The sequence below is a fragment of the Pseudogracilibacillus sp. SO10305 genome (assembly GCF_037072005.1).
GTDB classification, from domain to species: Bacteria; Bacillota; Bacilli; order Bacillales; family Amphibacillaceae; genus Pseudogracilibacillus; species Pseudogracilibacillus intestinigallinarum.
Window position 1 is genome coordinate 57,672 of sequence record NZ_JAXHDE010000004.1, and the last position, 57,671, is coordinate 115,342.

58 protein-coding genes (2 of these 58 cut by a window edge) are annotated in these 57,671 nt (G+C 34.0%); 15 read left to right on the forward strand and 43 right to left on the reverse strand.

Features of this window, described 5'->3' with window-relative positions; all coding sequences use genetic code 11:
* Positions 1–384, forward strand: the end of a protein-coding gene (locus SPD45_RS05275; RefSeq protein WP_336266683.1) for an asparaginase. The gene continues 600 nt to the left of window position 1, outside the view; the window shows 384 of its 984 coding nt (coding positions 601–984); its start codon lies beyond the left edge, outside the window; its stop codon occupies positions 382–384.
* 242 nt (positions 385–626) lie between these two features.
* Here SPD45_RS05275 and SPD45_RS05280 read toward each other — a convergent pair whose 3' ends face one another.
* From SPD45_RS05280 to cyoE, 6 genes are all read right to left on the reverse strand, one after another.
* A complete protein-coding gene (locus SPD45_RS05280; RefSeq protein WP_336266684.1) occupies positions 627–2,147 on the reverse strand; it encodes a succinate CoA transferase in 1,521 nt (506 codons plus the stop codon).
* A 183-nt stretch (positions 2,148–2,330) separates the two neighbouring features.
* Positions 2,331–2,981, reverse strand: a complete 651-nt coding sequence (locus tag SPD45_RS05285) for a LytTR family DNA-binding domain-containing protein (protein WP_336266685.1) — start codon at positions 2,979–2,981, stop codon at positions 2,331–2,333.
* A gap of 38 nt (positions 2,982–3,019) precedes the next feature.
* Positions 3,020–3,703: a phosphoribosylaminoimidazolesuccinocarboxamide synthase gene (locus SPD45_RS05290; RefSeq protein WP_336266686.1), complete on the reverse strand. Its 684-nt coding sequence runs from the start codon at positions 3,701–3,703 to the stop codon at positions 3,020–3,022.
* A 112-nt stretch (positions 3,704–3,815) separates the two neighbouring features.
* Complete coding sequence (locus SPD45_RS05295; protein WP_336266687.1) at positions 3,816–4,754, reverse strand: DUF6574 domain-containing protein; 939 nt, start codon at positions 4,752–4,754, stop codon at positions 3,816–3,818.
* A 37-nt stretch (positions 4,755–4,791) separates the two neighbouring features.
* Positions 4,792–6,192 (reverse strand): TcaA NTF2-like domain-containing protein, encoded by a 1,401-nt coding sequence (locus SPD45_RS05300; protein ID WP_336266688.1) that lies wholly within the window; start codon positions 6,190–6,192, stop codon positions 4,792–4,794.
* A 171-nt stretch (positions 6,193–6,363) separates the two neighbouring features.
* On the reverse strand, positions 6,364–7,260 hold the full coding sequence (cyoE, locus tag SPD45_RS05305) for a heme o synthase (protein ID WP_336266689.1): 897 nt from the start codon (positions 7,258–7,260) through the stop codon (positions 6,364–6,366).
* A 153-nt stretch (positions 7,261–7,413) separates the two neighbouring features.
* Here cyoE and SPD45_RS05310 point away from each other — a divergent pair, with 153 nt between their 5' ends.
* Positions 7,414–8,055, forward strand: coding sequence for a YczE/YyaS/YitT family protein (locus tag SPD45_RS05310; protein WP_336266690.1), 642 nt, complete (start codon positions 7,414–7,416; stop codon positions 8,053–8,055).
* 89 nt (positions 8,056–8,144) lie between these two features.
* Positions 8,145–9,020 (forward strand): DMT family transporter, encoded by an 876-nt coding sequence (locus SPD45_RS05315; RefSeq protein ID WP_336266691.1) that lies wholly within the window; start codon positions 8,145–8,147, stop codon positions 9,018–9,020.
* A 79-nt stretch (positions 9,021–9,099) separates the two neighbouring features.
* Here SPD45_RS05315 and SPD45_RS05320 read toward each other — a convergent pair whose 3' ends face one another.
* The 5 genes from SPD45_RS05320 to SPD45_RS05340 all read right to left on the reverse strand — a co-directional run bounded on the left by SPD45_RS05320 (position 9,100) and on the right by SPD45_RS05340 (position 14,365).
* The gene (locus tag SPD45_RS05320) at positions 9,100–9,228 is read right to left on the reverse strand and encodes a hypothetical protein (protein ID WP_336266692.1); all 129 of its coding nucleotides are present in this window, start codon (positions 9,226–9,228) and stop codon (positions 9,100–9,102) included.
* An 18-nt stretch (positions 9,229–9,246) separates the two neighbouring features.
* The gene (locus SPD45_RS05325) at positions 9,247–10,536 is read right to left on the reverse strand and encodes a TcaA NTF2-like domain-containing protein (protein ID WP_336266693.1); all 1,290 of its coding nucleotides are present in this window, start codon (positions 10,534–10,536) and stop codon (positions 9,247–9,249) included.
* 198 nt (positions 10,537–10,734) lie between these two features.
* Positions 10,735–12,774, reverse strand: coding sequence for a TRAP transporter permease (locus SPD45_RS05330; protein WP_336266694.1), 2,040 nt, complete (start codon positions 12,772–12,774; stop codon positions 10,735–10,737).
* A complete protein-coding gene (locus SPD45_RS05335; protein ID WP_336266695.1) occupies positions 12,767–13,291 on the reverse strand; it encodes a DUF1850 domain-containing protein in 525 nt (174 codons plus the stop codon). Before SPD45_RS05335 ends, SPD45_RS05330 begins: the two co-directional genes overlap by 8 nt.
* A 66-nt stretch (positions 13,292–13,357) precedes the next feature.
* Positions 13,358–14,365: a TAXI family TRAP transporter solute-binding subunit gene (locus SPD45_RS05340; RefSeq protein ID WP_336266696.1), complete on the reverse strand. Its 1,008-nt coding sequence runs from the start codon at positions 14,363–14,365 to the stop codon at positions 13,358–13,360.
* Between the two features lie 175 nt (positions 14,366–14,540).
* Here SPD45_RS05340 and SPD45_RS05345 point away from each other — a divergent pair, with 175 nt between their 5' ends.
* Positions 14,541–15,203 (forward strand): HAD family hydrolase, encoded by a 663-nt coding sequence (locus SPD45_RS05345; protein WP_336266698.1) that lies wholly within the window; start codon positions 14,541–14,543, stop codon positions 15,201–15,203.
* Positions 15,204–15,226: 23 nt separating this feature from the next.
* Positions 15,227–16,216: an NADPH:quinone oxidoreductase family protein gene (locus SPD45_RS05350; RefSeq protein ID WP_336266699.1), complete on the forward strand. Its 990-nt coding sequence runs from the start codon at positions 15,227–15,229 to the stop codon at positions 16,214–16,216.
* A 228-nt stretch (positions 16,217–16,444) separates the two neighbouring features.
* On the opposite strand, the gene SPD45_RS05355 is transcribed toward SPD45_RS05350, so the two are convergent.
* Genes SPD45_RS05355 through SPD45_RS05365 form a run of 3 tightly spaced genes read right to left on the reverse strand, consistent with a single transcriptional unit; the run spans position 16,445 to position 19,658 of the window.
* On the reverse strand, positions 16,445–17,509 hold the full coding sequence (locus tag SPD45_RS05355) for a LolA family protein (protein WP_336266700.1): 1,065 nt from the start codon (positions 17,507–17,509) through the stop codon (positions 16,445–16,447).
* Entirely contained in the window at positions 17,506–18,960 is a 1,455-nt protein-coding gene (locus tag SPD45_RS05360) for a sensor histidine kinase (RefSeq protein WP_336266701.1), read from the reverse strand. The genes SPD45_RS05355 and SPD45_RS05360 overlap by 4 nt, the downstream gene beginning before the upstream one ends.
* A complete protein-coding gene (locus tag SPD45_RS05365; RefSeq protein ID WP_336266702.1) occupies positions 18,957–19,658 on the reverse strand; it encodes a response regulator transcription factor in 702 nt (233 codons plus the stop codon). Before SPD45_RS05365 ends, SPD45_RS05360 begins: the two co-directional genes overlap by 4 nt.
* A gap of 163 nt (positions 19,659–19,821) precedes the next feature.
* Between SPD45_RS05365 and SPD45_RS05370 the strand changes: the two genes are divergently transcribed.
* Positions 19,822–20,286: a DinB family protein gene (locus SPD45_RS05370; RefSeq protein WP_336266703.1), complete on the forward strand. Its 465-nt coding sequence runs from the start codon at positions 19,822–19,824 to the stop codon at positions 20,284–20,286.
* A gap of 193 nt (positions 20,287–20,479) precedes the next feature.
* Here SPD45_RS05370 and srtB read toward each other — a convergent pair whose 3' ends face one another.
* From srtB to mscL, 6 genes are all read right to left on the reverse strand, one after another.
* Positions 20,480–21,247, reverse strand: a complete 768-nt coding sequence (gene srtB / locus SPD45_RS05375) for a class B sortase (protein WP_336266704.1) — start codon at positions 21,245–21,247, stop codon at positions 20,480–20,482.
* A 14-nt stretch (positions 21,248–21,261) separates the two neighbouring features.
* A complete protein-coding gene (locus SPD45_RS05380) occupies positions 21,262–22,032 on the reverse strand; it encodes an ABC transporter ATP-binding protein (RefSeq protein ID WP_336266705.1) in 771 nt (256 codons plus the stop codon).
* A complete protein-coding gene (locus SPD45_RS05385) occupies positions 22,022–22,999 on the reverse strand; it encodes a FecCD family ABC transporter permease (RefSeq protein ID WP_336266706.1) in 978 nt (325 codons plus the stop codon). The genes SPD45_RS05380 and SPD45_RS05385 overlap by 11 nt, the downstream gene beginning before the upstream one ends.
* A gap of 147 nt (positions 23,000–23,146) precedes the next feature.
* Positions 23,147–23,362 (reverse strand): hypothetical protein, encoded by a 216-nt coding sequence (locus tag SPD45_RS05390; protein WP_336266707.1) that lies wholly within the window; start codon positions 23,360–23,362, stop codon positions 23,147–23,149.
* Positions 23,362–23,685: a hypothetical protein gene (locus tag SPD45_RS05395; RefSeq protein WP_336266708.1), complete on the reverse strand. Its 324-nt coding sequence runs from the start codon at positions 23,683–23,685 to the stop codon at positions 23,362–23,364. The genes SPD45_RS05390 and SPD45_RS05395 overlap by 1 nt, the downstream gene beginning before the upstream one ends.
* Before the next feature lie 290 nt (positions 23,686–23,975).
* On the reverse strand, positions 23,976–24,344 hold the full coding sequence (gene mscL / locus SPD45_RS05400; protein ID WP_336266709.1) for a large-conductance mechanosensitive channel protein MscL: 369 nt from the start codon (positions 24,342–24,344) through the stop codon (positions 23,976–23,978).
* A 200-nt stretch (positions 24,345–24,544) separates the two neighbouring features.
* On the opposite strand from mscL, the gene SPD45_RS05405 reads away from it, so the two are divergent.
* The 5 genes from SPD45_RS05405 (at position 24,545) to SPD45_RS05425 (ending at position 29,329) form a co-directional block, all read left to right on the forward strand.
* Complete coding sequence (locus SPD45_RS05405) at positions 24,545–25,378, forward strand: transporter substrate-binding domain-containing protein (protein WP_336266710.1); 834 nt, start codon at positions 24,545–24,547, stop codon at positions 25,376–25,378.
* Positions 25,379–25,390: 12 nt separating this feature from the next.
* Positions 25,391–26,086, forward strand: coding sequence for an amino acid ABC transporter permease (locus tag SPD45_RS05410; RefSeq protein ID WP_336266711.1), 696 nt, complete (start codon positions 25,391–25,393; stop codon positions 26,084–26,086).
* A 12-nt stretch (positions 26,087–26,098) separates the two neighbouring features.
* Entirely contained in the window at positions 26,099–26,818 is a 720-nt protein-coding gene (locus tag SPD45_RS05415; RefSeq protein ID WP_336266712.1) for an amino acid ABC transporter permease, read from the forward strand.
* An 11-nt stretch (positions 26,819–26,829) separates the two neighbouring features.
* Positions 26,830–27,585, forward strand: coding sequence for an amino acid ABC transporter ATP-binding protein (locus tag SPD45_RS05420; protein WP_336266713.1), 756 nt, complete (start codon positions 26,830–26,832; stop codon positions 27,583–27,585).
* Positions 27,586–27,709: 124 nt separating this feature from the next.
* The gene (locus SPD45_RS05425; RefSeq protein ID WP_336266714.1) at positions 27,710–29,329 is read left to right on the forward strand and encodes a catalase; all 1,620 of its coding nucleotides are present in this window, start codon (positions 27,710–27,712) and stop codon (positions 29,327–29,329) included.
* Between the two features lie 137 nt (positions 29,330–29,466).
* On the opposite strand, the gene SPD45_RS05430 is transcribed toward SPD45_RS05425, so the two are convergent.
* From SPD45_RS05430 to SPD45_RS05465, 8 genes are all read right to left on the reverse strand, one after another.
* The gene (locus SPD45_RS05430) at positions 29,467–30,228 is read right to left on the reverse strand and encodes a DeoR/GlpR family DNA-binding transcription regulator (protein WP_336266715.1); all 762 of its coding nucleotides are present in this window, start codon (positions 30,226–30,228) and stop codon (positions 29,467–29,469) included.
* Positions 30,229–30,425: 197 nt separating this feature from the next.
* Entirely contained in the window at positions 30,426–31,610 is a 1,185-nt protein-coding gene (locus SPD45_RS05435) for a M24 family metallopeptidase (protein ID WP_336266716.1), read from the reverse strand.
* Positions 31,611–31,647: 37 nt separating this feature from the next.
* On the reverse strand, positions 31,648–32,703 hold the full coding sequence (rhaS, locus tag SPD45_RS05440) for a rhamnose ABC transporter substrate-binding protein (RefSeq protein WP_336266717.1): 1,056 nt from the start codon (positions 32,701–32,703) through the stop codon (positions 31,648–31,650).
* Positions 32,704–32,741: 38 nt separating this feature from the next.
* Complete coding sequence (locus tag SPD45_RS05445) at positions 32,742–33,683, reverse strand: ABC transporter permease (protein ID WP_336266718.1); 942 nt, start codon at positions 33,681–33,683, stop codon at positions 32,742–32,744.
* A 57-nt stretch (positions 33,684–33,740) separates the two neighbouring features.
* On the reverse strand, positions 33,741–34,745 hold the full coding sequence (locus tag SPD45_RS05450) for an ABC transporter permease (protein ID WP_336266719.1): 1,005 nt from the start codon (positions 34,743–34,745) through the stop codon (positions 33,741–33,743).
* Positions 34,746–34,755: 10 nt separating this feature from the next.
* Entirely contained in the window at positions 34,756–36,246 is a 1,491-nt protein-coding gene (locus SPD45_RS05455) for a sugar ABC transporter ATP-binding protein (RefSeq protein WP_336266720.1), read from the reverse strand.
* A 183-nt stretch (positions 36,247–36,429) separates the two neighbouring features.
* Positions 36,430–37,050, reverse strand: a complete 621-nt coding sequence (locus SPD45_RS05460; RefSeq protein WP_336266721.1) for a YczE/YyaS/YitT family protein — start codon at positions 37,048–37,050, stop codon at positions 36,430–36,432.
* 15 nt (positions 37,051–37,065) lie between these two features.
* Complete coding sequence (locus SPD45_RS05465) at positions 37,066–38,133, reverse strand: Gfo/Idh/MocA family protein (RefSeq protein WP_336266722.1); 1,068 nt, start codon at positions 38,131–38,133, stop codon at positions 37,066–37,068.
* A 195-nt stretch (positions 38,134–38,328) separates the two neighbouring features.
* Between SPD45_RS05465 and SPD45_RS05470 the strand changes: the two genes are divergently transcribed.
* The 4 genes from SPD45_RS05470 to SPD45_RS05485 all read left to right on the forward strand — a co-directional run bounded on the left by SPD45_RS05470 (position 38,329) and on the right by SPD45_RS05485 (position 42,468).
* Positions 38,329–39,456: a Gfo/Idh/MocA family protein gene (locus SPD45_RS05470; protein WP_336266723.1), complete on the forward strand. Its 1,128-nt coding sequence runs from the start codon at positions 38,329–38,331 to the stop codon at positions 39,454–39,456.
* A 201-nt stretch (positions 39,457–39,657) separates the two neighbouring features.
* Positions 39,658–40,650 (forward strand): TRAP transporter substrate-binding protein, encoded by a 993-nt coding sequence (locus tag SPD45_RS05475; RefSeq protein ID WP_336266724.1) that lies wholly within the window; start codon positions 39,658–39,660, stop codon positions 40,648–40,650.
* 15 nt (positions 40,651–40,665) lie between these two features.
* Positions 40,666–41,163: a TRAP transporter small permease gene (locus SPD45_RS05480; RefSeq protein ID WP_336266725.1), complete on the forward strand. Its 498-nt coding sequence runs from the start codon at positions 40,666–40,668 to the stop codon at positions 41,161–41,163.
* Between the two features lie 6 nt (positions 41,164–41,169).
* Positions 41,170–42,468, forward strand: coding sequence for a TRAP transporter large permease (locus SPD45_RS05485; RefSeq protein WP_336266726.1), 1,299 nt, complete (start codon positions 41,170–41,172; stop codon positions 42,466–42,468).
* A 47-nt stretch (positions 42,469–42,515) separates the two neighbouring features.
* On the opposite strand, the gene SPD45_RS05490 is transcribed toward SPD45_RS05485, so the two are convergent.
* From SPD45_RS05490 to SPD45_RS05560, 15 genes are all read right to left on the reverse strand, one after another.
* Complete coding sequence (locus tag SPD45_RS05490) at positions 42,516–43,277, reverse strand: DeoR/GlpR family DNA-binding transcription regulator (protein ID WP_336266727.1); 762 nt, start codon at positions 43,275–43,277, stop codon at positions 42,516–42,518.
* Positions 43,278–43,304: 27 nt separating this feature from the next.
* Complete coding sequence (locus tag SPD45_RS05495) at positions 43,305–44,036, reverse strand: LutC/YkgG family protein (protein ID WP_336266728.1); 732 nt, start codon at positions 44,034–44,036, stop codon at positions 43,305–43,307.
* Positions 44,033–45,454, reverse strand: a complete 1,422-nt coding sequence (locus SPD45_RS05500) for a LutB/LldF family L-lactate oxidation iron-sulfur protein (protein ID WP_336266729.1) — start codon at positions 45,452–45,454, stop codon at positions 44,033–44,035. The genes SPD45_RS05495 and SPD45_RS05500 overlap by 4 nt, the downstream gene beginning before the upstream one ends.
* Positions 45,454–46,182: a (Fe-S)-binding protein gene (locus SPD45_RS05505; RefSeq protein ID WP_336266730.1), complete on the reverse strand. Its 729-nt coding sequence runs from the start codon at positions 46,180–46,182 to the stop codon at positions 45,454–45,456. Before SPD45_RS05505 ends, SPD45_RS05500 begins: the two co-directional genes overlap by 1 nt.
* 95 nt (positions 46,183–46,277) lie before the next feature.
* The gene (locus SPD45_RS05510; RefSeq protein ID WP_336266731.1) at positions 46,278–48,344 is read right to left on the reverse strand and encodes a bifunctional aldolase/short-chain dehydrogenase; all 2,067 of its coding nucleotides are present in this window, start codon (positions 48,342–48,344) and stop codon (positions 46,278–46,280) included.
* Between the two features lie 43 nt (positions 48,345–48,387).
* A complete protein-coding gene (gene rhaA / locus SPD45_RS05515; RefSeq protein WP_336266732.1) occupies positions 48,388–49,647 on the reverse strand; it encodes an L-rhamnose isomerase in 1,260 nt (419 codons plus the stop codon).
* 21 nt (positions 49,648–49,668) lie between these two features.
* Entirely contained in the window at positions 49,669–51,060 is a 1,392-nt protein-coding gene (rhaB, locus tag SPD45_RS05520; protein WP_336266733.1) for a rhamnulokinase, read from the reverse strand.
* Positions 51,061–51,094: 34 nt separating this feature from the next.
* Positions 51,095–52,384 (reverse strand): MFS transporter, encoded by a 1,290-nt coding sequence (locus tag SPD45_RS05525; RefSeq protein ID WP_336266734.1) that lies wholly within the window; start codon positions 52,382–52,384, stop codon positions 51,095–51,097.
* Positions 52,385–52,389: 5 nt separating this feature from the next.
* Positions 52,390–52,710, reverse strand: coding sequence for an L-rhamnose mutarotase (gene rhaM / locus SPD45_RS05530; protein WP_336266735.1), 321 nt, complete (start codon positions 52,708–52,710; stop codon positions 52,390–52,392).
* Positions 52,711–52,993: 283 nt separating this feature from the next.
* Positions 52,994–53,182 (reverse strand): CsbD family protein, encoded by a 189-nt coding sequence (locus SPD45_RS05535; protein WP_336266736.1) that lies wholly within the window; start codon positions 53,180–53,182, stop codon positions 52,994–52,996.
* Positions 53,183–53,227: 45 nt separating this feature from the next.
* A complete protein-coding gene (locus SPD45_RS05540) occupies positions 53,228–54,286 on the reverse strand; it encodes a YkvI family membrane protein (protein ID WP_336266737.1) in 1,059 nt (352 codons plus the stop codon).
* A gap of 27 nt (positions 54,287–54,313) precedes the next feature.
* Entirely contained in the window at positions 54,314–55,420 is a 1,107-nt protein-coding gene (gene menC, locus SPD45_RS05545; protein WP_336266772.1) for an o-succinylbenzoate synthase, read from the reverse strand.
* Between the two features lie 6 nt (positions 55,421–55,426).
* Positions 55,427–56,248: a GNAT family N-acetyltransferase gene (locus SPD45_RS05550; RefSeq protein ID WP_336266738.1), complete on the reverse strand. Its 822-nt coding sequence runs from the start codon at positions 56,246–56,248 to the stop codon at positions 55,427–55,429.
* Positions 56,241–57,368 (reverse strand): amidohydrolase, encoded by a 1,128-nt coding sequence (locus SPD45_RS05555; protein WP_336266739.1) that lies wholly within the window; start codon positions 57,366–57,368, stop codon positions 56,241–56,243. Before SPD45_RS05555 ends, SPD45_RS05550 begins: the two co-directional genes overlap by 8 nt.
* 6 nt (positions 57,369–57,374) lie before the next feature.
* Positions 57,375–57,671, reverse strand: the 3' end of a protein-coding gene (locus SPD45_RS05560) for a MurR/RpiR family transcriptional regulator (protein ID WP_336266740.1). It continues 561 nt past the right edge of the window; only the last 297 of its 858 coding nucleotides appear in the window; its start codon lies off the right edge, out of view; the stop codon is at positions 57,375–57,377.

Sequence of the window (57,671 nt, forward strand, 5' to 3'; positions counted from 1 at the left end):
TACGAATCTGAATTTTCAAAAATTGAATTTGATACATTAAAAAATGTAGAAATTATATACTCCTATGCTGGTGCATCAGGCCATTTAATTGATTATATTATTGCATCCAAATATTTTTCTGGAATCGTCACGGCTGGTACTGGAGCTGGTTTAGTCGCACCTGATGAACTTGATTCCTTACGAAATGCAGTCGAAGAAGGATTGTTTATCGTGCGAAGTAGTCGGGTCGGAAATGGACGTGTGATGGATGTCGCTCCATATAGAGATGATGCTTTCATCCATGCAGATAATTTATTACCACAAAAAGCTAGAATCTTATTAATGCTTGCCTTAACAACTTATACAACTGTACATGAAATTCAACAAGTATTCGACCAATACTAAAATACATAATGCCGTCTATCGAGATATTTTTCAGCGCATAATTTTCTAATTTTTATTCATCCAATACATATTATAATGATGATCGAAACACGCTACATAATGTTCTTTTACTGTTATACTTACTAATTTTTTATTTTTTAAATGAATTTTGAATAGAGTTTATTTTATATTATAGAACTAAAATAATAAACGGTCCTATTTATCTTTTCTCGATAAACAGGACCGTTTTTCATCATTAAAGGCTAGTTTTTCACTTTGTCATCTAATAACATCGTGCCGTTTTCTTTTAAGTTTGTATGCCATGAGAATGCTTTATCTAACATATGTGGAGTATGTCCACCTACTTTTTCAATTGCTTCCTCAAGATAGTCTAATAATTGTTGCTTATATTTAGGGTTCGCACAGTTTTCGATAATTTTTCTAGCACGTTTTACAGGAGGTAATCCACGGATGTCCGCATACCCTTGCTCTGTAACGATAACGTCTACATCGTGCTCTGTATGGTCTACGTGAGATACGAATGGAACAATTGTTGAAATGTCCCCACCTTTAGCTAGTGATGAAGTAACGAAAATCGTAATACGTGCGTTACGTGCGAAGTCTCCTGATCCACCGATACCGTTCATAACACGTGTACCACTTACATGTGTAGAGTTTACGTTTCCATAAATATCTACTTCGATTGGTGTGTTGAATGAAATGATACCTAATCGACGAATGATCTCTGGGTGGTTCGAAACTTCTTGTGGTCGGAATACGATTTGTTCTTTATATTTAGCTAAATCTTCTCCTAATGATTCTACACGTTTTTTCGATAATGAGAATGCTGTTGCAGATGCAAATTTAACTACTCCAGCATCAATTAAATCGAAAATACCATCTTGTAGAACTTCTGAGTATACTTCGATATCTTTAAACTGTGAATCTTTCATTCCACTTAATACTGCGTTCGCTACAGAACCAACACCTGACTGAAGTGGAGCTAATGATTTTGGTAGACGACCAGCTTCTACTTCTCCAGCGAAAAAGTCTAATAAGTTGTCCGCAATTTGTTGTGTTTCTTCGTTTGGTTCGAATAATGGCGAAGGAATATCCGGTTGTTCAGATAAAACAATTCCTTTTACTTTTGCAGGATCTACTTTAATTCCAACTTCACCGATACGCTCTCCAGTACTATATAAAGGAATTTCACGGCGTTTACCTTGCTCTTCTAATACGTATATATCGTGTAAACCTTCATACTCTTTCGGAGCATTTAAGTTTAATTCTACGATAACGTTTTCAGCTTTTTCAATAAAAATTGGAGAGTTACCAACAGAACCAGTTGGAATAATTAATCCATCTTCTGTAATAGCTGCTGCCTCAACAACCGCATAATCAATATTTCCTAAAGTACCTTTCCGTACTTCTTCCGCTGTATGTGATAAATGTTGGTCAATGTAGAACATTTCACCTGTGTTAATGCTTTTACGCATTACTGCATTCCCTTGATAAGGAACACGTAAGTTCACAATTCCAGCTTCTGCCATTGATTGGTCAGCAGTCGGTCCTAATGAAGCACCTGTATATAGGTTGACTTTGAAATCTTCGTTCTTTCCACGCTCTGATAAAGCTAATGGGAACTCTTTCGGCTCACCGAATAATGTGAATCCACTAAATCCTAAATTCATACCGTCTTCAATCCATGAAGCCGCTTCCTCAGCAGATACAACTTTGTCTAAAAAATCTTTATTTCTAATCTTTTGGCTTAAATCAACGCTCATGAAAAATCACCTCTTAAAATATTATTTACATTTTGTATATATTTTAACAATTTCTAGCCTAACATTCATGTGTTTTTGCATGAAAGGGCTTTAATTTATACTGAGCTACAATAATTATGACACTAAATGCATTGAAAGTCTACTATCATTATTATCCTCTATGCACCAACAACTAAAGCGTTTTCAAAAATCGAGTAATTGACGGAATCTTTTTGAATAACTTTGACTTACAGGTACTCTTTCTTCGTTCGACATTTTTAATATAAAAGTGGAATGAGAATCAGGGTGAATTTCTTTTATTTGGTGTAAATTAACAATGTAGGATCGATGACAACGAAGAAAGTTTTCAGCAGGTAATTTCGCCTCTACTTCCGTTAAATTATCACGATGTGTGCCCTTATAAGAGCTGGAGGAAATAGATGTTTTTCGATTGTATGCTTCTAAATAAACGATATCATCTAAGTGAATGGGCACCCAGCGGTCTTTCGTTCGAACCGTTATATATGGTAAATGGAGGGTAGTCGCATGTAATGGATAAATCGCTGTCATTGCACCGACGATTTCCTTTCCGATAAAAATCGGTTCTGAAATTGCCCGATAGGACATATATATTTCCTCGTGTTCAATTACTTCTTTCACACGATATCCTTTATCCATTGCCTCTTTTGTAATCGACTTTTCTGGTAATAAATCACCAGGCTTTATTTGTAAATCTAAATGAACACTCGGTTCATAATATAAATATTTTTGTCGATCAGCAATTATAATAGAGTCAGCATTCGGAAATAAGCGAAAATAATTGCGCAAAACCGTTTGGACAGTTTGTTTATCCATTACATTCACCCCCTATTCATATACATATCTTTTTCAACTTAAAATAGGTATGTTTCTAATTGCAATGGCTCAATATACGTTCCATCTTTATCATAGACACGCATATTTCCACCTGATATTTCATCAATTAACATAATTTCTTTCGTCTCTTTATTACGACCGAATTCTAATTTTATATCAAATAATTCTAATCCTTTATCTGCCAATGTTTCTTTAACGATTTGGGAAATTTCCTTCGTTAAAGATACAATTTGATCGTATTCAGCTTCTGTCACCACACGTAACAATGTTAAAGCTTCTTTCGAAATTGGCGGATCTCCACGCTCATCGTCTTTAATTGTCACTTCCACAAAACTATCTAATGCTTGTCCTTCTTCACAAAATGCTGCATAACGACGATAAAAGCTCCCTACTGCACGATAACGACAAATAACTTCTAATCCATTACCGAACATTTCCGCATCTTTTACGATCATTGCAACATCATCAAAATTCGTTTTAATATAATGGGTTGGAATATTTTTTTCGCGTAATTTTTCAAAAAAGTATGTCGTCATTTTCAAACCAGCTTTTCCAACTCCATCAATAGTTAACCCCACTGTATTGGCGCCTGGATCAAATACTCCATCTTCGCCAGTAACATCATCTTTAAACATTAATTGGATATTTCCATCTTCAAGCTTGTATACATCTTTTGTTTTTCCTTGATAAATTAGTTCCATCTGTTAATTCCTTTCTGAAAACAGTTGTATAGTTTTAGTATAAGTCTTTTTGGACAAATTTTAAAGACAAAAAAGGATGTAACAGACTAAATACCTGTCCACCCTTTTTTCCTTAAAAATATGAAAAGTCATCTAAAATTTCTAGCATCTTATAAAAATAGGATTCTAGTATGATAGTTGATACGATAAATGTTGCAATAAAGCTAACAATAATCGTGACATATACTATATAAATATGTTGTGAACTAGCTTGGTAATACTTTATTTTTTCGTAAATAAATAATGCCGGTATCAGAATTAACGAAAAGATAATGGATAATATAAGCAATATCGTTGCACCAACAAATGACGATACTAGCGCTAAAATAATTGCAACCAAGTTTAAAACAATTAATGGTGTAAGTAAACTACCAAACTGTGCAACAAAAAGTTTGAATGACATTTGTTTAATAACTAACTTTTCCATTCCTAAAACGACGAAGGCAGTTACAACGAGAACGATTAAGTAAATGATAAAAATTGGCATTCCCACATCAAAAAATGGGAGATTTCTTGGTACACCATATTCGGCAGTATAACCAGAAAATGTGCGATATTGACTGTTCCCCATGAAATAAACAACTAACATTTGAGTAAATGAAAATAAAACTAATGTAATAATTCCATAAACAAATTGTGATTCCTTTACATGAAATGCATTTGTCGGGTTTTGTAACATATTTTTAAACATATCCCAAAACTTTGTCGCATTCTCTTTCATTTGATCGACATTTACAGTTTGTTGTGCCGCTTCCTGATTACTACCTGTTATAGCTTGATAGTACTCCGCTTGATTAGCTTGTTGTGAAGATGATACCTGTTCTTGGTCATTCACTGATTCTGATTGAGTTGTATTTTCTTCTACTATAACGTCATTTGTATCCATGTCCGTATTTTGTTCCACTTTTTCTTCTGCATCTTCAGGTACAACTACTTTTTCTTCTAGGGCTGTTCCACATTTCCCACAAAACTTCCCTACTTCTTGTTCATTTTGACATCTAGGACAAATCATCCATTATTTCCTCCTTGTTATGTAACATGCATATTGTTTAACGAACTTTCTTTTTCGTATCGATATAATAAATTTTAATAATTTCATATGTTTCATCTTTTTCTTTCACATGATATCGTTTATCACGGTCATAATCATAAACAAGTCCATCATCATCATGGAAAACAAAAGTTTCATTCGTTTTCACTTCATACATATTATCTTTTTTCTTTTTCACATCTGTAACAGTGTTTAATTTAAAATCATAATAATAGCTAGCCTGATTCATATCATCAACAAATTGTATTAATTCTTTTTCTACTTCACTGCCATCTTGCAAAAATCTCGCAATATACTGATAGTTCCCTTCATTTACAGAATCCTCATAAGCATCACGAAATGATAATATAAAACTACCTATATCGAGTAGTTTTTCATCTTTTGTTTGCAATGTAGAGGTATTTCTTTCATCAAATTCAAATGATAGTGTATCTGATTCTCCCATTTCATCCATGTAAAGCGTGTTTGAACGAGTTATTTTACCGTCTTTCGCAGTCCATTCCGCATGCAATGTTTGAATGTCTCGCGCTTTTAACGTACCATCTTCCATGAGGGCTTTTAATGTGTAATCGGACTTTTTTCCATTTATATACAAAACTGCACTATCATAAGAGGGTGCTGTCGCAAATGTGTATGTAACCCGTCCATCTGTTATAGGAATAAATAGGGAGGCATATGGTTCGATGAGTAATTTTTCATCATATACTATTTCATCATCTTCTGTTGAGACAGCTTCAAAAGGATACACTCCTGGATATACTTCTAATACAGTCTCTCCCTTTTTCATCTTAGTCAGGTCAAATGATTCATCCGCAATTTTCACTTGTAATGTTAAGTAATCTTCCGGTACTAATAACTTCGTTGGAGCTGCATGCACTTCATATGTATGAAAAAGACCGAATACATACGGCGTTACATCCACATAAAATAAAGGCTCGTCTTCTATCGAAAAGGCTGTAAATCTAGTTGGTTCCTCTACATTCATTTCTCGTTTAAAAATCGATAATAATTCTAGCTTTACATCGTCCCATTCTTCCGTTTTCATCCATTCAAAATAAGAGGTTTCGTCTAAAAGAATGTTTTCATCAAATGAAACCCCATCTATAAATTGTGTTTGTTCCCCTTCCATCACCGCATTTTCTAAAGCGGTAAACTTTTTCATCGGATCAGTCATATAATTTATAGCAAAATAGGAACCCGTACCAATAATACATAAACTAATAAGTGCAATAAGAAGTAACTTTTTTCCCTTACGTTGGCGTTTCTTTTCTGTTCTTACTGGAGTTTCTTTCTCTATTGAGGCTTTTTCTTCGTTATTATGTGAGAAAGGATAACCGCAATTTGTACAAAATATGGCATTTTCATCCGGGTTCTTATACCCACATTCAATACAAAACATAGATTACCTCCTTTTTATGAGTATTTTTTACTAATTCCTTTACATAAGAATACAGTATTTTGAAAAAATGTACAATTTTTCATAAAAAAAACGGCCAAGTTTATCTTTTCCTGATAAACTTGGCCATTCTCCTAATTTGAGACTACTATTGTTCGAGCCTCATCCTTTATTTTATAACGTAATAAAAATCATTAATCCAAAAACGATACTTAAATATGTTAAAGAAAAATAGAACATTGAATTGGCATAGCGAACATCATCTTTTCTAAATAATCCACGAATCGCCATTCCTAACCATACAATATTTAATACGGACATCACGATAACGAAAAATGTGCCTAATGAAGTTAAAAATAATGGTAACGGCAAAAGTGCTGCAATATATACTGCATTTTGTCGCTTCGTTACTTCAAAACCATATGCTACTGGTAACATCGGTACACCGGCAGCTTTATAATCATCATGGCGGCGCATCGCAATCGCAAATGTATGTGGAATTTGCCATATAAATAATATGATAAATAATACAATCGGTACGATATGATACGCAGAAGAAATTGTCGCCCAACCAATTAACGGTGTAACTGCCCCTGATACACTTCCCACAACTGTATTTAATGTATAACGACGCTTCGTCCAAAAGGTATATAGTACTACATACGTAAACCAACCAATAAATGCATATATAAATGCTTCAAACGTTGTAAATAGTAAAATAACATGTCCTAAAACAGAACTAACAATTCCTAATGTTAGTACTGTTTTCATCGAGAAGTTCCCTGTGACAGTTGGTCGTTCTTTCGTTCTATCCATTTCCTTATCTAAATCTACTTCATACCAATTATTCAAAATTAGCGCACCGGCCATTACTAAAGTGCCACCAATTGTCATAATAATAAATTTGTCTAAATGATCGAGAAAGGATTCGCTATTAAAATAAAGGGCTAACCAAAACCCACTTAAAATCGGTAATATATTTGCAAGCAGGACAATACCTTTTACTAATGCCTTTAAGTCTCGCAATATAGATCCGACACTTTGTTTTTCCATATTATAATTAGTAGACATACTCAACCTCGTACACCTCTTTAATAGTCAATAATTCAATTATACACATTATTATAGCATGAAGAAACTTTTTGGCTATGTTGAATTATTACATATTTAAGACATTTTCCTTTATAGTTGAGATGAGTCGTATTAATACGAAGGAGAATGCATATGACATTACTAAAAAAGGGACTGCATTTTTATTTATTCGGCCTCATTATTTTAACTTTAGGAATTGCTTTATCTGTTCTTTCTCTATTAGGGACATCACCATTTGATGCACTTTTGGTAGGATTGTTCCGAACTTTCGGATTAACAATTGGTAGTTGGGAAATCGTTGTAGGTACATCAATGGTTATTGGGAATGCTTTATTAGATAAAAAACGCCCTGAATATTTCGCTCTCATTACATCTTTTATTACCGGAATCGGAATCGATAGTTGGCTATTTATCTTAGAATATATATATATTCCTCATGGAGTAGGTGGGCAAATTGTCTATTTACTACTCGGTATTCTCTTAACAGGAATCGGAGTCGCTTTTTATTTACAATCCGAAATTGCTCCAAATCCAATGGATCGCTCTATGATGATTTTATCCAATAAACTGAATTGGTCTGTCACGAAATCACGTGCCATTATTAATGTACTTCTCGTTATTGTTGCCTTTTTGTTCGGTGGTGCAATCGGAATTGGAACATTAATTAATGCGTTTGTTGTCGGATGGATTATTTCCTTTTTATTACCTTGGGCGAATAAATTAAGAAATGCTAGTTTGCATAAGACATCATTAAAACAAAACGAAGTACAATAATTATACGTCTATTTCGTTTCATCTCGTTCCATTTTTCTGAATTTTCCGTTAAGATGTAGTATATATGTTTCTTAATAAAGGAGCTTGCAATGAATAAATACGTATACGCACTACTCGTTGTCGCAACAACTTCATTAATGGGATCTGCATTTGCGATTGGTAAAATTGGCCTCGCCTATGCATCACCAATCTTGCTTGTCGCCCTCCGTTTTACGATTGCTGGAATCGTCATGGGCATTGCAGTCTTTTTTTTAAAGAAGCCCCATCCAAAGACATTGTACGATTGGGGACAAATTTTTATTATTGGATTTTTCCAAACAGCTGGAGTAATGGGATGTATCTTTGTTAGTTTAAAAACAATTACTGCTGGAGAATCATCCATTTTAACCTTTATGAATCCACTGCTCGTTATTATTTTCGGAACTATTTTTCTACGTTTGTCTTATCGGCGATTACAATGGTTCGGGGTCGTATTAGGATTCATCGGTGTGTTCATTACCTTTGGAGCGCATGTATCTATTAAAATTGGAACATTGCTCGGTTTTCTCTCTGCCGTTTCATGGGCTATCGGGACGTTACTTATTAAAACATGGGGAGCCAAATTTAATGTGTGGGTATTGACTGCCTATCAAATGTTTTTCGGAGGCATCATTTTATTTTTCGGTAGTTTTATTTTAGAAGAACCTTTTTTCGTCCTGAATAGTTCTTCCCTCTTTATTCTATTATGGTTAGCAATTATGGCATCTGTCGTGCAATTTGCCATATGGTTCTATTTACTTTCTATTGGTGACCCAGGTAAAACGAGTGCATTTTTATTTTTATCTCCTTTCTTCGGAGTTCTATCCGGTTGGGTATTATTACAAGAACCTATTTATTGGTATGTCGCATTAGGTGGTGTCTTTATATTTGCAGGTATTTTCTTTGCTAACTGGACACCAAAACAAACATATAAGCGTTCTACTTAAAATGATAGTAGCAATATCTACACTGTTTCTTTTAAAGTGAAAAAAGTGAGCTTCCAGCCAAATGCTGAAAGCCCACTTTTTAAAGATGTGTAAATCCTCGAATGATGAAACGAATAAATCGGATTGGTAAAGAAAATATTTCCATAATGCCGGCTGTCCACTCTACCTTATCTAGAAAACTTACTTTCCGTTTCTTTCTTTTACCCACAATTCGTACTCCTTCCAATTAAATTTCTATTTCATCAATCAACTCTACCGCTTCAAATATTCCTGTATCAGTATTATACTCCATACGATATACTGATTCAAACTCACGAAACCCCTCTTTTTCCACTCCCGTAATATTAAACTGTTGGCGGATGGTTACGTCATATTGTTCTCCAGAAGATAATACCTCTGTCGTTACGACTTTTCCACCTTCATACGTTAACTCCACACCTCGTTCTCGATTATCTATAATTAATTTTTTTAATTCATCGTCTATCGGGCTACCAGATTTTACATATTCAAAAACTCGCTCATAGTCCCCTTCTGTTCGTGCTTCTGTACTTAATTCTGCATAAGTAATAGCATCTAAACCTGCTTGATACTCCTCTGTTGCAAGTGCATCAATCTCTTCATCTGTTTGTGGAACTTCCTCCTCTTCCGTTGCAACTGGAGCTAATAATACTCTAGGGTCATCCTCTTTATTAGGATTTTCGCCTTCGACAAGTTCAAAATCTTCATCATAATAAAAAAGACTAGAGTCACTTACATTATCTACTAATCCATTATCTTCTGTATACCATATACCGTCTTCATAGTATGCACGTGCTTTTTTCACTTTATCTTCTTCTTGAATAAATTCATTTGCTTCCGTGAAATAAATTGCTTGATCTAACCACTTAGCTAAATTATGTCCAGTAAATTGTGTTACAAGTTCAAACGGTTCCTCTTCATCGCCAGTATAAGTATATATAGCAGCAATCGTACGGACCGCAGTAATTTCACGGAAGTCTTGAGCGATGACGATTAGTTCAAGTACTCCATCACCCGTTACATCTGCAGCTGTAATTTCCCATTTTGTTTCTTCTGCAAAAAATGATGTTATGTCATCTTTATCAATAAACGGTGCGAATAAATCTAAATGTGGTAAAGTAATCAGCTCATCTTCGCGTTCTTTTTCATTGAGCGATTCTCCAATAATACTGTCAACATTCGGTGCATCAAAACCAATTTTAAATTCGAATTTATTTCCTTGAAAGGAAACATATAAGGACTTTCTTCCCTCTTCATCTTCCGGATCTTCCATCCGTTTAGAATATTGTACTGTCGGACCTAAATTTCCTTCTTCGCGTATTTGTAATATCGCATCTGAACTAATCGTATCCTCATTCATTTCTTCCATCCATTTTAAATCCTTTTTTACACTGTTTTTTTCTAAAATTGCTTCATCTTCTTCACTTATTGCTTCATTTTGACATCCGTATAATACTACACTACTCATAATAAGAATGCTTACCAACAGTTTCTTCATATCTTCCTCCATCAAGATGTTATTGTTATATTACATTTTATGAAGTCTTTACATCATTTTCAAAAGAAATGGGAATTTCATCATGAAAATATCACTGTTTAAACTAAACAAAATAAATAAATTACAAAAAAGAAGGCCCCTCACGTAATATCATCACGAGTGAGACCCTCTGTTTCTATCATTTTTTATATCAACTAATTAGGCTGATTGTGGTGTTGCTTTGTTCCCCTTCATTTTTGTGAATTGGAAGATTAACATGAATGCGAAAATTACTACTCCGATAATATCTGTATATGTTCCAGGGTACATTAATGCGACCCCACCGACTAGGGAGAGTAGTCTACCGAGCCAGTTTAATTTCACATACCAATAACCTATCATCGCAGCACCGATTGCGATCATCCCTGCAATCGCCGTAATTAATATTAAGACGATTTCAAAGAAGTTCGTATCAATCATTAATAAAGCTGGCTGTAATACGAACATATATGGAATGATAAATGCTGCAATCGCTAATTTCGAAGCATTCACTCCAGTCTGTATCGGACTTCCCCCGGAAATACCGGTGGCTGCAAAGGCCGCTAATGCTACTGGTGGTGTAATATCTGCTACAATACCGAAGTAGAATACAAACATATGTGCAGCTAATATTTCAATTGATACAGGTAAAGCATCATTTAAGGCAATAATTGCCGGTAATGCAATGGTAGATGTAATAATATAGTTCGCAGTCGTTGGCGATCCCATCCCTAAAATTAACGATGTAATCATCGTAAAAATTAATGTTAACATTAACTGCATTTGCACATTTGTAGAGATAGATGCTGCCATACTTACTAAGCTGTTCCCCATTTTTAAACCTAAACCAGTTTTTGTTACAACTCCAACAATAATACCAGCACACGCTGTTGCTGACGCTACACCTAAAGCAGTTCTCGCCCCTGAAGTTAAAGCTTCGATAAAACGAGAAAAATTAATACGTGTTTCTTTTAACGGTAAACTAACGATAATAGTAGATAAAATACCATATAAAGCAGTTCTTTCAATACTTAATCCTTGGAATAATAATACAACGATAATAATAATCGGTAGTAATAAGTGAATCTTTTTAAATACGGTTGATTTTTTTGGAATTTGATCTGCTGGAAGTCCATGTAAACCTAATTTTTTCGCTTCCAAATGCGTCATAATCCAAATTCCAGCAAAATATAATATCGCTGGAATTAATGCCGCCTTTGCAATATCCCAATATGGCACACCAGCAAATTCAATCATTAAAAATGCCGCAGCACCCATGATCGGTGGCATAATTTGCCCACCTGTTGATGCAGCCGCTTCAACCGCACCAGCGAAGTTACGATGGTATCCTAAACGTTTCATCATCGGAATCGTATAGGAACCTGTTGTCACGGTGTTTGCAACAGAACTCCCTGAAATAGTTCCTTGCAATGCACTGGAGAAAATAGCAACTTTTGCCGGTCCACCTGTACGTTTTCCAGCAATCGTAATCGCTAAGTCATTAAAGTAGTTTCCTACACCTGTTTGCACTAAAAATGCTCCAAATAGTAAAAACAAGAAAATGTACGTAGAAGATACTTGAAGTGGTGTACCTAAAATACCTTCAGTCGTAAAGAACATAGAGTCAACTAATTGGTGTAATGTTAATCCACGATGTGCGAACATTCCGGGCATATGAGGTCCGAAGTAAGCGTACAGTAAAAATACGGATGCAATAATCATAATCGGTAATCCAACCGCACGTCGTGAAGCTTCTAACACAAGTAGGATTGCTATTCCACCAATAATCAATTGTGTATCTGATATTGTTCCTACATGTTGCACTAACGTATCATAGTACATTGGCCAGTATCCACAAACAATAATTGCTAATAAAATTAAAATCATATCATACCATGGCACACTATTTCGGACTGTCTTTCTGCGCGCTGGGAATAATAAGAAAATAAGTACAAGCGCAAATCCTAAGTGTACAGTACGTTGAATATATGCTGTATATTGTCCAAATGCTCCTGTATATAACTGGAATAAGGAGAAAGAAATTAATAGGCCGAATACAATCCATGCTGCTATCCCAGTTAAATTACGTGTATTCGATTCAGCATCAAATTTCTTCAATAATTCCTCTTGTTCCTCGGCACTAAGCTCTGCAGCACCTTCTGTTTCTTTGTTTTCTTTTTCGTCTATCTCTTTTTCCTTGTTGTCATTTGATTCAGTCATGAATCTTCACCTCTTTCCACGCTCTAAATAATGATATATGTTCAACCTTTACGGTATACCAGTTTCCTGGTTCAAAAAAGTCATTGAATAAAACAGTATGTTCATCGCTATTTTTGTCAAACCAAGTAAAACGATGTTCCGATACTGTTTTTCCGTTACGTATTTTCATGTCATCAAATACGTTGTTCAAATTTTTTATATGATATTTGCCATCTTCGTAAAAAAATTCTTCCCCTTCTTCTACAGTCGATGGCATCCCTATTCCAAATTCTTCAAACACAATTTCATGTTGCTCAATTTTATCTTCTGCTGTGATGCGATATTTTTCCACCACATCTGTTAAATGAATAGAGTGGACAAACGTAATATTAAAATGTTGATCATCAAATGTAGGCATATAAGCAGCAATATTTCCACTATTTTTTTCATAGAAGATTAGAACTTGTTTTTGTGGTATAAATATAAAAATAATTGCAATCAAACATATTATTACGATAAAACTAACTATCTTTTTCAACAAAACCAACACCTATAAGTGAGAAAAAAAGCTGGTGATGTGTACCACCAGCCTTTCTTTTAATTTTTATTCGATCTCTAAACCTTGCTCTTCATAATATTTCTTCGCACCAGGGTGTAAATCGAAGCCGATTCCATCAAGTGCCGAATCTAATGAAATGAACTCAGATTTTGCGTGAGCAATATCATCAGCATTTTCATAGATTGCTTTTGTAATGTCGTACACTGTATCCTCAGCAATATCATCTTTAACGACGATCATTGCCATTACAGCAACTGTTTCGACGTCAGATTCTAACCCATACGTTCCTTCTTCAATTGTATCATTTGCATAGTAAGGATATTTTTCAATTAATTCTTCCGCTTTATCAGCTTCAATTGGTAATACATTTACTTCAGCAGTAGCTTGTAATTCTTCTACCGCCCCAGTTGGTGTTCCTGCTGTGATGAATGCAGCATCGATATTTCCATCTTTAATTCCACCTGCTGATTCACCAAAGTCTAAGTTTTGTGCATCGATATCATCCATCGTTAAACCATGGATTTCTAAAATTTGTTCAGCGTTTACATAAGTACCTGATCCCGGTGCCCCAACTGAAACTTTTTTACCTTTTAAGTCTTCTACTGATTCAATACCAGATTTTTTAGTCGTAACAATTTGAACTGTTTCAGGATATAAAGAACCTACTGCTAATACAGTATCAACTGGCTCTCCTTCAAAAGCATTCTCTCCAGCGACAGCATCTGATGCAACGTCTGTCTGTGTAAATGCAATTTCAGCCTCGTTATCACGTAATGCGATAATATTATCTGCTGATGCGTTAGAAGATAATGCGTCAGTTTGAATTCCTGTTTCATCTGTAATAATTTTCGCAATAGCTCCACCTAATGGATAGTAAGTACCACTCGTTCCACCAGTTAGGAAACTTAAGAAATCTGGCGTTTCTCCACCATCATTATTTCCTCCATCGTTCCCACCGTTGTTTCCACCATCATTCGAATTTCCACCACACGCAACTAGAACAAGTGAAAGCGCGAACAATAATATAATTGTAAATAGTGAACGTTTTTTCATGTAATGTTTCCCCCTTTAAATAAACTTATTATACTACTAAAATAACAGTATTCTTCGTTAAAATCAACTTTTATGTAATAGCTTACAATATTGTTGTAACATATATGATATCGGTTTCTTGCAATACGTTATTTTCATGTGTATTCTTAACATATCATATAAAAAAGGTGATAAAATGAACATTGCAATTTTTGATTTTGATGGCACTTTATATAAGAAAGAAACCTTTCCACTATTAATGAAACATTTAAAATATCATCCTATTTACAAAAAGCGATATCGGTCTTTTTTCGCTGCAGTACTACTTCCTTATTTAGCTTATAAATGTAAATTATACAAAGAAGAAAAAATGAAATATAACATGATGCAATCTTATGTTCATGCATTTAAAGGGCTGACGATCGAAGAAGTCAATCATTTTTTTAAGACATTAGCTGAGAAAATGATTCCTGACATAAATACAACTGTAAAAGGCCGATTGGAGCAACACGCAAAGGATGGCATGGAAATTTATATCGTTTCTGGGGCATTTACACCATTAATTGAATATGTTACAAAAGATTTACCGGTATCTCATATCATTGCAACGAATATTCCATTTAAAAATGGGGTATATCATTCAACAGAACCGATTACACATGTACAAGGCATAACAAAATGCCAACTCATAAAAAAAGCATTAAAAGGTAAACAAGTTCAATGGAGTGACAGTATATCCTATGCCGATAGTTATTCTGACATACCGATTCTTGAACTTGTTGGAAAGCCTATTTGTGTCCACCCAGATGATGCTTTACAAATCGTTGCAAAGCAAAAGGGATGGGAAATTTTAGATTAATATTTTATAAAGGAGAATGAATCATGGAAACATTTAAAGCATTAATCGTCGATAAACAAGAAGATGATTTTTCTATTGGATTAAAAAATATTTCACAAACGGACTTACCTAAAGGTGATATATTAATTAAAGTGCATTATTCAAGCGTCAATTATAAAGATGGACTAGCATCTATCCCAGACGGAAATATCGTTCGAAATTACCCTCATATTCCTGGTATCGATCTAGCCGGTGTCATCGTCGAAAGTACAAACGATGCATTTACGGTCGGACAACAAGTCATTGCTACTAGCTATGAAATTGGTGTGTCCCAACATGGTGGATTTAGTGAATATGCTCGTGTGAATAGTGAATGGGTCGTTCCATTACCAGATGGTTTAACATTAAAAGAAGCGATGATATATGGAACAGCTGGATTCACAGCAGCATTAGCTGTACATCGCCTTGAAACTAGTGGGGTTAAAAAAGAGGACGGTCCTATTTTAGTAAGTGGGGCAACAGGTGGTGTTGGGAGCATCGCTGTTTCCATGTTACATAAATTAGGTTATGAAGTAACTGCAAGTACTGGAAAAGAAACCGAACATGATTTCCTACGTTCCATCGGCGCTACAAATATTATTTCACGGGAAGCGTTACAACCTGAAAAGGTGCGACCATTAGATAAACAATTATGGGCGGGTGCGATTGATCCTGTTGGTGGAAAAACTTTATCGTATATTTTAAGTACAGTAAAATATGGTGGTGCGGTTTCTGTGATGGGATTAACTGGAGGACCAAAACTAGAAACAACTGTATTCCCATTCATTTTACGTGGGGTCAATCTGTTAGGGATCGATTCAGTTTATTGTCCGATGAATGAACGTAAGGTAATTTGGGAAAGAATGGCCTCAGATTTAAAGCCAAACACATTAAATGATGTTGTAAACGAAGTTACTTTAGAGGAGTTACCCGAAACATTAGAAGCAATTTTGGCAGGTAAAATAAAAGGGCGTACAATTGTTTCCTTAACCTAAAATGTACTCTTACAGGATAGGATAAAATACGAATTATAATCGTGTTTAAAATTGCTATAACAATGTACATTACTTTTACAGAAAACTGTTAGAGAGGCTGAGACACAACTCAGTGAAATGAAAAAGGTAATTTCAGTTAATTTAGTTTTCACTGGAATTACCTTTTCATTTTATATATTCGACTACGCCGCTCCATCAATCTAATTTCGCCTTCCTACCCATATATGTTTATTCGACTTTCTTCATTGTTTCAGTTAAATCTAGTAAACCATCGACGGTTAACGAAGGATCCATCATATCTAAATTATATTGAAAATTGTCCTCATTCCATACTAGCGACTGTAATAACTTCGCATTTATATACATTCCGTTTTGATCACGGACTTGCACCTCTTCAGCATCATTACCAAATAATTCTATTTGTTCCTCAATATCATCTGTTGCTGGCGATATAATCGATAATGTAATAAATGCGATACCATCTTTTTTATATGCAATATCGACGTAATTCGTCTGTGCATCCATTTCTATTAAGCTAATATGATCAATCGTTATTCCGTTTTCTTCTGGTACATAGAGAACTCCTTCCCCTAATATGTCTATCATTTCCTCTAACTCAATTTCTTTCCCAGAAAAATCCGTATCTAATGTCTCCACTTCCGCATCTTCCGGTACATCTAATGTAAAAACTTCATCCTTAAAATCAGAAGAAAAATCAATGGACGTGTAAACTAACTCTGTTTTTATATTAGCCGACTTAGAAATCATCTTCAATATAACCCAATATTCTGTATCCACCCAAAAATCTTGTTCACCAAATACCGTCCCATCTTCTTTCGGTATCGCTTTAAAATGGACTGTATCACGACCGATAATCGTTTCATTTCCAAGTTTTTCAATATTATGTGTTTCTTTAATTGAATCTAACACTAAATTCAATTGATCCTTCGGGCTATTATTCAATTCCTGTAATTCCCCAAGTTCAAATTGAAACACTTTATTTTGTTCCGCCTCATACGTCATAATTTTTTCTCCATCGTTTACGGAAATGCTTTTTTCTGGACGAACAACTTCCACACGTGATTTCTTTCCATCACGCCATTCTTTCATTTCCATTTCGCCTAGTTCTTCCATATCCATATCAATCGTCATCTCCCCATAATACTTCACATTATCTTCTTCTGCTAAAACATTCGCTAACAATTTATTTGGAGATGTCTCTTCATTTCCATTATTACAAGCTGATAACATCAACAATGTACCCCCTAATATCATAAATAATATCTTTCTCATTCCATATCCTCCCTCATTTTTGGCAGCATCATAACAAAACAAACACCGATATTTTCTTTCGAGTAGACAAATAATTCTCCACCGTGCATTTCAACAATGCTCTTAGCAATGGTTAAACCTAAACCAGATCCAATCGCATCCCTTTTACTTCGAGCCCCATCTACTTGATAGAGTGGGTCAAAAATATATCCTATTTTATCATTTGGAATTCCTTTACCTTCATTTTGAATCGCAACATAAACCATATCTTCTCGCTGTGAAAAAGAGGGATCAACAAAAGGAAATAACAATTCCGCTACATCTGCAATGTTTTCAAATGCAAGTAAATGTATGACACCATCCATTTTCGAGTGATGAACAGCATTAACGACAAAATTATCGATGACACGAATCATCTCTTTCACATTTACTAAAAGAGGATGCTGTACGGTGTTTTTCGTTATAAGTTGGATGTTTTTTTTCTCACATAATGCATCATAATCAGCTAAAAGCATCTCGAATAACTCCGCTCCATCTACTTGTACTTTCTCTAATGGCGCTTTTTCCCCTTGTAACAATGTGTATGTCGTCAAATCATCTAGCATTTGTTTCATAAAATCTGCTTTTTCAATAATCGTATTCTTATAGATTTGTTGTTTATCTTCGCTCATCATTTCTTGGTCTTGTAAAGCTTCTGCGTATGCTTTAATGGAAGTTAAGGGCGTTTTTAAATCATGTGAAATTGCCGCTATCATATATTCCTTTTCTTTCTGTTCTTCTTCCAATTCACTTTGTGTCCGCTCCATTTCTTCCCTCATGTTATAAAAATGTTGTTGTAATTGTCCAATCTCATCATGAGATGTTTTCATTTTTTCATAGGAACTCCCACTTGCAAAGGCAGTCATCTCTTCCTTTAAATGGTTTAATCGTTTGTTCACTTTTTGATGTAATAATAACATCATCAACACGTATATAAGTAAAAATATTGCTATAAAAATGCCAAAGGTGATCCAAGTTCGTTCTTTCATCGTTTGCACAAAATGTTCTCGATACATTTCTACTTCATACAATCCAATAAGTTGTCCTTCATCAAACACAGGTTCTTTGTATGTAAATGTATTTAAATGTTCATCTACTTCATATAAATTGGTATAAAGTTCCTCTACATTGGGAATTTGAAAGACTTCATGAATCGTCGTATACAACACTGCACCATCATGACGATACAATTTAATTTGGACTGTTTCATCTGAATGTGCATCTAACAATGATTCATTCAAATTACCAGTATACATCGTAGGATCACGTAAAATTGGATGCAAATTACTTAAGCGACTTTTCACTTCATAAAATTGGTCGACTTTTTTCGTATCATAATAATTCGAAATAGATACGAATAAAAAATAGGCACTCAATAAGGGTAAAACCATCATCAATAAATAGGAAATCAACAACCACGTTTTAATCTTCATCGTTCTTCTCCGATAAATCGATATCCTTTTCCCCAAACTGTTTGAATAAATAATGAATTTTTCACAGGGTCACCTAATTTTTCACGTAATGATTTCACGTGTACGGTTACAGTATGCAAATCTTCATGATCGATTTGTTGCCATACGTGGGCAAATAGCTCTTCTTTTGTAAAGACGCGTGACGGGTTTTGTGCCAATAAACGAAGTAAATCAAATTCTTTTACCGTAAGTACAATTTCCTTTTCATCAATGAACACTTTCCGTTCATCCATATATAATGTAAGGCCGTTTTCAAATGTAGATGTTTCAGCCGCTTCCTCCACACCTTGATACCGATGCCAACGTCGTAAATGAGAAGCAACACGTGCTTTCAATTCATGTAAACTAAATGGCTTGGCAACATAGTCATCTGCTCCAATATCTAACCCTTCTACTTTCATAGCATCTTCTTGGCGTGCACTAATAATGATAATAGGTACATCACTATCCCAACGAATGTTTTTACATAATGTCAATCCGTCCATTTCTGGAAGCATTAAGTCTACCAATACTAAATCATACGTACTAGATTTGAAATCTTCCCATCCCTCGAGTCCTGTCGTTGCCCATGTCACTGCGTACCCTTCATGACGAAACGTATCACAAATAACGTTTGCAATTTCTGGATCGTCCTCTACTAATAATAAATTTGCTAACATCTCTTTCCTCCTACGTGTACATTCAATGTATCATATCGTCTTAATCACTTTTGAAACTTTATAATTCTTTTATAATTGCATGTATAAACAGATTATATGAGAAGCCGTTTTCATTATAGTATAATAAAAGAAGAAGCAAAAAAATATAGGGGAGCTGATATAAGTGGAATCAATAACGCTATTTAAATATTCACGCACTTCTACATTAATTTTATTAAAACAATTAGGGGAAGAAGTGTGGGATGAACAACCACACAATTGGCCGAACAATATACGTTGGTTAGCTGGCCATATTTATGCGGAAGCAGAAGGTTTCATGCATGATGCAGACCATTCCTATGAAATTACACATCAAGAATGGATGCCATTGTTTTTAGATGGTTCCCGTCCATCCGAATGGAAAGAAAACGATCCTGTTCCTACACGTGAAGAAATAATAAATGCCCTTATTGAACAAGAAAGTCGAATCGAAAATTTTTTTAAAGGAAAGTTAAAAAATGATGTATCAAAAGTACGCGATTTAAATGGGATGTTACTAGAGACAGTCGATTCATCGCTACAGTTCATCACTTGGCATGAAGGGATTCATATAGGAGATATTAAAGGACTAAGACTTTTAACAAAGTAAAAAAAGAGCCGAAGACTAGAAAGTGTATATACGTTGAAACTAAAAGAAAGATAAGGACAAAGTATCCATCCGTCCGAAAGATATTTCTCTAACGTTAACAACATCAACATTAGAGGTAGATTAATTTCTTTCGCTTCATGTCTTTTATCTTTCTTGTTTCAAGCTTACATTTTCCATCTGTCTTTCGCTCTTTTTATTTTTCAGTCAATTTCGCATGGAGAACGAGTCGGCCTTTTTCAGGATCTAACATATAGTCACATGTCGATAATGTTATAATTCGATCATCTGGTGATACATCAATTCCTGCATCGAATTTTGAACGATCTTTTATTTCATCTAATAAAGCCGTATATTCTACATCTGAGTCGAAACGTGTTTCAATATAATTAAAATCTGTTACCGTATTATAAACGGCAAACACTTCCGCTTCATAACTTTTAAACAACGTATCATATTCGAATGTACGATGTTCCCTAAAGAAATCTTCATCTAAAAACTTCGTTATATGTTGAAACATCGATCCGTCTTTCATCCGATGACCATATACAACTGTATTAAAATCTTCGCTTAAAATATCATTTCGATAATCTAAAAAGATACTTCCTGCACGTGATTCATCCCCTTCAAAATTTCGCGTTAAATATTGATCATTATTTTCCGCTTGTAAAATTGGATAATCAATCTGTGTTCCATCAACTGTAATCCAACCAACAACATCTTGATTCATTTCAAGTAGTTTATCAAATCCTGAACGAATCATGCCAAGTGGACGTGCTTCTTCTTCCACTTCGTTATCATAAAATACATCTTGTACTTCTTTTAATACTTTACGATTATTGTAATAATCATATACCGCATCAAATAAACCGTATGATGCATAGACAAAAACAGCTAAACAAGTAACTGTAATAAAAATCGAAATGCTTTTTCTTATCGGTGATTTTCGTTTCTTTTTAGCCATTTTGTCCTCCTTATTTAAATTCCTATTGGAACGATATATTTCCCGATTTTTTCGTCATCTTTCACAACGACATGCACACCGTATATTTTTTCAATTAAATCTTCAGTAACTATTTCATTCGGGTCACCACTTGCTATGATTTCCCCTTGTTTCATCGCTATAATTTTATCACTATATTGAATCGCTTGGTTAATATCATGTAACACCATGACAACGGTTAACCCATTTTCTTCTGATAAATGCTTTACTAATTCTAAAATTTCATATTGATAATAAATATCTAAATTCGCTGTTGGCTCATCTAAAAATAAATAAGGTGTATCTTGTGCGAGTGCCATTGCAATCCAAACACGTTGCTGCTGGCCACCTGATAATGCATCAATCGCCATATCTTTTCTTTCATACAATCCCGTTCGTTCTAACGCCCATTTCACCTTTTCTTCATCTTCATCAGATTGAGGAGTAAACGTTGTCCGATGTGGCAGTCGTCCGTAATAAACAAGTTTTTCTACCGTCATATCACTAGGCGCATGATTATCTTGATGCACGACACCTAATGTACGTGCAAGTTCTTTCGGTTTATAACTAGACAATGACTTCCCTTGCAATGTAACATCCCCTTGCATAGGACGGTTATTATTCGTCATAACCCCCATTAGCGTAGATTTCCCACAACCATTTGGACCTAGAATCGTTGTAATTTCCCCTTTTTGAATATTGCTTTCAATATTTTTTAAACGAATTACTTTATCTTGATATGCAAATGATATATTTTTAATTTCCATAAATCCGATCACTCTTTCTAAGTAAGAATATGAGGAATGGACCACCGATCACAGCCATAATAATCGATGCTGGGATTTCAATAGGCGCTAATAACGTCCTACCTAACGTATCTGCAAGTAGAATTAAACACGCACCTAACAATGCAGAAAACGGAATAAGTGCCTTATGGTCTGTTCCAACTAACGCTCGACCTATATGGGGAATGAGTAATCCGACGAATGTAAACATTCCTGCAATTGCTGTTGCAATCGAAGCTAGTAATACTGCTACTGCTGCAACGATAAAACGAGCACGATTCACATTAAATCCTAAGTTTTTCAAAGTTTTATCTTTTAAAGCTAAATGGTTACAATAACTATAAAAAATAATCGATAAAATTAATCCAATCGTTCCATATAAAACGATAATTTGAACATCATTCCATGTTTTCATTGATAATGTCGATGTACTAACTGAAACTGCCTGTACAACACCATTTCCACTAGATGAAAACAACTGACTTAAACTTACGAACACTGCATTTACTGCCACCCCGATTAAAATCATTCGTAATGGGTTTAATCCTGATTTCCATGACAAGGAAAATACGAGTAAAAACGCAACCGCACCACCAATAAAAGCGAATAAAGGGGCATAAAAATATAGTGTAGGAAAGAAAAATAAGACAAGTATCGTCATAAATCCTGCACCTGAGGAAACACCAATAATCCCTGGTTCTGCTAATGGATTTCGCATTACCGACTGTAATAGTACCCCCGAAACAGACAACATCGCGCCTGCAAATAACGCAATAATAATTCGTGGAAAACGTAAATCCTGAATGATCGCCACATTTGGATCCTCTCCAGTAAACAAGCCACGAATTAATTCTACTGCTGATATGTCAATGCTTCCGGTAATGGCAGCATGTATAGTAAGTACCGGTAATAATATGATTACGATTATAAAACTAAATATTTTTTTCATGTTTATTCCCTCGATTTCATCCTAACAATAAAAAGAAGTTGAGTATTATGAACATAATTACTCAACTTACCAGTATATATAATATATTATTAACAAGCTATCAAATCAAGGGATGTAGCTTATGAAACAATGACAAATTAGCAACATTTACTCTTCATCAAATGGCAACGCAAAGTTCGGCTTTTTTTGCGATGGGCTAAGTAGTAAATGACTTTTATGTCCCATATCTTTTGTATACCAATATCCAGATAAAAAGCGTTCTAAATCTGCCTCATTTTTTACTTTATGATCTTTTAATTCTTCTAATAGCATCTTTGTATATTGTGGTGTTAATGCAAATCCATCTACAACTACTTTTTTCATTATTCCAATCCTTTCTCTATTGCTTCTTTATATAATCGTGCATTTCCTTCTGCAATAATTGAAGCAGTATGATCAAAATCTAATGTACTAATTTGATTCATTTCTTCTTCCGTTAATTTATACGTATAACCGAATGTAACAATCTTCCCATGCATCCCAATACGTGATACATGTTCTGCTTGGTCCCTCGTTAAACGTTCAAAACGACTGCCAGGAATTCGGCGTTCAAAAAAATCTTTCGTTGCCTCATCTTTACAAATTAATAATAATTTATCACGTAAATAATTTTGTTGATGTCGTACATAATATTTTAACTCACTCATGACTATCCACCTCTAATGTAAATTATAACAAATTCTTACTAGAAATGTACTTTTACACAAAAAAATTAGGAAAACAAAAATCATATACAAAATACGAACTAATATATATGGATGAACCATAATAAATAGATGTTTTTCTTCCACTAATTATGAAGAAGCCCCGATAAGTTCTTTTAAAAAGAATTTATCGGGGTTACTTATTCTGCAAAAATTTCCACACACTATTTTTATCGAATATATTTATTCATATTGATTTTCGTTCCCTAAACTCACTTCATGTATTTATGTACTTAGTCTTTCTTTAGTAAGTCACGAATTTCGGATAATAATTGAATGTTTTCTTCCACTTCTTCTTCCTCTTCTTCATCTTGTTTTCTTCTTAATGTATTAATTAATTTAACGAAGAGGAAAATAGAAAATGCGATAATAAAGAAGCTTACCACGTTTTGAATAAACATCCCGTATGCGATTTCCGCATCTTTAATTTGAACGGATAGACCCGTAAAATCAATACCACCCATAAATAAGCCGACAATTGGCATAATGATATTATCAACTAATGAATTTACAATTTCTCCAAATGCAGCTCCGATTATAATACCGATTGCTAAATCTAACACATTCCCTTGTGCGATAAATTCCTTAAATTCTTTCAACATATGCAAGATCCCTCCCCTAATGTATGTGTGCTAAATAATAATAAATTATACATCAACTGGATTTAATTGTAAATTAGTTCAAAAAATCATTTTTAACAAAATCAAAATAGTCTTACTATTTAACTTGACATTTCCTTTGAAATTGCATATTATAATTCCAAGTATATTGATGTGATTAATTAAAATAATGGGGGATGAAAATGAAAAAACATATCGTACAAATCATGTTAATCATTGTAGTAGGAATGGTTATTGCTGGTTGTGCGTCAACAGATGCAAGCAAAGACGGGGTCCGTAAAGTAAAAGTAGCTTACGTACAAAATAGTAAACCAATGACATATACAGATGATAAAGGCGAACCGAATGGTTACGATGTAAAAGTATTACAAGAAGTTGAAAAACGTATGCCACAATATGAATTCGAATTTATTGGTACTTCTGATGACGATTTATTATTAGGTGTTGAACAAGGGAAATACCAAGTCGGTGTAAAAAATGCATTTTACACAGAAGAAAGAACAAAGAAATTCATTTATCCAGAACAATTTATCGGCTTAAGTAGTATCGGATTATTGTTGAAAAAAGAAGATGAAGATATTACGAGTTTAGAAGATTTTGCAAAAGCTGGTTATTCACTGGCGCCAATCGCAGCAAATAATGCACAATACACTGTCATTGAACAATATAACGAAGAAAATCCAAATAATAAAATTGATTTAAAAGCTGGCGATACATTTACAGTCGATGTTATTCAATGGGTAAACGAAGGACGTGTCGATGGTGGCGTTATTATTGAAGGCATGGCAGAAAAACAAGTATTCGATGAAGATGGGCCGTATTACAATTTAAGGGATGAAGTCGTTTATAACGAATTTGATGTCATTGAAACATGGCCTTTATTCAATAAACAAGAACAACAATTTGCAGATGACTTTGATAAAGCAATGAAAGAAGTACGGGATGAAAAAATTACAAATGAATTAAGTACAGAATTTTACGGGCGAGATTTATTTGAATTATTACAAGAGGAATGAGGCGGATACAGATTGGAAAAATACTTTGACCTATCCTACTTATGGGGCGCTATACCAGCGCTCCTCCCTTTTTTAAAAGTAACATTTACGTTTGTATTTTGGAGCGTATTATTCGGAACACTATTAGGATTACTTCTTACATGGATGAAAATTCAACCAAAGAATTGGATTAAAAAAATCGCTGAAGGATACACAACTGTCTTACGTTGTACACCTTCGATCGTATTATTATTCCTCGTTTATTATGGAATTCCATATATTTTTATGACATTCGGTGTAAATATTCACCATATCGAAAAAATTATTTTTGTTATTATCGCTTTTACATTACAGTTTGCAGCAATTATTTCGGAAGTGTTTCGTTCTTCTTATGATGCACTCGATAAAGGGCAAATAGAAGCAGGATTATCTGTTGGGATGACACCTTTCCAAGTGTTTCGACGTATCATTTTCCCACAAGCATTTTTAATCGCTTTACCGAACTTCGGAAACAGTTTTGTCCTTTTATTACATGAAGGTGCGATTGCATACACAATCGGGCTTATTGACGTCGTCGGAAAAGCAGAATTAATTATTGCTGATAATTTTAATACACATGCATTAGAGATATTTCTCGCATTAGCATTTATCTATTGGATTTTATCATTATGTATTGAAAAAGTTTTCCAATGGTTAGAAAAAATATTCCGTAAAGGACATATTGTTTAAGGAGGGAGTTCATTGACGAATGGATTAGATTATCCTTTTTTATTTAAAACGTTTTTTGTTGCATTATCGGGTGTACCGATTGCTTTACTAGTGACGATCGTTGCACTGCTCTTTGCTTTACCGACTGGATTTGCATTCGCACTTTCTTCCTTAAATAATGTACCCTTCATCAAACAATTCGTTCGATTATATATTTCGTTCGTTCGAGGAACACCTGTTATCGTACAAATTTTCGTTGTATATAGTAGTGTTCCTTTGCTATTAGATATCTTTTTTACTACGAACAATATAAATGTGAACGTTTATGACGTACACCCAATTTGGTATGCGTTTATCATCTTTGCATTTAATACGACTGCTATTCTTATCGAAGTTTTTCGTTCCGCATTATCCGCAGTCGATCGAAGTCAAATAGAAGCAGCATATGCAGTTGGTTTGAATAGTGTGCAAGCATATCGAAGAATTGTTATTCCGCAAGCATTAATTGTCGCCATGCCAAACTTATGTACCGCAACAATTAATCTAGTAAAAGCTACATCGCTTGGGTATGCTATCTCATTACATGAAATAACGTTAAAGGCGAAAGTAGCAGCGAATGTAAATTATAATTATGTAGAAGCATATATCGATATTTTTATTGTCTATTTAATATTATGTATGGTGATTGAATTTTTATTTCGTCAATACGAGAAGAAATTATCTAAATATAAAATGCAACCTAGTGCTGCATAGGAGGGGTATCTATGTTACAGCTAAAAAATATTCATAAACAATTTGGGGATAACCACGTTTTAAAAGGTGTCGATATCTCCGTTGGAAAAGGGGATGTTGTCGTCATTTTAGGCCCTAGTGGTTCTGGCAAAACGACATTCCTCCGATCGATTAATTTTTTAGAGCGAGCTGACGCTGGAGAAATCATTTTCCAAAATAAAACGATTGAAACGAAGACAGCAACGAAAAAAGAAATTCATGCATTAAGACAAAAAGTTGCCTTTGTATTTCAAAATTACAATTTATTTCAACATAAAACTGCTTTGGAAAATGTAACAGAAGGATTGATCATTGCACGTAAAATGAAAAAAGATGAGGCTGAAAAGATTGGGGTGCAAGCTTTAGAAAAGGTTGGCTTACATGATAAACTAAATGCTTATCCTGTTCAATTATCTGGCGGACAGCAACAACGTGTCGGAATTGCACGTGCCATCGCATTAAACCCTGATGTTATTTTATTTGATGAGCCTACTTCTGCATTAGACCCTGAACTAGTTGGAGAAGTTTTAGAAGTAATGAAAGAAATTGCACATGATGGGATTACAATGGTTGTCGTTACACATGAAATGGATTTTGCTCGTCAAGTTGCTGATAAAGTCATTTTTATGGCAGACGGAGTCGTAGTTGAAGAAGGTACACCGAAAGAGATTTTTGTTCATCCTAAAGAAGAACGTACTCGACAGTTTTTAAAACGAGTCCTCCCGGAGGATTATACGGTTTATATTTAAATGGTTTGTATATATGATGTATAAATTACAAAATATGAATAGACTCCTTTTATATTCATTTATTGCTCATATTTTTCCCTATGATGGGCATATATAAAATATGGATTATGAGAGGAGTTTTTTTATGGAAAATAATGAGATAAAACGTAAAACTTTAACGACGCGCCAAGGGCAACCTGTTGTGGACAATCAAAATATCCGAACAATTGGAACCCGTGGCCCTGCTACATTAGAGAATTATCATTTTATCGAAAAAATATCACATTTTGATCGAGAAGAAATTCCAGAACGTGTCGTTCATGCTCGTGGGGCGGGAGCCTTTGGTTATTTTGAAACTTACGGAAAAGTTGGGGATGAACCTGTAGAAACATATACGAGAGCCAAAGTTTTCTCAGGAGTCGGAAAGAAAACACCTGTTTTAGTTCGATTTTCAACTGTTGCAGGCGCAAAAGATTCACCGGAAACGGCACGAGACCCACGTGGATTTGCGGTTAAAATGTATACGGAAGATGGAAACTGGGATTTAGTCGGTAATAATTTAAAAATTTTCTTCATTCGTGATGCAATGAAGTTCCCAGATATGATCCATGCATTTAAACCTGATCCTGCTTCTAATATTCCCCATCCACAACGAATGTTTGATTTCGTTTCTAAATCACCAGAAGCAACCCATATGATTACATTATTATTTTCGCCTTGGGGAATTCCAGCATCATATCGACATATGCAAGGTTCTGGAGTAAATACGTATAAATGGGTAAATGACAAAGGAGAAGCTGTATTAGTAAAGTATCATTGGGAACCTAAAGAAGGTATCCGTAATTTAACACAAGAAGAAGCAAATAAAATTCAAGCAGACAATGTTAGCCATGCAACACAGGATTTATATGAAGCGATTAGACGTGGTGACTATCCAGAATGGGAATTATTTGTGCAAATAATGGAAGATAGTTATCATCCTGAACTTGATTTTGACCCATTAGATAATACGAAATTGTGGCCAGAAGATAAGTTTCCATGGCTCCCTGTTGGACGACTCGTTTTAAATGAAAACCCGATTGATTTTCATGCTGAAATTGAGCAAGCCGCTTTTGGTACAGGGGTACTTGTGGATGGAATGGATTTTTCAGATGATAAAATGTTACAAGGGCGAACATTCTCCTATTCCGATACACAACGCTATCGAATTGGTTCAAATTATTTACAACTTCCAGTAAACGCACCAAAAGTTAAGGTCCATACAAATCAACGTCGCGCTCAAATGGATTATCGAAATCGGGAACAATTCGAAGAAAATCCTCATATAAATTATGAACCATCCATGCTCGGTGGCTATAAGGAGGCAAGTAAAAACGAACGAATTCCTCATGAACCCGCATACAACGATAAAGCAATGAGTGCGCCAATTGACCGCCCAAACAACTATGGCCAAGCAGGTGAAACATATCGCAGTTTTGAAAAATGGGAACAAGAAGAATTAATTAAAAACTTATCTGAAGCATTAGCTATATGTAATCCTAAAATTCAAGAAGCGATGATTGAACACTTTACAAAAGCTGATGAAGATTATGGAAGACGTGTAAAAGAAGGAATTAATCTTCAATTGAAAAAGGTGCAAAAAGACGGAGAAAGCCCATTATTTGGACGAGCATCGGGAGCTTCTAAATTCGGTCAAAGTTCAACAGATGCAAATAAGGCAGTGAAACAAGCAATCCGGAAAAGTAAAGAAGCTGATCCATATTAGTTAAAAGAACATTACATCTTTACAAAAAATTAGTTAATAATAATGATAATTGAATATTAAAATTGTCGTAAAACATTCTACCTTTAATCAATTCACCCCTAGCGAAAGTATTGCTAAGGGTGAATTAAGCAATTCCTTTATATATAAACTACACTTATTTCATCCTCTAAACATTTCTGTTCAAGTCGATCATCAATTGTTTTATCAGTAATTAAATAATCAATTTCTGACATATCGCATATTTTTGAGAATGAAATTTTATGAAGTTTAGTATGGTCAATCATTAAATTAACCTCATCTACATTTTTTATAATTTGTTCTTTTATTCTTGCTTGCTGTTCATTTGACTCTGTTAACCCTTTTTTTATATCCATTCCACTACAGGATATGAATGCTTTATCAAAATGATATAAGTCAAAAGAGGACTCTGCTAAACTTCCAACGAAGGATAATGACTTCGATAACAATGTTCCCCCTGTAGAAATAACTGTTATGTTTGATTTCTCATTTAATTCCATTGCAACCTTTATCGAATTTGTCATAACAGTTAAGGGGATATTTGGAATTTTTTTTGCCATATACCAAGCTGTTGAACTAGCATCCAATATTATTTTATTATTTTCCTTAATTAGTTTTATTGCTTCCTCTGCAATCAGACTTTTTTCTAAAACATTTGTTACTTCTCGCTCAGAAAAGGAAGTTTCAATTTTATCAGAAGACTGAACTACAACAGCTCCTCCATGACTACGAAGTAATTTTCCTTTTTTCTCCAATTTCTCAAGATCTCTCCTGATTGTTTCTTCAGTAACAGAAAACATTTTACTTAACTCTGAAACACGTGCACTCTTATTCATATTTATAAAATCGACTATTTTTAAATGTCTTTCTACAGCTAACATTTGTTACACTTCCTTAACTCACTTTTTCTCGACCATTATAACATAAAATATCTATAACTTAGGTAATAACAGTTTTCTTTCTCTTTACTATGAATAACTAAATGCACTTTTTTACGATTTTCATGTATGTTATAAGCAATGAAGAATAGATTATTACATAAAAAAGTAATAATCTATTCCTTTATATCCTGTCTCTATTACTGAATTCTAATAACATCCTTGTCTAACTTTTGTAATGGTCGCGCACCATCGGCTGTTATATGGAATCCATTTTCATAACGAAAACCTCCCCAGTCATTAAAGAAAATTGGTATATCCACTGAAAATACCATGTTTTCTGCAATAGGTTGTTTAAAACTTGCATTAAGAGATGGTGGTTCGAATTCACTCACACCAATACTATGTCCTCCCGTATAAACAAAATGCTTTTCAAGGCCTTTTTCTGCAACAACTTTCCGTGAAGCACTATCAACCTCATTTCCATTATTACCTGGCACTAATAACTCTTGCGCTATCTCTTGAGCTCTTATTGCAGCTTTTATCGCTTCCTCTACCGCTGGATTTACTTCGCCTAGTATAACTGGTCTAGCAATTGCTGCATGATATCCTTCGTATCTAGGAGCTATCGTTAAAACAACCAATTCATTTTGTTCGATTTGTTTAAAAGTTGTCCTTGCAATTATAGGTGCACTATTCACACTTCCAGAGGCTACCATTGTATCAATTCCCATACCTTCTGAACCTAAATTGCGCATCACATATTCAACCTCAGCTGCAATTTCACGTTCTGTTTTCCCGACCTTAATGGCGTTGATTGCTGCCTCCATTCCTTTCTCTGCAATATAGTAAGCGTATTCAATTACTTTAATCTCATTATCAGTTTTATATAAACGTAAATCTAATATCATTTGGTCTACTTCATCTAAATTTTTGTTATCAATTGCATCTAATAATAAATAATAAAAATCAATTGTCATTTTTTCCTTACCAATAACGCCCATTTTCTCAACCGGCTTGTTATATAAGGTTTGTACATTTTGAATTGCTTCCTTTAAGGAAACAACATTTGCAAAAGGGAAGTCATGAGCACCATAGTTAAATTCCTCTACAACTTGAACGTTCCGACAAAATGAACTAGTCTTCACATACTCCTCTGATTCATAGCCTGTAACTAATAATGCTTCACCTTCTGCTGGCATTAAAATACAAGCATCTTCAAAATGTGGTGTATAATTAAATAAATACCTTGTATGCTCCTGTCCAAAAACGGCACCATCATTTGCATATATAAATAATAAATCGTATCCTTCTTCTTTCATTTTCTCTTGTAACTTCTTTCTCCTTACTTCAAATTCTTCTTTAGGAATCCTCGGCAAATTCATTTTATATCCCCCTATATTTAAATTATACGTCTTAAAATCAATATACATCTTTCCATTCATCGATATTTTCAGCATCAAATTTAAATGGTTCACCCAAAAGAACTTCTGTTCCTTCTCCTGTTTCACTTTCTACTACTTCAAATTCTCCTAACCCTTCTACTTCAAATGTATCCCCTGCATTTCCTTCAATAGTTTCATCCGATAATGCAATAGCTGTTTCTCCCGCTAAATACCCTAGTTCTATAGGGTTCCACAAATAAATCCATGGCGCAACACCACTGCTAATATATTCTGCCATCTCACTTGGCAATCCAAGGCCTGTAATTTTAATATCATCTTGAACACCTTTATCAGTAATGACCTTAGAAGCCGCTGCTAATCCAACTGTAGTAGGTGATACAAGGCCTTTTAAATCCGGATAAGATTTTAATAATGCTTCTGTTTCAGAAACACTCTTATCTCTTAAGTCATCTCCATAAGCAACTTTCACTAACTCCATGTCTTTGTATTTATCATCCTTCAACTCTTCTTCCATCCACTCAATCCATAAGTTTTGGTTTGTAGCTTGAGATGTGGCACTTAAAACTGCAATTTCTCCTTCATAATCAATCATTTCAGCAATCGCTTCAATTTGAACTCTTCCTACTCCTTCAGGATCTGCTTGATTAACATGAACTAGACGACTATTTTCATTTACAGCTGAGTCCGTAGACAATACTTTTATTCCTTGTTCCATTGCCTTTTTTAATACAGGCTCTAAAGCATCTTCATCATTACCTGCAACAGTAATACTATCTACTTGTTGTGTAATCAATTCCTCAATGATTTGCACTTGTCCTTCTACCGTTGGAGAATCTGGTGCTCGTAAAATCGCTTCATCACCATTCGATTCGATAGCGTCTTTAAAGCCATCCATTAACTTTTCACCAAACGGGTTTCCAGTGTTTTTATATACAATCGCATGACGTTTTCCACCTTCCCCATCTGCTTCACCACTATTTCCCTTATTTTTAGCAGCATCATTACTACAAGCCCCTAGTACTAAAACAAACATCGCAACAATCGTAAACAAAAAACTTAATTTTCTTCTCATTACTTTTCCTCCTTTATTTATTATTTATATAAACAGTTTTACTGTTTTTTACGTTTACGAAACTTCAAATTCGTAACTGTTACAGATAATATTAACAATAATCCAGTAATTACCAACAACGACTGTGCAGGAACATTTATTAAACCTAAACCATACTGTAAATAACCAATGATAAATACTGCAATTACGGCACCTAACATTTTACCTTTTCCACCAGCAGTACTTATTCCACCTAAAGCAACCATTGCGATAACATCCAATTCATACATATCAGCAACATTTGGACGCGTACTTCCCATTCTTGATGTTAAAAATATTGCAGTAATTGCCGCACAAATACCAGCAATCGTAAATACTATTATTTTAATTTTACTTACTTCTATTCCTGAAAACTTTGATGCCTTTGGATTACTTCCAATACCATAAACCTTTCTACCAAATGTTGTTTTATGTAATGTAATAGTAAAAATGATTGTAAATATTAAAAACAAAATTAATATAAATGGTATTTTCCCTACATATCCCCATCCAAAATAACTAAACCAACTTGGAAAATCACCTGCAGATTGATCTTCTAATATGACATATGCCAACCCTCTATAAAGTATCATTGTTGACAAAGTTACTATTACAGCGGATAGTTGATATTTAACAATTAAAAAACCGTTAATCATACCGCACAAACCACCGACTAGTAAACAAATAATTATTGCGGCAGCCATTGGAACGCCCGCATTATACAAGACAGACATTATCACAGCAGATAAGGCTACTGTCGAACCAACAGATATATCTATTTCTCTCATAATCATAATTAGTACCATAGGAAACACTATAAATGCCTTATCTAAAAAGGTCATACTTGATCCTAATATACTATCTACATTTAAAAAATAAGGAGAAAGAACACCGTTAAAAAATATAACAAATACTAAAATTAAAATTAATAGCCATTCCCATTGTAGAAAAAAACTCTTCAACGAAAATTCTCTTTTATTAGATATAACTCTTTTGGATGCTAAGCTATCTGTAGACATTTATATCACCCGCCTTAATAGCTGATTCTCTTCATATCGTCTATTTACAATGACATTAAATATAACTGCAAATAGAATTATTCCACCTTCAATTGCCATTTGCCAAAATGGTGAAACATGTATTAGAGGTAGAGCATTATTTAATATTCCTAATAGTATAGCACCTAATATTACCCCTGTTATTTTTCCAATTCCTCCATTTATACTTACGCCACCTAAAATACAGGCTGCAATAACAGTTAATTCATATCCACTTGCAGTATTACCTTGTGCCGAAGCATATTGCGAAACCCATAACACTCCAGACAAACCTGCAAGTCCTCCCATCATACAGTAAACTAAAATTAAAATCCTATCTACTTTTATTCCTGATATAATTGCCGATTCTGGATTACTTCCTACAGCATAAATTCTTCTTCCCGTTATCGTGTATGTCATAAAGTACCAAAAGAATAGAAATATAATAATCGCAATAAAAATAAGTGTATTTATGCCTAATATTTTGCTAGTAGCAATTGCTTTAAATGATGCTGGCATTTGGTGTGCGTTTACCCACTCACCTTTCGCAACCATAAATGTTAAACCTCTGTAAACATACATAAGCCCCAAAGATGCAATGATTGGTAATATGCCAATTTTTGATACTAAAATACCTAATATCAATCCACATATAATTCCAATACCTATCCCTAATAAAATAGCAATGATTGGATGTGTATCCGGAAACACCTTTAACACTTGTGCAGTTATCATTCCCGATAAAGCAAGTGTAGCAGCAATAGATAAATCAATACCTCTCGTCAACAAAACCATTAGCATTCCTATAGACAGAATAATTAATATAGAAGTATTTGTTAATAAATCATTTAAATTACTAAATGTTAAAAAGCTAGAATTTATCGCTTGAATGATAATGGATAGCAATATAATAAAAACAATTAATCCAAATTCCCTATGTTTCGCTACTTTTAACAATAAACCTTCTTTGGCTTTATTCTCTATCATCCTTATCACCTCACTCTGACATTGCCGCTTCTAAAATCAATTCTTGAGTTGCTTCTTCACGTGTAAATTCTTTTGTCAATCTTCCTTCCTTCATTACAATAATACGATCACTCAAACCTAAGATTTCGGTCATTTCTGAGGAAATTAAAATAATTCCATACCCTTGATCCGCTAATTCAACAATAATATTGTAAATAGATGACTTTGCACCCACATCGACACCTTTTGTCGGTTCATCGAATATTAAGATATCTACATCATGAGTTAAGAGCTTAGCAATCGATACTTTTTGTTGGTTACCTCCAGACAATGAATCCGCTGTATAAAATACTGAAGGAGTCTTAACTTCTAATTTTTCACTAAGTGATTTTGATATCTCTAATTCCTGTTTTTCATCTATCAATCCATATTTTGAAAAATCCTTTAAAGAAGATAATGTTATATTTTTATAAATGTCCCATGACATGATTAGACTCTGATCCTGCCTATCCTCAGGTAAATAATGTATACCAAACTTTATGGCTTTAATTGGTGAACTAATTTCAGTTTTTTTCCCATGAATATAAATTGCTCCTTCATCTATTGGATTGATTCCAAAAATACTTTGGCATACTTCAGTCCTACCAGCACCAACTAGCCCAGTTAGGCCTAATATTTCACCTTTATTTAACTGAAAGGAAACTTCTTTAAAGAACCCCTTCTTACTTATGTTCTCAACACGCAAAATTTCTTCTTCTATTTCATTATATTTCTCAGGATATAACTGTTTGATCTCTCTACCCACCATAGCTTGTATAAGTTTATCGTGTGTTACCTCTTCTATTGGCCAATTAACTATGTAATTACCATCACGTAAAACTGTAACTGTATCAGCTAGCCGAAACATATCTTCAAATCTATGTGATATAAATATAATTCCTACACCTTCATCCCTTAAATTTTCAGCAATATGATATAACTGTTCACTTTCACGATGTGTTAATGCAGCAGTTGGTTCATCCATTATAATGACTTCAGCATTTCGAGAAAGCGCTTTCGCAATTTCGACTATTTGTTGCTCTGCAACGCTTAAAGAACTTATTTCCCTTGTTGGGTCCAAATTCGATCCTAAGTTTTGCAAAAGACTCCTTGTTTTCTCATGCATTTTTTTCCAGTTAATTTTCCTAGTAATTTTGTGTATTATTTCATTTTCCATAAATACATTTTCTGTAATGGTTAAATTAGGATAATTCGTTGCGTGTTGATAAATTGCAGAAATATTATGTGAGATAGCTTCTTTCGGATCATTAAATACAACTTTTTCTCCCTTAACATAAATTTCTCCTTCATTTGGTTGATGGACTCCTGTTATTATTTTTATAAATGTTGATTTACCTGCACCATTTTCTCCCATCAATGCATGAATTTCACCCTTTCTCAACTTAAAATTCACATTATTAAGCGCTTTCACGCCTGGGAATTCTTTTACAATATTTCTGAGTTCTAACAGACACTCCGACACTTCCCTCACCTCTGATCTATTAATTTTTAGATTATTCCCTCTTTTCACATTTATTTAAAAATAATATACCATATACTTTTGTTTATAGCAATATTATTTTTGTTTATTTTTGTTTATTTTTGTTTATTGTATCAGAAATACAATTAAACTAAAAAAGACTACTTTATAATAGTAGTCTTTTCGTCACAAAAATACTTGTTGAAATTTGCGAATCATCGGACCTATAATTATTGCTGATATTATGGTCCCCTCTCTTACTCCCTGTATTTCTCCTAATGTTACAAATGAAATTATCAATGCAATTATAACCAATGTAATATCAAAATAAAGTTTTATGTCGCCAAATTCTTTGTTTGTTTTATAAGCTATTGCCTTCACTATACCTTCTGCAGGATTGTTTACAACATTTGCCTTCAATTGAATAATAGTACTTAAAGCGATAATAATACAACCTAAAATTACCATTCCTAATTTAACCAAATAATTCTCTGTTAAATAAAGAGATATAATTAATGACCATCCATCTATTGCAGCCCCTAACACCGGACCAACTAATAATTGTAAATACTGTTCCCTTTTAAACTCTTTACCTAAAAGTATAATTTGAATAAGTACGAATATAAAATTCATTAGCATTGTTAGCATACCAAAACTGATTGGAACCGAAAAACTAGCTGTAAAGGGGGGACTAGTAATCGGAGTCGTTCCAAGATATGCTAAGGTCACCAAACTTATCCCTAATCCCATAACAATTAAGCTGAGCATAAAAAGACTATATGATTTTATCAAGCGACTTGTATACAACATCTACACTTCTTTCTAACTTATTTTCAATGAATTTTGTTGAGCAAGAATTGCAAGTCTTGCAGCCTCAAATGTACGAGTTTGATTAAATGAAAAATCTGTCTTATGTAAACAATCATTTATAAATTCCGCAAAAAAATTTAATCCAATTTTCCCTGAGACATTAAAGTAAGTTTCGCCATTCTCGTTCACTAAATACACATTGTCCGTAACTTTATTTCTTGCCACATCAATATATTTACGCAATTCTATATAACCTTTTGTTCCTAACAATACAATACGTCCATCTCCCCATGTGGATAATCCTGCAGGTGTTAACCAATCGACTCTGAAATACAAATTTCTACCGGTTTCTGTTATGAATTGTGCATCGCCAAAATCCTCAAAGTTAGGATGATTTTTAAGTGTGTAATTAGCCACTGTGCTTTTCATAAGTTGTGCTGAATCTTCATTTGTATAATAAAGAAACTGTTCAATTTGATGTACACCGATATCACAAATAATGCCACCAAATTCTTGTTTATCAAAAAACCAATCAGGTCTACTATTTAAATTTATTCGATGAGGACCTGTTCCTATCATTTGAACAACATCTCCTATCGCATCCTGTTCAAGTAGATCTTTCGCAAAAATAGCACTCTCAGAATACAATCTTTCATTATAAAATATTCCCCAGTTTAAACCCTTCTTTTTACTTAATGATTCTGCTTTTTCTATTTCCTTTAGATGAACAAACCCTGGTTTTGGTGACAGGAAATGTTTTCCACTTTCTAAGGCTCTGACTCCTATATTAAACCGTTTTTTAGGAATAGTAGCACCAATAATTAAATTCGTTTCAGTAAAGTTATATATTTCTTCTGAATGTTGGCATACTAATACACCAGGGTAGAACTTTTTTATCTTTTCTATGTTATTTATACCTGTATCGTAAACAGAATGAAAATTTGCACCAGCATTTATTAATTCCTTAATCATTACATAAACATGATCATGCTCTAAACCAATAACACTAAAAGAGAAGGATCCATCTATCTTTACTGTTTCACGTTTATGTGGATAATAATGTCTATTATTTTCATGCATTAGAAACACCTCAAGATCGTTTTTATCTTCTATAAGCATAAATCTTATGTTAAATTATCAAACCTTTAAAGTCAACATAAGTAAAGAAATATAAATGCAAACAAAGATTTATTGTGTTATATCATTGAAAATCAAACTTTTAAAATGTATGATACAAACAATTGATATTTTTATTTTATTAAAAGGGGAATTGATATGAATACGAAGGTCGATACAATTTTAGTTGGTGCAGCAGGTTATGGCGAAATATATTTACAGAACTTGTTACAAAATCAATGTATAAATTTGAAAGCAATTATTGATATTTTTCCTGAAAAGTCTAAATTTTATAACGAACTTATAAAACGTAACATTCCGATTTATTCAAATTTAGAGGACTTTTTCACAAAAAATTATTGTGATTTAACTATTATCGCTACACCTATTCATTTACATACAGATCAAGCTATTATTGCTATGGAAAATGGTAGTAATGTACTGTGTGAAAAACCTTTATGTGCTGATATTCATGACGTTGATAAATTATTAAGTGTAGAAAAGACAACTGGTAAATTTATGGCAGTTGGTTTTAATTGGTCATTTACTAAACCTATCTTAGATTTAAAAACTGATTTAATTTCTGGGAAGTTTGGAAAAATCAAACGTGCGAAAAGTATCACTCTATGGCCAAGAACAAATGAGTATTTTACACGATCATCTTGGGCTGGAAGGCTTACCCACCCTAACGGACAATTGATTTTAGATAGTGTTGCGAATAACGCAACTGCACATTTCTTACACAACTTGTTCTATTTGTGTGGTGAACAAATAGAAGATAGTTCAACCATTAAAGAAGTTCATAGTTTTCTGTATAGAGCAAACAATATAGAATCATTTGATACGTGTAGTGCGAAAATAATTACTAATAAAGAGTCTGAGTTATTTTTCTTTGCTTCACATGCTACGCAACAAGAGAGTGCCCCAACTTTTGAAATTGAATGTGAGAAAGCAACTATAACATATACAAATGATTTATCAAATAATGCAATCATCGCTACAATGAATGACGGATCAAAAATCACTTATGCTGATCCAGAATTAAATCATTTAGCAAAACTAGATATTTGTATACAAGCTATCATTAATGAAGATTTTATACCATGTGGGATTAAAGCAAGTTACGCACATGTGAGAGCAATATATTTAATGCACCAAAAGAATCCAATTATACGATTATTCGATAAAAATGATATTGTTTATGATTCAATAAATAAATTAACCTATGTTAAAAACCTAGATCAGCAGTTAACATATTGCTACGATAATTGGAAATTATTTGAATAAAATAATATAGCTAGCCTATTTAATTTAAGGAGAATTTTGTAGAGAATAGTTTTTTATTACTATTTTTTTCATTTCTCCTTTTGTTTAATCTCCACTAATCTTTGTATCATTTTGATTTTCTTTATTTTTTTGACTTTTTCTTCTTCTTTGTGTAAAATGTAGTAAGCGTTTTCAGTTTAATTGTTGGAAAGGAGCCTTTTTATGAGAACGAGAACAATACTTTTTCTTTTCATGATTCCATTAACCATTATATTAGTTGGATGTAATAGCAGTAATGACAAGGAAGTCCTTAGATTTGGATATGCAAGTAATAGTCCTCCAGTTGTTGAATCAATGAAAAAATTTGGAAAATTAGTAGAGGAAAAAACAAATGGAGAGGTTGTTGTGGAATATTATCCCGATGGACAATTAGGTGGTGAAAGAGAATTAATAGAGTTAACACAGACTGGAGCAATTAGCATTACAAAGGTAAGTGGTGCAGCTTTAGAAAGTTTTTCTAACATATATTCTATTTTTGGAATTCCATATTTATTTGACAGTGAAGAACATTTTTACCAAACAATGGAAAATGAGGGTATTATGACCGAAATATATGAGTCTACACTTGATATTGGATTACGTGGATTAACTTATTATGATTCTGGAGCAAGAAATTTTTATATGAAAGATAAACCAATTCATTCTCCAGATGATTTAAAAGGTATGAAAATAAGAGTAATGCAAAGTGATATAGCAATTCAAATGATTAAATTGTTAGGAGGTTCACCTACCCCAATTGGTAGTGATGAAGTATATACATCCTTACAACAAGGGATACTGGATGGCGCGGAAAACAATGAGTTTGTATTAGATACAGCAGGACATGGAGAAGTAACAAAATACTATTCATATGATGAACATACGCGAGTTCCGGATATCATTGTTATTAATGATGATGTTTATAGTGACTTATCCCAAGATCACCAGCAAGCAATTATGGAAGCCGCTAAAGAATCTACTGAATATCAAATAAAATTGTGGCATCAAGCCGTTGAAGATGAGAAAAAAATCGCAATTGAAAAACACAATGTACAATTTAACGAAGTAGATAAGGAGCCGTTCCGTGAAGCAGTTCAACCAATCCATAAACAATTTAGTGAAAATCCGATGTTTAAAGATTTATATTACCAAATTAGAGATAACTCTGATGAATAAAGTGAGGGATTTGTTTTGAACAAAATAAAATATTATTTAGATAAAATTGTTGAATTTATTACAGTATTTTTATTTAGCTTGATGATAATAATTACAACTTGGCAAGTAATTAGTAGATATATTTTAAAGAACCCTAGTACAACTTCAGAAGAGTTTATTCGGTTTAGTTTAATTTGGTTATCTATGCTTGCAGCAGCGTATGTTGTTGGAAAGAAGAGTCATATTTCTATCACGCTATTTAGTGACTCATTAAACTCACAAAAAAGAAAAATAATTGATGCATTTATACAATTTTCTTTTTTAATTTTTGCAATCATCATTTTAATATATGGTGGATTAAAAGCGGTTTCATTAACAATGGGACAAATTTCTCCTTCTTTAAATTTACCGATGGGATATGTTTATTTAGCCCTTCCAGTAAGTGGATTGCTCATTATTATATATAGCATTATTAATATCATTAATATTTTTCAAGATAAACGGACAATAAATTCTATTGACGAAATGGGGTAGAGTGAAATGATTTTAAAAGCAAGTATTATATTAATCGTTGTATTTGCGACCTTACTCGCAGTTGGAATTCCTATCGCAATAAGTGTTGCCACCGCTTCTATACTTACTGTTTTACTCGTTCTCCCTATTGACATAGCGGTGTTTACATCAGCACAAAAGTTAGTAACAAGTATAGATAGTTTTTCTTTAGTAGCTGTACCTTTTTTCATGTTATCTGGTGTTATTATGAATCATGGTGGCATAGCTGAAAAATTAATCAATTTAGCAAAATTATTTGGCGGGAGAATACCTGGTTCTTTAGCACATACAAATATTATTGGTAATAGTCTTTTCGGATCTATTTCAAGCTCTGCAATTGCAGCATCAACTGCTATAGGCGGGGTAATGGTCCCTTCGCAAATTAAACAAGGATATGATCGAAAATTTGCAGCAGCAGTCAATATAGCATCTGCACCTACTGGAATGCTTATTCCACCCAGTACTGCCTTTATTATTTATTCATTGATAAGTGGTGGTACATCTATTTCCGCTTTATTTATGAGCGGATTGGTAATAGGTTTATTATGGGCTATCGCAATAATGGTTGTTTCATATTTTATTGCTAAACAAAGAAATTATCCAACAGTTACTAAAGATAATTCTATAAAGCCATTAAAGATTATCATCGATGCTATTCCAAGTTTATTACTAGTAATTATTATAATCGGTGGTATTTTATCTGGAATATTTACAGCAATAGAATCCTCTGCAATCGCAGTAGTTTATTCATTGTTTTTAGCTTTAGTGTATTATAAAACACTAAAAATAAAAGATTTACCAAAGGTATTCATTCAAACAATAGAATTAACTGGAGTTATTATGTTCTTAATCGCAACATCTGCCTTAATGACGTTTACAATGGCACTTACAGGAATGCCAGCAGCATTAAGTAATCTTGTTTTAAGTATTTCAGATAATCCAATTATTATATTACTTGTTATTAACATTATTTTATTATTGGTTGGTACAGTAATGGATATTGGTCCGGCAATATTAATCTTCACACCTATATTTTTACCTATTGCAACTGAAATTGGAATGGATCCTATTCATTTTGGAGCATTCTTCATTCTAAACTTAAGTATTGGAACAATCACACCTCCTGTTGGTACAGGTTTATTCGTTGGTGCAAGCATAGCTAATGTAAAAATAGAACAAGTCATTAGGCCTTTACTTCCATTTTACTTTGCAATTATTGTTGTTTTAGTTCTAGTTACTTATGTCCCATCTATAAGTTTGTTTTTACCTAATCTACTAGACTTATAGAAATTTTATAAAAAACTAGCTATTTGTTATAACAAATAGCTAGTTTTTTAATGACTATAAATCAAATTAATTTTTAGGTATTTCAAGGATTTTTCGATTACTTTATTCATATCGTTACTTGTAATAATACCATGTATGTCTGTAACATTACTTATTTTATTTGATAACATCTTATTTATTTTATTAGATTGAAGTAATATATACACCTTGCTTACATTTTGAATTATTTCTTTTTTTAATATAGCCTCATGAACACAGTTAACGGTAAGCCCCTTTTTAATATCCAATCCTTCACAAGCAATGAAGGCTTTATCAAAATAGAGTTTATTAAAGATACCTTTCGATAACACTCCAGTATAAGTTAACGTATCCTTTTGTAATTCTCCACCTACTGACATAGTTGTAATTTTATCTTTTTCTGAAAGCAGCAAAATTACCTTGAGCGAATTAGTAATGACAGTTAATGTTATATTTGGTAAATGTTTTGCAACATAGTACGCTTCTTTGCTATTATCTAAAACAACCTTATCATTTTCCCTTATTAATTGAATTGCTTTCAATGCGAGTTGTAAATATCTATTTTGTTCATTTAATTCGAATGAAGGTGTAGATAATAAGGAATTATCTCCTTCTAAACTTACAGCACAACCACGCTTTCTAATTAAATAGTTTTCTTCCTCTAACTTCTTTAAATCACGTCTTATAGTTTCCTCAGAAACAGCACATAGCCTACTTAAATCAGAAATGCGAATTTTTTTATACATATTTACATAATTAATTATTTTTAATCGTCTTTCAGCTGCAATCAACTTTACACTTCCTCTATTTCGATTACATCACGCATCATCCACTACGATATATGCCGCATGTAAAGGTCCATGTACCCCTACTACTAAATTCATTTCTATATCTGCACTATTACTCGGTCCACTAATGAAATTAATACATGATGCTATCGTTTCATCATTCGCTACTTTTTCATGAATCAATTTCGTTGCTTGTGTCATTCTAGGAACGATTGTACTTTTTGGAATAATGACTATATGTGTTTTCGGTAGTAGACTAACAGATCTTCCTTTACCTTTGTCACTAAATAATACAACTGTCGCCGATTCCGCGAGTGTTATATCACTAAATGTTAAACCGACATCCGCACGTTCTGCAATCGCAACACTTTCTTCCCTATTTTCGGAATTCCATACATGATATTCTATTATGTCTCTACTAGCCCAATCTGCTAAAGAGCTATCGAGATCAAATGAAGCAAAACGATCATCCTTCCAAGTAATAACCGAAGATGATTCATACCATTTTATTGTTTCTAAAATAGTGTTTGGTAAATTTGCTTTTGTCGTCTTCACAAACTTCGTATGGATTGCATCACATTGTTCTTCTAACACAATTGTTAATTCATCTTGCGATACATCTTTTAACACATCTAATTGTGGATTCACTTTCCAAGCTGGTCGGGTTACTTCCTTCTTTCGTTCTCGGCCAAGTTTCTTACTTAACTCATTCAAAAAGCTTTCTCTACGTTGAATTAAATTTTTACCTGTATTTGTTTTCATTTTTCTCCCTCCCGCTTCCTATACCAGTCCCTAAATCGTTGTTTTTGTGGAGGCATCATATCACGATTTACCGTCCAATCTTTTAAAGGGCCTGGTCCTTTTTCAATCATCCCATGCTTCACAAATGGTTTCGCCCCTGTAGAAGCAAATTTTGTCGCTGTATTGAATTTTCCTGAAGATTTTGCAAGTGTTCCGAAACCTTTCATCATTAAATTTTCTGAAAAAGTCCCACGTTTATCATCTTCTATAATATGTCGACGATGCGAAATTAAATGTTCATGCAGTGGAATTTTTACCGGGCATACTTCAGTACATGCACCACATAAAGATGATGCAAATGGTAATTCTTCATAATCATCATATCCGCCTAATAACGGTGTAAGTACAGCTCCTACCGGTCCAGGATAAATCGATCCGTACGCATGTCCTCCAATATGACGATATACTGGGCAAACATTAATACATGCTGCACAACGAATACAATGTAAAATCGATTGAAATTCAGTTCCTAAAATATCTGAACGACCATTATCTACAATTACTAAGTGGAATTCCTCTGGTCCATCCGCTTCTCCTTCTAACTTTGGCCCGGTTAATCCCGTTACATAGCTCGTTAACTTCTGTCCGACAGATGCTCTTGTTAAAAGACTAACCATAATATCTAAATCTTCCCACGTTGGTACGATACGTTCCATCCCCATTACGGTCACTTGCGTTTTCGGTAATGTCGTTACCATTCGTGCATTTCCTTCGTTCGTCACTAAGGCAAATGAACCAGATTCAGCAACTGCAAAGTTACAACCTGTAATCCCAATATCCGCTTGTAAAAATTTTTCACGTAATTTTTCACGAGCAAAAAGTGTTAGTTCTTCTGGTTTTTCTGTATGTTTATAGCCTAATTTTTCTTTAAACACATCACGAATTTGCGCTTTGTTTTTATGAAGCGCTGGCGCCACGATATGTGATGGCGGATCATGGTCATCTATTTGCAAAATATACTCTCCCAAGTCTGTTTCTACGACATCACAACCAATTTGCTCTAATGCATCATTCAGTCCAATTTCTTCGGTTACCATTGATTTCGATTTAGCGATATATTTTGCTTCTTTTTCTTTAGCTATATTTTGAATATATTCGTTTGCCTCTTCCTTCGTTTGTGCAAAAAATACATGGCCACCACGTTTTGCTACTTCATCACTTAATTGCTCTAAATAATAATCAATATTTTCTAACGTATGTGTACGAATCTCTTCTCCTAATTCACGCCATGACTCCCAATCACCTAAAGCATCCGCAGCTTTGGAACGATTTGTTTGTAAGCGGGTTTGTGCGGAACGAACAGCTTGGCGCATAAATCCATCATGTAATCCTTCATCACGACGTTTATCAAACTGTTTATCCCCAATATGCATTCCCATTATTTATTCACCCCCCTATTATTTAGCACTTCTGCTATATGAAGTACTTTTACTTCTGACCCATTATGGTGCAAGCGTCCACCAATATTTAATAAGCATCCACCATCTGCACCTATTAAATATTGTGCTTCCGTAGATTCGATATGCTCCGCTTTTTCTTCTACCATTTCCCCTGAAATACTCGACATCTTCACAGCAAAAGTACCACCGAATCCGCAACAATCCGATCGGTTCGGTAAATCAATCATATTTAATCCTTGTACATTGTTTAATAAAGTGAATGGCGCCTCTTTTACACCAAGTAATCTTGTCATATGACATGAGGAATGATATGTTGCTGTCCCTTCAAATGTTGCTCCAACGTCTGTCAATTGTAGAACTTCTACAATAAATTGTGTTAATTCATACGTTTTTTCTTTTAATTTTCTCGCCTTCTCACGCCATACATCATCCTCTGCAAATAAATCTTCATACGCATGGAACATATACGCACAAGACCCTGAAGGACTAACAACATATTCCGCATGGTCAAAAGTTTCAATCATATGTTTGGCTACTTCTCGTGTTTGTTCATGGTATCCACTATTGAATGTAGGTTGCCCACAACATGTTTGAGCTTTTGGAAATTCTACTTCACACCCTAAATGTTCTAGCAATTCCACTGTCGCTTTACTTGCATTAACAAAAAATAAATCACCTAAACAAGTAACAAAAAGAGATACTTTCATGTCGAAAACACTCCTTTCTTTTTATATCACTATTTTATTATAGAAAAATAAATGGATGATGTCTAAAGCTGACACATCCATTTATTCCTTCGTTATTATCTCGTAAACGCCGCTGGAACTCCACCGTCAACTGCAACCATATTACCAGTTGTCTTAGAAGATTTAGATGATGCAAAAAATGCAACCGCTTCTGCGATATCATCTGGGAAAATATTCACAAGTAAAGTTGTACGTTTTTTGTAATGTTCTTCTAGCTCATCTGGATGAATACCGTACGCATCTGCACGTTCTTTACGCCAGTTTGAACCCCAAATAGCTGAACCTTGTAACACTGCATCTGGAAGTACAGAGTTTACACGAATTCCATATTCTCCACCTTCAGCTGCAATACAACGAGCTAAATGAACTTCAGCTGCTTTCGCTGTACTATATGCAGAAGCATTTTTCCCCGCATAAATGGAGTTTTTCGAACCAATAAACACTTGGCTTCCACCTAAATTTTGTTTTTGCATAATTTTAAATGCTTCTCGTGCAACTAGGAAATAACCTGTTCCTAGTACATTCATATTTAGGTTCCACTCGTCAATGGATGTCTCTGTAAATGGGCTTGAAGTCGCTAACCCCGCATTATTTACAATTATATCAACACCACCAAAGTATAGTGTTGCATCTATATATGCTTGTTTTACTTCTTCCTCTTTCGTTACATCCATTTTTACCGCAATAGCTGTTTTATCTCCATACGTTTCATTTAGCTCTTCAACGATTTTTAGAGCACCTTCCACATTTAAATCAGCTACTACAATTTGAGCTCCTTCTGACGCTAAACGGCGGCAAACTGCACTACCAATTCCACCAGCTCCACCAGTGACTAAAGCAACTTTACGTGAAAATTCCGCTTCAGGTGGTGCTAATGTTAATTTATATAATTCTAATGGCCAATACTCAACATTATAAGACTCATTTTCTGTTAAAGAAGTAAATGCTCCTAATGACGTTGAACCTCGCATAACTGAAATCGCACGCTTATATAATCCAGCACTATTATCAGCCATTGCTTTGTTTTTTCCTGTAGAAATTAAACCAACACCTGGCACTAAAATAATACGTGGTGAAGCATCACGCAATACGTCTCCTTCATGTTTATTACGTTCGAAATATGCTACATATTTATTTCGATATTCTGCAACCCCATTTGAGATTGCTTCTTTTAAACTATCAATATCTTCTGCATTTCCAGACCAATCGATATATAAAGGTGTACGTTTCGTATGTACTAAGTGATCTGGACATGCAGCACCTACTTGTGATAATTCTGGTGCGTCTACACTATTTATAAAACGCATAATATCTGCTTCATCATAATACGATAAAATAGCGCGTTGATCCTCTGATACTAGACCTCGTACATGTGGCATAATTTCGGATAGAACATCCACACGAATACTTTCTTCTAATGTTTCATATTTTTGACCACCGAATAAAGTTTCTTCATTTACTTTATTTTCGATATAATTTTCTGCCTCATTAATAATTTCGATTGTTTTATGATAACTTTCTTCCGACGTATTTCCCCAAGTAACAAGACCATGCTTTTCCATTAAAACTAATTCACAATTTGGATTACTTTCAACAGCTTCCGCAATCATTTTTGAAAGTAAAAATCCTGGGCGAATATATGGTACCCATACGTAACGATCACCAAAAATTTCATCTGCTAATTGTTTACCATTGTCAGCACAACATAAACTAATGATTGCATCAGGGTGTGTATGGTCTACATGCGGATACGGCAAAAATGCATGTAACAACGTTTCAATCGATGACTTAGGGTTTGAATGATTAATCATACAATGTTGTAAATATGCCGTCATTTCTTCATCAGACATATCCGGACGATCTTTTAGTGGTTGAATATCTTTTAAACGTAAGCCAGTGAAGTTTTCTGCTTTCATTGTTGCTAAGTCTGATCCACTTCCTTTGACCCACATAACTTCGACTTCATCACCTTTAAAGTCTTTTTCTACTGTCTTCATAGAAGTATTACCACCACCCCAGTTACAAACAGCACGATCTGTTCCTAATAAATTAGAGCGATATACTAATTCTTCTAATCCCTCTTGTCCTTGTGCATCTTTTTCATTCCATAAATTCTTCACCATATTTTATTCTCCCTCTCTCATTATATTATTATTCCTTTTCAAACTATCCATTACGTTTGCATAAAACATCTTTTTCATACTGCTTAACTTCTTCTAACCAATCCTCTCCAGTTGGAACACCTGAGATTTCACAGTAATAATCCCAAATAAATCCAAACGGATATGTTTTAAATTCTTCCATCAATGCTAAACGGTCAGTAAAATTACCTTCATCCTGTAATTTCTTTAAATGATCATGTGGTAATAATAAGGCATTTAACAAAGATTTAACCATATTCCTAGTACCAATTGTCCAAGCTGCCACTCTATTAATACTTGCATCAAAGAAATCTAAGCCAATTCTCACTTTATCTAATGCATTATTGCGCACAATTTCTAATCCTACTTCTTTTAATTCATCATCTAATGTGATTACATGATCACTATCCCAACGAACTGGACGTGATACATGTAGTGCTAACTCATCAGAATAAAGTAACATAGCTGAAATTTTGTTTGATACTACTTCCGTTGGATGATAATGGCCTGTATCTAGTAAACATAACTTATTATTTTTTAATGCATATCCTAAATAAAACTCATGTGACCCAACAACGAATGCCTCTGATCCAATTCCAAATAACTTACTCTCTACTGCGTCAACATTGTACTTTGCATCTATTTCTTTTTCGAATATTTTATCTAATGATTCTTTCAATCGAATTCTAGGTGTTAACCGATCACTTGGAATGTCTTTATATCCATCAGGCATCCAAAAATTTGTTAATGTTGAAGTGCCTAATTCTCTCCCAAAATACTCCCCTATTTCCCTTGAAGCAATACCATGACGAATCCAGAAATTACGTATTTCTTCATTCGGATGCGCTAATGTTAATCCTTCCTCAGATAGCGGATGTGAGAAAAATGTCGGATTAAAGTCTAATCCTAATTCATGTTTTTTTGCCCATGCTACCCAATTTTCAAAATGCTCCGGTTTTAATTCGTCGCGATCAACTATTTCACCATTCGTTTCCGCATAAATTGCATGTAAGTTTACGCGATGTTTCCCCGGTATTAAAGAAAGCGCCTTCTCTAAATCCTCTCTTAATTGTTCAGGTGTTTCAGCTTTTCCAGGATAATTTCCTGTTACATCAATACCACCTGATAATTCTCTTTCTTCTACTTCAAATCCACCGATATCATCGCCTTGCCAACAATGAATCGAAATAGGAACTTTCTTTAATTGTTCCAAAGCTCCGTCAACATCTACTCCCCATTTTTCATAAAATTGCTTTGCTACCTCATAATTCTGTTTTACTGACATTCCTATTCCTCCTTATACATGTTAATATTCTTCTAATACAATAGATCTTCTCACTATTTCTCTAGCTTCTTGTAATGTTTCTATTTGATTTAATGATAAAAACTGAATAATACTATTCCCAATTGCAGTGGCTTCAGAAGGTCCAGCAAAAACTTTCCTTTCTGACTCTTCCGCTAACATCTTGTTTAATAATTTATTTTTCGAACCCCCGCCAATTATGTGGATGGTAGAATACTTCTTATTTTGCAACTCTTCTATTTGCTCAATAGATTTCAAATAACTTTTTGTTAAACTACTAAAAACTGTATAAGCTATTTCTCCTGGCGTTTCAGGTATCTTTTGATTTGTTTCCTTACAATATGATTGAATTTCTTCTATCATATTTTCCGGATTTAAAAACCTAACATCATCTACGTCAACAACTGATTGTATTGATGATTTTTTCGCCATATTAGCTAAATCCTCAAAGGTATAATCAACATCAAATAACTTCTTTGCTTCTTGAATAATCCATAATCCCATTACATTTTTCAAGAAACGATAGGTTGAAAATACACCACCTTCATTAGTAAAGTTGTACTCCATAGCTTTCCTTGTACAGTTTGAACTACTATTTTCTACACCTATTAAAGACCATGTACCTGAACTAATATAAATAGTATCTTCATTTGTCGGCAATGAAACAATTGCTGAACCCGTATCATGTGTCGCAGGTAATATAACTTGAACATCAAATCCTAATTCTTCAACCAATTCATCTTTCAATGTACCTATATTAGAACCTGGTTGATAAACCTCTTGAAATAACTCGCGTTTCAATCCAAGTTTATCAATTAATTCATCATCCCAATTTCTAGTACGGGCATTTAATAGTTGTGTGGAACTAGCATTTGTATACTCATTTGTTTTCTTACCAGTTAATAAAAAATGTAGGTAGTCTGGAATCATTAAAAATGTTTTGGCTTTTTGCCATTGAACAGGCTCTTGCTCTTTCAAGGCTAATAATTGATAAACCGTATTAAACTCCTGAAATTGAATTCCTGTTAAACTATATAGCTTTTCTTTTGAAATGACTTTTTCAACATTTTGAAACATCCCAGACACTCTGCCATCTCGATAAGATACAAAATCAGTTACTGGAAGATCATGCTCATCTAATAACACAAAATCTACTGCCCATGTATCAATTCCTAAACTTATTGGTTCATAACCACTATCAAAAGCTTTTTTCATCCCAATTTTAATCTCTTGAAAAATGCGTTTAATATTCCAACAGTAATAATTTCCCTTCAAACTAATACCATTATCAAATCGATGTATTTCTTCTAGTTGAATTTTATTGTTATTTAAATCACTTACGATTACTCTCCCACTGGAAGCACCAATATCAACTGATAATACTACTTTTTTCATAAATACATCCCTCAATTTTTATCTTTATCATACTCTAGATCTGACCATATCTTTCTGTTTCAATTTCTTTTAAAGATTTCCCTTGTGTATCGGGGGCCATTATAAATCCTATAATTACATGAATTACTAAAAATACAACCATCACAGTTCCAGCAACTTTGAATCCTAATGTAAGCATAATTGTTGGTAATACAAGCGACCAAAGTGCAATACCTGTTCTTACGGTAAAATACATAATGCCTTGTGCTGATGCACGATAGTCTGTTGAAAACAACTCACTTGTCCATAATGCATAAAACGCTTGAGCACCAATTCCTGCTGAAGAACCCCACAAAAATACAAATGCAATGAGCGTCCACCATGTCATTGGGAAAAATGTTAAGATAATCCATCCAACTGTTCCAGCAATTCCGCCTATTACGAATAATAATCTTCTACTTACTTTATCTCCTAATTTCATAAAGATAAAATATGTTGTTAATACAGTAAAAACCCATAAAATCGACTGCAATAAATTCGCTTGTTGATTTGTCAGCCCCCCTACATTTTCATAAATGTAAGGCATAAAATAACCTGTTGCACCAGCTGTTAAATTCCAGAATAAATATATTCCTAACAGTAAAATAATAGCTTCTCTATTTGGTTTTAATTTCAACAACTCTTTTAATGACTTTTTCTCAGTTTGTTTTATCTTTTTTTCTTTTTGTCTCTCTTCCCATATTTTGGACTCTGGTAAACCCCTTCTAATGTATAGTGCAATACCAGCAATAATAAATAAGTGCGCAAATATCAATCTCGATCCTAATAACCCTAAGGGTGAAACTAAAACTGCCAAGGCAAAAGTTACAGCTGGCCCAATTGACCATGCTAATTGGGCAGAGCCAACAAACTTTGCACGCTCTTTATCGGGTGATTCCTCAGCAATATACGTCCAAGAAACTGGAACACCAGCTCCAACAGCTACACCCGTTATAATCGTCCCTATTAATAACATAGGAAAATTAAATGCAAATACAATGAATAATATACCTAACATATAAACAACTAAATCATAACTAAATATCACTTTACGCCCATATTTATCAGTTAATGGTCCACCAATCAAAGCCCCTATTGCAGCTCCTAAAGCATTAGCACTTAATGCACTTAATAAACCCACTCCGACACTATCAATGTTTAAATATGCTTGCCACAAAGTTAAACTACTTGCAGCTGCAATAATTGAACCTGCTTCAATATAGTTCGCCATAGCTACCGCAATTGTTGCCTTCCAGCCCGTTACATTTTTGGCTGCAAAACGTTTCTGTATCTGTTGCTCTGACATGAACTTTACTCCTCTTCTATGTGAAATACTTCTAATAAATCTTTTGTTATAGGACTATTATCGTCATTCGTATCCATTATATCTGCCATATAATCCCACCATTTACGATTTATTTCTTCATCAGGGATTGAATTCCATTGCATTTCATCTTTGTACTCTACATATCCAAATAACACACTAGTTTCTTCATCTAAAAAAATCGAATACGAAATAAGTCCTTTATCTCTTAACATTTTTAACATTTCTGACCATAATTCATCATGTCTTTTTTTATATTCTTCATGATATTGTTTATAAACCTTCATTTTAAAAGCTTTTCGATTCATTTACATCCCTCCAACTGATAGCGTTTCCATTTTCTATACAGTAATAATACCACAAAAACAAAAGTAAAAGCAACAAAATAAAGATTTTTTGTGTAGTATTCTAATGATAAAAAAATTCAATAACTTTTCATCATTATTAAAACACATAAAATAACATCTAATATAATTGATTGTTTTATTTGCAACATAATAAGTTAGTTAATTTTTTGATATTTTTCCCTCAAACAAAAAGAACCTTAGTAAAAATTAATTTACTAAGGTTCCTTTGTAAAGAAAACGATACTTATTTCTCATCTTTAAACTTGTCTTGAATATCGCCAAGTTTTTCTTTCGCTTTTCCTTTTGCTTTGTCTACTTCACCTTTAATTTTTGCTCCTGTATCATCTGTTACTTTTCCATAGGCTTTTTTAGCTTCACCTTTTACTTGATCGAATTTTCCGTCTACTTTGTTTTTGTTTACTTCTTCACTCATTTGTACATCTCTCCTTCTATATTATGCTATACCCGAAGAGTAAAATTATGAAACATGCTGTGATTTACGTCCCTTGATCCAAGTAAGCACAATTGCAATCATTAACGCAAAACCGATGTACCCCATCGTTGCATACACTTTTCCTACTAAAGTTGTAAATCCAACAAAGCTAGCGACAAATCCTAGTAAACCAACAATTGTAACTGCGACTTTAAACGACTTACTAGATGGTTCAATAAAACGAACAGTAAACGTATAAAGCATTCCAACTGCTGTATTGTACATCATACCGAGTAAGGCAATTGCTAGTAACACACCAACAAACGGATGTACTTGATTCGCAATTTCTAGCGTCGGCATATCAAGTCCTTGAATTGCATCCACTTTTACAAACATTCCGAAATGGATTAAAATGATTAATACACCTGAAATAAATCCTCCAATAATACCACCCATACCAGCGACATTACGATCTTTCGTTGCACCACTCATGACGATTAATAATGCGACACCAGCTGCTAAATTGTAAGATACATATAAAAATGCACCGACAACCCAATTAGGTGCAGCAGAAGGTTGTGCTTTCGCTAGTGTATCTGCTTCAGATATCGTAATATCCATCGTAAAAATAGAATAAATTAATATAACGAAAATAATCGCAATTAAATAAGGTGTTACCGCAGCAATAATACGAATAATTTTTTGTGTATTTAACAATAGTGTTCCAATCGTTAAAATAATCATCACTATTGTACCGATTACACCATTAAGACCGAATGCTTGTTCAAATGTAGAACTCGCTCCAGCAAACATAACGGTCGCCACACCAAACATAAAGAAGGTTATAAGTACATCAAGTATTAAGCCAACATACTTCCCTCCGATATGATATATGACGCTTTTATGGGAAACAGATTGGAGGTCTGACCCAATTTGTGCAATGGAATAACCCATAAACATAAATAATGCCATTGCTAAAAGACCTCCAGCGATTCCCCACATACCAAAACTAGTAAAATATTGCATTACTTCCTGACCAGAAGCAAATCCCGCACCGACAATTAACCCGACAAATGCACTCCCTATCTCTATACTCTTCTTCACACATGTTCCTCCTAATTATGTATACGATTATACATATGACTTTTTATCGACTGTATAAGAATCAATTGCTTCACGATCGATTTCGTATCCGATTCCTGCTGTTTTTGGAACATGAATATACCCATTTTCTGAAACGACTTCAGGCTTAATGACATCTTTTTCCCAATAACGACTAGAACCTGCTGTATCTCCTGGCAGAGTGAAATTTGCTAATGTTGTTAACGCAACATTATGCGCTCGTCCAATTCCAGACTCCAACATGCCACCACACCAAACAGGGATTTCTTTTTCCATACAGTAATCATGAATTTTCTTTGCTTCTGTTAATCCACCAACACGTCCAATTTTTATATTAATAATTTTCGTGCTACCTAATTCAACTGCCTTACGCGTATCTTCTAAAGAATGAATACTTTCATCTAAACAAATAGGCGTTTGAAGATGTTGTTGTAATGTCGCATGATCAACGATATCATCTGATGCAAGTGGTTGTTCAATCATCATTAAATCAAATGCATCTAATTGTTTTAATAAGTCTATATCGTCCAGCGTATATGCGGAGTTAGCATCCGCCATTATTTGAACATCTGGGAATGTTTCACGCAATGTGCGCATCACTTCTACATCCCAACCTGGCTTAATTTTTACTTTAATTCGCTTATATCCTTCTTTCACATAACCATCTACCAAGTCTACGAGTTCTTCAATAGAATTTTGAATACCAATGCTTATACCGACCTCAATTTTTTCTTTATCTCCACCTAATGCATTAGCAAGGGATTGATTTGTTTTTTGGGCATAAATATCCCAAATTGCCCCTTCGATCGTCGATTTAGCCATGTTATTTTTACGAATATGAGAAAAAATTTCACTCACTTCATCTGGATGTTCTATATCTTTGTGCAAAATTAATGGAATTAAATAATCCTCCAACATATGCCAATTCGTTTTTAATGTTTCTTCGTTATACCAAGGAGAATGGAATGCAACAGATTCTCCCCAACCAATCGTACCATCTTGATCTTTTGCCTCTAATAAGAGAAAATCACGCATTTTAAATGTCCCAAAGCTTGTTGTAAAAGGGGACTTCATCTCCATTTGTACATGTCTAATTGTAATTTCTGAAATATTCATCATCGTTTATACTCCTTCTATTTGTAATTGAACTTTTTTCACAAAATAATAAGTGCTCATTTGTTCTTTCACTTCAATATCTACTGCAGTATATCCATTGGCAAATAATGTTTGAAATAGATGCCTCGTTTTTAATCGCCATTCAAGTGCCAGTTCCTTATCATGCTTCTTCAAGGACTGAAAATCCTTCGGTACATGGAGACTGTACATCTCTACCGTTTCTGTTACATCATTTAATGGTTGACAAACTGCTTGATTCGCCTCATTCCAACTAATCGCATTTAATGGTGTTGCATTCTTTACTTCGATTTGCTCTTTTTCTGTTACATAATTACTATTTAAATGCCACTCTACTTCAAAACGATCAGAAGGCAATCCTTTATTTAGTTTATCTGTCATATTTCCGTAGCAATTTTCAACGTACGTATGGCAAATAGCATTTAATTTCGTTAAGTTTAATTTACCGTTTTTCGTCTCTAATGGATCATATGTCCATTTCATCACGTCATATCCTTTTTCTTTTGCGATATCACGTTGTTTCCACTTCATTTTTTCTCCAATGCCTTTTGATTGATATAAAGGATCAATCCCTAGCATATGGGAACATAAATACACTTTGCCGTGTTCAAATCCTGGAAAACTATAGCTGAAACCGATAAGGGTTCCTTCATGGAAAACTCCTAACATAATGCCACCATTTTTTATCGCTGTAATTGTTTGGTGTTCAGGTACTGGATCCATATCCCATATTTTTCGGTCTAATTCTTTTACGAGTGCCATCTCTTCCATTGTCGTCAATGGCCGATATTCAAGCTCAAAATCATTCATCTTTATTCACTTCTCCTAGCGCACGTACTAACGCATCTTTCATAATCATTACCCCTGTTTTTAAATAGGCAGTGTCAAATGTCATATGAGGATGATGCAGTCCCGGCGTCACTCCACAGCCAAGCCCTAACATCGTCGCTTTCAAATTTGGGTATGCATACGTATAGTAATGGAAATCTTCACCACCCGGCGTTACTAATCGTTGTACTGCATGTTCTTTTCCTACATTAGCTTGTATCGCTTCATATAGAATACGTTCCGCTTCTTTATCCACTTCTGCTGCAACAATTTGGGATTGGATGTCGATATCTATTTTCACTTCATACATTGCTTCGACACTCTTTAAGACTCTTTCAAGTGCTTGAAGTAATTCTTCCATCACACTATTTTTTTGTGCTCTTACATCTAAACTAAATGTCGCATTTCCAGGTATAATATTAGCTGATTTCCCACCTGCTTCTAATTGTGTCATTTTAATAGATGCAGATTCTGTCGGACTAATCCAGATTGATTTCATTCCTGTAACGAGTGCCGCAGCAACTTCAATCGCATTCGTTCCCTGCTCAGGTCTTGCACCATGTGCTTCTACACCGTTGATTTCTCCTTTGATTAATCGTGCAGCACCGTGCAAAATGGAAGCCGAACATGTACCTCTTTCTAATTCAACTAATGGGCGAACATGCATCCCAAATAAATATTGCAACGGTTCAATAATTTCTGTTTCAATAACGGCTTTCGCCCCAGCGCCCGTTTCTTCTGCTGGTTGAAAAATAATGCGAATTGCACCATCTAATTCTTTTTCCATTTCTTTTAATAATTTTGCAATTCCGAGTGCAACTGTCATATGTCCATCATGTCCACAAGAATGGTTTGCTTTGAATTCGCCATCTACTTCTTGCCATAATGCATCAATATCTGTTCGAAACCCAACTTTTGGTTCCCCTTCACCGATATCTACATATAAGCCTGTCATTCCTTCAAAAAGAATAGGTTGTAATCCTATTTCCTTCAATGTTTTCACTAAATAATTGGTCGTCTCTTTTTCTTCCCAACTTATTTCTGGGTGTGTATGTAAATGTATAAATATCGGTTGTAAAAACGTATCTAAACTTTGTTCCATCTTCTTTCAACTCCATTTATTTAAAATAAATTGTTGTTCTATTTTATCAAAATTGATTTTTCGCGCTTCATAATATGCTGGATCATATGTGGTCATACCTGACACTAATGCATTTAAAAAGATAGTTAATAGTGGCATTAAATCTATCGTCGATTGTTCCACTTGTTCTAATACGAATGTAAATGGAACAAATTCATGTAATGGTGCCACATTAGAATCCGTAATCCCAAGCATATCAACATTTTGTCCTTGTAACCATTCGGCCATTTGTAATGTCTCTTTCGCGTAACGATGTTGTGAAAT

Excerpts from the sequence above, each read along its gene's own strand:
- SPD45_RS05300 (WP_336266688.1), bottom strand. The coding sequence starts at position 6,192 with ATGTTTTGTATTGAATGTGGGTATAAGAACCCGGATGAAAATGCCATA.
- SPD45_RS05295 (WP_336266687.1), bottom strand. The coding sequence starts at position 4,754 with ATGATTTGTCCTAGATGTCAAAATGAACAAGAAGTAGGGAAGTTTTGT.
- SPD45_RS05380 (WP_336266705.1), bottom strand. The coding sequence starts at position 22,032 with ATGGAAATTAAAAATATATCATTTGCATATCAAGATAAAGTAATTCGT.
- SPD45_RS05500 (WP_336266729.1), bottom strand. The coding sequence starts at position 45,454 with ATGGGAATGCATATTGGGGATAAACAGTTTGATAAACGTCGTGATGAA.
- SPD45_RS05475 (WP_336266724.1), top strand. The coding sequence starts at position 39,658 with ATGAGAACGAGAACAATACTTTTTCTTTTCATGATTCCATTAACCATT.
- SPD45_RS05315 (WP_336266691.1), top strand. The coding sequence starts at position 8,145 with ATGAATAAATACGTATACGCACTACTCGTTGTCGCAACAACTTCATTA.
- SPD45_RS05390 (WP_336266707.1), bottom strand. The coding sequence starts at position 23,362 with ATGAAAAAAGTAGTTGTAGATGGATTTGCATTAACACCACAATATACA.
- SPD45_RS05425 (WP_336266714.1), top strand. The coding sequence starts at position 27,710 with ATGGAAAATAATGAGATAAAACGTAAAACTTTAACGACGCGCCAAGGG.
- SPD45_RS05325 (WP_336266693.1), bottom strand. The coding sequence starts at position 10,536 with ATGAAGAAACTGTTGGTAAGCATTCTTATTATGAGTAGTGTAGTATTA.
- SPD45_RS05395 (WP_336266708.1), bottom strand. The coding sequence starts at position 23,685 with ATGAGTGAGTTAAAATATTATGTACGACATCAACAAAATTATTTACGT.
- SPD45_RS05360 (WP_336266701.1), bottom strand. The coding sequence starts at position 18,960 with ATGAAGATTAAAACGTGGTTGTTGATTTCCTATTTATTGATGATGGTT.
- SPD45_RS05555 (WP_336266739.1), bottom strand. The coding sequence starts at position 57,368 with ATGGAACAAAGTTTAGATACGTTTTTACAACCGATATTTATACATTTA.
- SPD45_RS05365 (WP_336266702.1), bottom strand. The coding sequence starts at position 19,658 with ATGTTAGCAAATTTATTATTAGTAGAGGACGATCCAGAAATTGCAAAC.
- SPD45_RS05385 (WP_336266706.1), bottom strand. The coding sequence starts at position 22,999 with ATGAAAAAAATATTTAGTTTTATAATCGTAATCATATTATTACCGGTA.
- SPD45_RS05510 (WP_336266731.1), bottom strand. The coding sequence starts at position 48,344 with ATGGTGAAGAATTTATGGAATGAAAAAGATGCACAAGGACAAGAGGGA.
- SPD45_RS05525 (WP_336266734.1), bottom strand. The coding sequence starts at position 52,384 with ATGTCAGAGCAACAGATACAGAAACGTTTTGCAGCCAAAAATGTAACG.
- SPD45_RS05350 (WP_336266699.1), top strand. The coding sequence starts at position 15,227 with ATGGAAACATTTAAAGCATTAATCGTCGATAAACAAGAAGATGATTTT.
- SPD45_RS05485 (WP_336266726.1), top strand. The coding sequence starts at position 41,170 with ATGATTTTAAAAGCAAGTATTATATTAATCGTTGTATTTGCGACCTTA.
- SPD45_RS05470 (WP_336266723.1), top strand. The coding sequence starts at position 38,329 with ATGAATACGAAGGTCGATACAATTTTAGTTGGTGCAGCAGGTTATGGC.
- SPD45_RS05330 (WP_336266694.1), bottom strand. The coding sequence starts at position 12,774 with ATGACTGAATCAAATGACAACAAGGAAAAAGAGATAGACGAAAAAGAA.
- SPD45_RS05280 (WP_336266684.1), bottom strand. The coding sequence starts at position 2,147 with ATGAGCGTTGATTTAAGCCAAAAGATTAGAAATAAAGATTTTTTAGAC.
- SPD45_RS05465 (WP_336266722.1), bottom strand. The coding sequence starts at position 38,133 with ATGCATGAAAATAATAGACATTATTATCCACATAAACGTGAAACAGTA.
- SPD45_RS05550 (WP_336266738.1), bottom strand. The coding sequence starts at position 56,248 with ATGAATGATTTTGAGCTTGAATATCGGCCATTGACGACAATGGAAGAG.
- SPD45_RS05495 (WP_336266728.1), bottom strand. The coding sequence starts at position 44,036 with ATGAAAACAAATACAGGTAAAAATTTAATTCAACGTAGAGAAAGCTTT.
- SPD45_RS05405 (WP_336266710.1), top strand. The coding sequence starts at position 24,545 with ATGAAAAAACATATCGTACAAATCATGTTAATCATTGTAGTAGGAATG.
- SPD45_RS05355 (WP_336266700.1), bottom strand. The coding sequence starts at position 17,509 with ATGAGAAAGATATTATTTATGATATTAGGGGGTACATTGTTGATGTTA.
- SPD45_RS05310 (WP_336266690.1), top strand. The coding sequence starts at position 7,414 with ATGACATTACTAAAAAAGGGACTGCATTTTTATTTATTCGGCCTCATT.
- rhaS (WP_336266717.1), bottom strand. The coding sequence starts at position 32,703 with ATGAGAAGAAAATTAAGTTTTTTGTTTACGATTGTTGCGATGTTTGTT.
- SPD45_RS05345 (WP_336266698.1), top strand. The coding sequence starts at position 14,541 with ATGAACATTGCAATTTTTGATTTTGATGGCACTTTATATAAGAAAGAA.
- rhaB (WP_336266733.1), bottom strand. The coding sequence starts at position 51,060 with ATGAAAAAAGTAGTATTATCAGTTGATATTGGTGCTTCCAGTGGGAGA.
- SPD45_RS05340 (WP_336266696.1), bottom strand. The coding sequence starts at position 14,365 with ATGAAAAAACGTTCACTATTTACAATTATATTATTGTTCGCGCTTTCA.
- SPD45_RS05450 (WP_336266719.1), bottom strand. The coding sequence starts at position 34,745 with ATGATAGAGAATAAAGCCAAAGAAGGTTTATTGTTAAAAGTAGCGAAA.
- SPD45_RS05505 (WP_336266730.1), bottom strand. The coding sequence starts at position 46,182 with ATGAAAGTATCTCTTTTTGTTACTTGTTTAGGTGATTTATTTTTTGTT.
- rhaM (WP_336266735.1), bottom strand. The coding sequence starts at position 52,710 with ATGAATCGAAAAGCTTTTAAAATGAAGGTTTATAAACAATATCATGAA.
- mscL (WP_336266709.1), bottom strand. The coding sequence starts at position 24,344 with ATGTTGAAAGAATTTAAGGAATTTATCGCACAAGGGAATGTGTTAGAT.
- SPD45_RS05290 (WP_336266686.1), bottom strand. The coding sequence starts at position 3,703 with ATGGAACTAATTTATCAAGGAAAAACAAAAGATGTATACAAGCTTGAA.
- cyoE (WP_336266689.1), bottom strand. The coding sequence starts at position 7,260 with ATGTCTACTAATTATAATATGGAAAAACAAAGTGTCGGATCTATATTG.
- rhaA (WP_336266732.1), bottom strand. The coding sequence starts at position 49,647 with ATGTCAGTAAAACAGAATTATGAGGTAGCAAAGCAATTTTATGAAAAA.
- SPD45_RS05285 (WP_336266685.1), bottom strand. The coding sequence starts at position 2,981 with ATGGATAAACAAACTGTCCAAACGGTTTTGCGCAATTATTTTCGCTTA.
- SPD45_RS05535 (WP_336266736.1), bottom strand. The coding sequence starts at position 53,182 with ATGAGTGAAGAAGTAAACAAAAACAAAGTAGACGGAAAATTCGATCAA.
- srtB (WP_336266704.1), bottom strand. The coding sequence starts at position 21,247 with ATGGCTAAAAAGAAACGAAAATCACCGATAAGAAAAAGCATTTCGATT.
- SPD45_RS05435 (WP_336266716.1), bottom strand. The coding sequence starts at position 31,610 with ATGAATTTGCCGAGGATTCCTAAAGAAGAATTTGAAGTAAGGAGAAAG.
- SPD45_RS05430 (WP_336266715.1), bottom strand. The coding sequence starts at position 30,228 with ATGTTAGCTGTAGAAAGACATTTAAAAATAGTCGATTTTATAAATATG.
- menC (WP_336266772.1), bottom strand. The coding sequence starts at position 55,420 with ATGAATATTTCAGAAATTACAATTAGACATGTACAAATGGAGATGAAG.
- SPD45_RS05420 (WP_336266713.1), top strand. The coding sequence starts at position 26,830 with ATGTTACAGCTAAAAAATATTCATAAACAATTTGGGGATAACCACGTT.